Annotated in this window: 45 protein-coding genes (1 of these 45 running past the window's edge); 25 read left to right on the top strand and 20 right to left on the bottom strand. The window is 41.0% G+C overall.

Annotated elements, in window-relative coordinates:
- The 7 genes from AB0756_RS27375 to AB0756_RS27345 form a co-directional block, all read right to left on the bottom strand.
- Window positions 1–690: the start of an RtcB family protein gene (locus AB0756_RS27375; RefSeq protein WP_038089453.1), read on the bottom strand. The gene continues 750 nt to the left of window position 1, outside the view; 690 of the gene's 1,440 nt are visible here — the first part of the coding sequence; it begins with the start codon at window positions 688–690; the stop codon falls past the left edge of the window.
- Window positions 691–1,564: 874 nt separating this feature from the next.
- Window positions 1,565–4,246: a DEAD/DEAH box helicase gene (locus tag AB0756_RS27370; protein WP_050045277.1), complete on the bottom strand. Its 2,682-nt coding sequence runs from the start codon at window positions 4,244–4,246 to the stop codon at window positions 1,565–1,567.
- A 271-nt stretch (window positions 4,247–4,517) separates the two neighbouring features.
- Entirely contained in the window at window positions 4,518–5,333 is an 816-nt protein-coding gene (proC, locus tag AB0756_RS27365) for a pyrroline-5-carboxylate reductase (RefSeq protein WP_038071908.1), read from the bottom strand.
- 89 nt (window positions 5,334–5,422) lie between these two features.
- Window positions 5,423–6,013, bottom strand: a complete 591-nt coding sequence (locus AB0756_RS27360) for a cell division protein SepF (RefSeq protein WP_038071906.1) — start codon at window positions 6,011–6,013, stop codon at window positions 5,423–5,425.
- A 386-nt stretch (window positions 6,014–6,399) separates the two neighbouring features.
- A complete protein-coding gene (locus tag AB0756_RS27355) occupies window positions 6,400–7,068 on the bottom strand; it encodes a YggS family pyridoxal phosphate-dependent enzyme (protein ID WP_038071904.1) in 669 nt (222 codons plus the stop codon).
- Complete coding sequence (pipX, locus tag AB0756_RS27350) at window positions 7,065–7,343, bottom strand: transcriptional coactivator PipX (RefSeq protein ID WP_038071902.1); 279 nt, start codon at window positions 7,341–7,343, stop codon at window positions 7,065–7,067. Before pipX ends, AB0756_RS27355 begins: the two co-directional genes overlap by 4 nt.
- A 168-nt stretch (window positions 7,344–7,511) precedes the next feature.
- Window positions 7,512–9,059, bottom strand: a complete 1,548-nt coding sequence (locus AB0756_RS27345) for an anthranilate synthase component I (protein WP_038071899.1) — start codon at window positions 9,057–9,059, stop codon at window positions 7,512–7,514.
- Window positions 9,060–9,221: 162 nt separating this feature from the next.
- Here AB0756_RS27345 and rfbC point away from each other — a divergent pair, with 162 nt between their 5' ends.
- On the top strand, window positions 9,222–9,767 hold the full coding sequence (gene rfbC / locus AB0756_RS27340) for a dTDP-4-dehydrorhamnose 3,5-epimerase (protein WP_038071897.1): 546 nt from the start codon (window positions 9,222–9,224) through the stop codon (window positions 9,765–9,767).
- A 60-nt stretch (window positions 9,768–9,827) separates the two neighbouring features.
- Here rfbC and AB0756_RS27335 read toward each other — a convergent pair whose 3' ends face one another.
- Window positions 9,828–11,564 (bottom strand): PPC domain-containing protein, encoded by a 1,737-nt coding sequence (locus tag AB0756_RS27335; protein ID WP_050045276.1) that lies wholly within the window; start codon window positions 11,562–11,564, stop codon window positions 9,828–9,830.
- A gap of 194 nt (window positions 11,565–11,758) precedes the next feature.
- Complete coding sequence (locus tag AB0756_RS27330) at window positions 11,759–12,946, bottom strand: CAP domain-containing protein (RefSeq protein ID WP_038071894.1); 1,188 nt, start codon at window positions 12,944–12,946, stop codon at window positions 11,759–11,761.
- Between the two features lie 262 nt (window positions 12,947–13,208).
- Between AB0756_RS27330 and rfbD the strand changes: the two genes are divergently transcribed.
- The 4 genes from rfbD (at window position 13,209) to AB0756_RS27310 (ending at window position 17,338) form a co-directional block, all read left to right on the top strand.
- Window positions 13,209–14,096, top strand: a complete 888-nt coding sequence (gene rfbD, locus AB0756_RS27325) for a dTDP-4-dehydrorhamnose reductase (RefSeq protein WP_038071892.1) — start codon at window positions 13,209–13,211, stop codon at window positions 14,094–14,096.
- Window positions 14,097–14,162: 66 nt separating this feature from the next.
- Entirely contained in the window at window positions 14,163–15,239 is a 1,077-nt protein-coding gene (locus AB0756_RS27320; protein ID WP_038071891.1) for a glucose-1-phosphate thymidylyltransferase, read from the top strand.
- On the top strand, window positions 15,236–16,081 hold the full coding sequence (locus tag AB0756_RS27315) for a glycosyltransferase (protein WP_038071889.1): 846 nt from the start codon (window positions 15,236–15,238) through the stop codon (window positions 16,079–16,081). The genes AB0756_RS27320 and AB0756_RS27315 overlap by 4 nt, the downstream gene beginning before the upstream one ends.
- Before the next feature lie 171 nt (window positions 16,082–16,252).
- A complete protein-coding gene (locus AB0756_RS27310; protein ID WP_038071888.1) occupies window positions 16,253–17,338 on the top strand; it encodes a glycosyltransferase family 4 protein in 1,086 nt (361 codons plus the stop codon).
- A 37-nt stretch (window positions 17,339–17,375) separates the two neighbouring features.
- Here the strand turns inward: AB0756_RS27310 and AB0756_RS27305 are convergent, their stop codons facing one another.
- Window positions 17,376–18,131 (bottom strand): DeoR/GlpR family DNA-binding transcription regulator, encoded by a 756-nt coding sequence (locus AB0756_RS27305; protein WP_038071886.1) that lies wholly within the window; start codon window positions 18,129–18,131, stop codon window positions 17,376–17,378.
- Window positions 18,132–18,253: 122 nt separating this feature from the next.
- Here AB0756_RS27305 and AB0756_RS27300 point away from each other — a divergent pair, with 122 nt between their 5' ends.
- Complete coding sequence (locus tag AB0756_RS27300) at window positions 18,254–19,078, top strand: Cof-type HAD-IIB family hydrolase (RefSeq protein WP_050045275.1); 825 nt, start codon at window positions 18,254–18,256, stop codon at window positions 19,076–19,078.
- 92 nt (window positions 19,079–19,170) lie between these two features.
- On the opposite strand, the gene AB0756_RS27295 is transcribed toward AB0756_RS27300, so the two are convergent.
- Window positions 19,171–20,127, bottom strand: coding sequence for an Rpn family recombination-promoting nuclease/putative transposase (locus tag AB0756_RS27295; protein ID WP_038071885.1), 957 nt, complete (start codon window positions 20,125–20,127; stop codon window positions 19,171–19,173).
- 145 nt (window positions 20,128–20,272) lie between these two features.
- Window positions 20,273–20,854 (bottom strand): L,D-transpeptidase family protein, encoded by a 582-nt coding sequence (locus AB0756_RS27290; RefSeq protein WP_082051623.1) that lies wholly within the window; start codon window positions 20,852–20,854, stop codon window positions 20,273–20,275.
- A 351-nt stretch (window positions 20,855–21,205) separates the two neighbouring features.
- On the opposite strand from AB0756_RS27290, the gene AB0756_RS27285 reads away from it, so the two are divergent.
- The 8 genes from AB0756_RS27285 (at window position 21,206) to AB0756_RS27250 (ending at window position 27,482) form a co-directional block, all read left to right on the top strand.
- On the top strand, window positions 21,206–21,580 hold the full coding sequence (locus AB0756_RS27285; RefSeq protein ID WP_038071882.1) for a VOC family protein: 375 nt from the start codon (window positions 21,206–21,208) through the stop codon (window positions 21,578–21,580).
- Window positions 21,581–21,584: 4 nt separating this feature from the next.
- A complete protein-coding gene (locus tag AB0756_RS27280) occupies window positions 21,585–21,758 on the top strand; it encodes a hypothetical protein (RefSeq protein WP_153021555.1) in 174 nt (57 codons plus the stop codon).
- Complete coding sequence (locus tag AB0756_RS27275) at window positions 21,755–22,606, top strand: FAD-binding domain-containing protein (RefSeq protein ID WP_038071880.1); 852 nt, start codon at window positions 21,755–21,757, stop codon at window positions 22,604–22,606. The genes AB0756_RS27280 and AB0756_RS27275 overlap by 4 nt, the downstream gene beginning before the upstream one ends.
- A gap of 132 nt (window positions 22,607–22,738) precedes the next feature.
- Window positions 22,739–23,341 carry an effector-associated domain EAD1-containing protein gene (locus tag AB0756_RS27270; RefSeq protein WP_038071878.1) on the top strand — a complete coding sequence of 201 codons (603 nt, stop codon included), beginning with the start codon at window positions 22,739–22,741 and terminating at the stop codon, window positions 23,339–23,341.
- A 1-nt stretch (window position 23,342) separates the two neighbouring features.
- The gene (locus tag AB0756_RS27265) at window positions 23,343–24,377 is read left to right on the top strand and encodes a DUF7226 domain-containing protein (RefSeq protein WP_050045274.1); all 1,035 of its coding nucleotides are present in this window, start codon (window positions 23,343–23,345) and stop codon (window positions 24,375–24,377) included.
- A gap of 366 nt (window positions 24,378–24,743) precedes the next feature.
- A complete protein-coding gene (locus AB0756_RS27260) occupies window positions 24,744–25,595 on the top strand; it encodes a DNA adenine methylase (protein WP_038071876.1) in 852 nt (283 codons plus the stop codon).
- Window positions 25,588–26,913 (top strand): type II restriction enzyme, encoded by a 1,326-nt coding sequence (locus tag AB0756_RS27255; protein WP_038071874.1) that lies wholly within the window; start codon window positions 25,588–25,590, stop codon window positions 26,911–26,913. The genes AB0756_RS27260 and AB0756_RS27255 overlap by 8 nt, the downstream gene beginning before the upstream one ends.
- A 152-nt stretch (window positions 26,914–27,065) precedes the next feature.
- A complete protein-coding gene (locus AB0756_RS27250; protein WP_038071873.1) occupies window positions 27,066–27,482 on the top strand; it encodes a DNA polymerase in 417 nt (138 codons plus the stop codon).
- Between the two features lie 15 nt (window positions 27,483–27,497).
- Here AB0756_RS27250 and AB0756_RS27245 read toward each other — a convergent pair whose 3' ends face one another.
- A complete protein-coding gene (locus AB0756_RS27245; RefSeq protein ID WP_038071871.1) occupies window positions 27,498–28,040 on the bottom strand; it encodes a PadR family transcriptional regulator in 543 nt (180 codons plus the stop codon).
- A 192-nt stretch (window positions 28,041–28,232) separates the two neighbouring features.
- On the opposite strand from AB0756_RS27245, the gene AB0756_RS27240 reads away from it, so the two are divergent.
- Window positions 28,233–29,585 carry an efflux RND transporter periplasmic adaptor subunit gene (locus AB0756_RS27240; RefSeq protein WP_202048643.1) on the top strand — a complete coding sequence of 451 codons (1,353 nt, stop codon included), beginning with the start codon at window positions 28,233–28,235 and terminating at the stop codon, window positions 29,583–29,585.
- A 110-nt stretch (window positions 29,586–29,695) separates the two neighbouring features.
- Window positions 29,696–32,830, top strand: a complete 3,135-nt coding sequence (locus tag AB0756_RS27235; RefSeq protein WP_038071869.1) for an efflux RND transporter permease subunit — start codon at window positions 29,696–29,698, stop codon at window positions 32,828–32,830.
- A gap of 91 nt (window positions 32,831–32,921) precedes the next feature.
- Here the strand turns inward: AB0756_RS27235 and AB0756_RS27230 are convergent, their stop codons facing one another.
- The 3 genes from AB0756_RS27230 to lepA all read right to left on the bottom strand — a co-directional run bounded on the left by AB0756_RS27230 (window position 32,922) and on the right by lepA (window position 36,852).
- Window positions 32,922–33,185, bottom strand: a complete 264-nt coding sequence (locus AB0756_RS27230) for a hypothetical protein (protein ID WP_063779455.1) — start codon at window positions 33,183–33,185, stop codon at window positions 32,922–32,924.
- A 1,152-nt stretch (window positions 33,186–34,337) separates the two neighbouring features.
- A complete protein-coding gene (locus tag AB0756_RS27225) occupies window positions 34,338–34,637 on the bottom strand; it encodes a hypothetical protein (protein WP_038071868.1) in 300 nt (99 codons plus the stop codon).
- A 400-nt stretch (window positions 34,638–35,037) separates the two neighbouring features.
- Window positions 35,038–36,852 carry a translation elongation factor 4 gene (lepA, locus tag AB0756_RS27220; protein ID WP_038071866.1) on the bottom strand — a complete coding sequence of 605 codons (1,815 nt, stop codon included), beginning with the start codon at window positions 36,850–36,852 and terminating at the stop codon, window positions 35,038–35,040.
- Between the two features lie 281 nt (window positions 36,853–37,133).
- On the opposite strand from lepA, the gene AB0756_RS27215 reads away from it, so the two are divergent.
- The 4 genes from AB0756_RS27215 to AB0756_RS27200 all read left to right on the top strand — a co-directional run bounded on the left by AB0756_RS27215 (window position 37,134) and on the right by AB0756_RS27200 (window position 42,306).
- The gene (locus tag AB0756_RS27215) at window positions 37,134–37,370 is read left to right on the top strand and encodes a hypothetical protein (RefSeq protein ID WP_038071865.1); all 237 of its coding nucleotides are present in this window, start codon (window positions 37,134–37,136) and stop codon (window positions 37,368–37,370) included.
- A gap of 196 nt (window positions 37,371–37,566) precedes the next feature.
- The gene (locus AB0756_RS27210) at window positions 37,567–39,318 is read left to right on the top strand and encodes an ATP-binding protein (protein ID WP_038071863.1); all 1,752 of its coding nucleotides are present in this window, start codon (window positions 37,567–37,569) and stop codon (window positions 39,316–39,318) included.
- Between the two features lie 362 nt (window positions 39,319–39,680).
- Complete coding sequence (locus AB0756_RS27205; protein WP_038071861.1) at window positions 39,681–39,911, top strand: NifU family protein; 231 nt, start codon at window positions 39,681–39,683, stop codon at window positions 39,909–39,911.
- Between the two features lie 160 nt (window positions 39,912–40,071).
- Complete coding sequence (locus tag AB0756_RS27200) at window positions 40,072–42,306, top strand: glycoside hydrolase (protein WP_038071859.1); 2,235 nt, start codon at window positions 40,072–40,074, stop codon at window positions 42,304–42,306.
- A gap of 73 nt (window positions 42,307–42,379) precedes the next feature.
- On the opposite strand, the gene AB0756_RS27195 is transcribed toward AB0756_RS27200, so the two are convergent.
- On the bottom strand, window positions 42,380–42,958 hold the full coding sequence (locus AB0756_RS27195; protein ID WP_038071857.1) for an NADPH-dependent FMN reductase: 579 nt from the start codon (window positions 42,956–42,958) through the stop codon (window positions 42,380–42,382).
- A 152-nt stretch (window positions 42,959–43,110) separates the two neighbouring features.
- Between AB0756_RS27195 and AB0756_RS27190 the strand changes: the two genes are divergently transcribed.
- The 3 genes from AB0756_RS27190 (at window position 43,111) to AB0756_RS27180 (ending at window position 47,650) form a co-directional block, all read left to right on the top strand.
- On the top strand, window positions 43,111–44,166 hold the full coding sequence (locus AB0756_RS27190) for a serine/threonine-protein kinase (RefSeq protein WP_038071927.1): 1,056 nt from the start codon (window positions 43,111–43,113) through the stop codon (window positions 44,164–44,166).
- Window positions 44,167–44,347: 181 nt separating this feature from the next.
- Window positions 44,348–46,450, top strand: a complete 2,103-nt coding sequence (locus tag AB0756_RS27185; protein WP_038071855.1) for a serine/threonine-protein kinase — start codon at window positions 44,348–44,350, stop codon at window positions 46,448–46,450.
- 156 nt (window positions 46,451–46,606) lie between these two features.
- Window positions 46,607–47,650: a WD40 repeat domain-containing protein gene (locus AB0756_RS27180; RefSeq protein ID WP_038071854.1), complete on the top strand. Its 1,044-nt coding sequence runs from the start codon at window positions 46,607–46,609 to the stop codon at window positions 47,648–47,650.
- Between the two features lie 64 nt (window positions 47,651–47,714).
- Here AB0756_RS27180 and AB0756_RS27175 read toward each other — a convergent pair whose 3' ends face one another.
- The gene (locus AB0756_RS27175) at window positions 47,715–48,947 is read right to left on the bottom strand and encodes a pre-peptidase C-terminal domain-containing protein (RefSeq protein ID WP_038071853.1); all 1,233 of its coding nucleotides are present in this window, start codon (window positions 48,945–48,947) and stop codon (window positions 47,715–47,717) included.
- Window positions 48,948–49,330: 383 nt separating this feature from the next.
- Between AB0756_RS27175 and AB0756_RS27170 the strand changes: the two genes are divergently transcribed.
- Complete coding sequence (locus AB0756_RS27170) at window positions 49,331–51,397, top strand: serine/threonine-protein kinase (RefSeq protein ID WP_038071852.1); 2,067 nt, start codon at window positions 49,331–49,333, stop codon at window positions 51,395–51,397.
- 100 nt (window positions 51,398–51,497) lie between these two features.
- On the opposite strand, the gene AB0756_RS27165 is transcribed toward AB0756_RS27170, so the two are convergent.
- Window positions 51,498–54,893, bottom strand: a complete 3,396-nt coding sequence (locus AB0756_RS27165; protein WP_050045272.1) for an amino acid permease — start codon at window positions 54,891–54,893, stop codon at window positions 51,498–51,500.
- A 538-nt stretch (window positions 54,894–55,431) separates the two neighbouring features.
- On the opposite strand from AB0756_RS27165, the gene AB0756_RS27160 reads away from it, so the two are divergent.
- Entirely contained in the window at window positions 55,432–56,448 is a 1,017-nt protein-coding gene (locus tag AB0756_RS27160) for a tetratricopeptide repeat protein (RefSeq protein WP_038071851.1), read from the top strand.
- Window positions 56,449–56,709: 261 nt separating this feature from the next.
- Here the strand turns inward: AB0756_RS27160 and AB0756_RS27155 are convergent.
- On the bottom strand, window positions 56,710–57,671 hold a 962-nt coding region (locus AB0756_RS27155), incomplete at its 5' end, for a PPC domain-containing protein (RefSeq protein ID WP_408104024.1).

Raw genomic sequence — 57,671 nt, 5'->3', positions numbered from 1 at the left:
AAAGTGGTTCCCAGATCCAATAGTTGCAAGCCCGCCATCGCGTACTAGCCCCTCTTCAGGGACTAATTCTTCAGGAGCAAGTTTCCAATCTCCCTCCATTGAACCGTTTAAGAAGATGCGATCGCCCTCTGCAAGCAGTTCATTAAGATCGGATTTGGCAAAACTCCCTGTAGGCTCCTTAAACATGGCATCAACCCAACCAAGAACACCATGCTGAAACAATGCTCGCATAGTACGAGCAGTCATGGTTACATCACGGGTTCCAAAAAAGTAGTCCCCTTTCATGCGTTCTACAAACTGGTTGCGCTTTGCCAGAAACTGGTCAATTGTCAGGTTGGCAACGTGCAAGCGCATTCCACAGTTTATATCTGAACCGACAGCACTAGGAATGACTTGACCGATTGTTTCAATAACTGAACCAATGGCAATCCCGGCGTCACCGGGATGAAAATCCGGTGTTGCACAAGCACGACAAACACATCCACCAGCAGGATGGCTCACGCTGGCTAAGTTTGCTAGTTGTTTGAGCGCCTTTGCTTCTACGGGAAAACCTTCTGGAAGCAATACTTCTGCTACAGGTGCATCAGGAGTATTGGATAAACGAATAGAGTACGTATTGTTGTTGTAACTGACATCAAGCCCTTGCTTGGCTAGAGCTTGCAAAAGTCGTTTTAAATTCTTTGGCTGCATGAAAACTCCAAATTCAGCAGTGAGAAGAGTGCGTTACGTCAAATTTCATAAATCATGAAAATAAGACTCAGAACTTATCACTCTGAACTCAATGGCTTTGTTTTTTGAAGAGGTTTAGGAGACTTAGGTTCAGCAGCCGCGTCTCAACAAAATAGTGGAAGTCGTTTTCCCAGAAATTGTGGGAAGACGACAGGAGAATTCCTACTTATGTCTGTGCTACATTAATAACACAAAAATTTTCGAGTAGCAAGCTCTTTGTATTTGTGATTCCTATTTTGCCACAAAATATGTATTTTGAGTATTTTCAACTATTGCCAAATAGAGTTTATTGTCATTCAAAAAAAGAAGTGGCAGAGCCACTTCTAAGTAATTCCCAGGTAGAACCTAATATTTAGTATAACTTTTATAAATATTCCAAATCGTATAATTACACACTTATTAATTTTCCAATTTCCTTTGCTTTTTATGTTTTTAATGTAGAGATGTAACGAGCAACCTCTTTAAACATAAAGTTTGTATCCCCCTAAATTATTCGTAAAAATTTTCAGTGATTTGGGTGGATAATACCTATTAAAGCCTTATTTGGTGGATATTACCCACCCTAGGTATATTTAAATCAAATAAGTTATGGCAATCTTCTCTGATTCATAGCAAGTAAAAGACGCATATTCCCGACTGCTTAAAGAAGTCGTTCGTTTTAGGCTAATACGGTTCAGTTAACAATATCTAATCCTTGAAGATCCCCCCAACCCTACAACCGAAAGGGGGGATCGAGCCTTATCTGAACCTTGTTACGTTTTAGGCGGGTTGAATTTCCCGCTGAAAACATTCCACTGTTGCCTGTTCCCTCATAAAATGATTTGGGATTGCTATACTATTCCACAACTTCATTAACAGGAAATCTATCAATCAATTGCATTGCACGATTGGCATTACGGCGGAGGGTATCTGACAAATGGGGTACGTGAGGAATTTGTGAAAGTAAATCTAAAGTCCGGCGTAAAATTCTTACCACATCGCCCTCATCTAAACTTGTACTATCGCATAATTCTACCCACTCCATTCCCAATGCCCATTGTTCTACTAAAGAAACCAAATTGATATATTTAGTCTCCAAACCTACGGGTAATGCTACACCATGGCGGTATTGAACTTTAAGTACGGAACGACGAATTTTTTGCAGTCTCGTCCAAGCCTCATCCACGCTGGAGGAGATCTCAAAGTTAACTTTGCTGTCAGGACGTGGTGTTTCGGTCACCAATGCTGCTACTGTCGCTGCTAAATGTTGCGGATCTAAATTATCTAGTTCCTTACTAGCAAGTACCAAGCCCAACCATAATTCATTTTCTCCTCGAAGGGCTGCAGCACTCTGTCCCAATTCTGTAGGAACCAAATCAACCAGACATTCAAAGTGCTGTAGAATTGCAATTAAATTTAGAAATTCCTCCCAATGACGCTGGGATTCTTGCTCAACTTGCGATCGCAACTCCTGAATTTCTTCTTTTAATTCAGCAACACGTACTTTTCGTTTGGAAAGATTGCTCACATTACCAGACTGATGCAAGGGATGAGCCTCTAATTGCTGCTGTACTGCAACAAGGCGGCTTAACTGTTCTGCAACTTCTGGAGCCATATATTCAGTTCCACTGGGGTCGGGAATCTGTTGGGCTATTGCGGCTGTTTCCCAATTACCTGCAAGTGTTTGTCCCCGTTTCAAAGGTATCTCTGGTGGTGGGAGTAAATCCGCAGGCACTTCTATTCTGGGTAATTCTGCATACAAATCCAACACATCCGAGGGTGTTACGACATACCACCGATTATCTCGCCCCAAACAAACTAAATAACTCGTTTGAGAAGGACCTGGTGTTTTCCCCACCAAAACGGCTGGAATTGGCGCGGGCATTGTAAAGTTTTTACTCTTAAGACTCAAAAGCGTTCCCGATACGGCAAACCCCAACATCATTGCCAATTCTTCTTGTCGGGTTTCTTGAGCTTGTTCTTGCAGCGTTTTCAATAACTGACGTTCTACCCGCAAGCGTTGTCGCAATTTTTCATATACAGCGAGTTCCCCTTCATCAACTGCTTCAATCTGCGCTTGAAGATCGCCTAATTGCGTTTCTAAATATTCTATGTACTCATACTGTGGTTTGAGATGAAGGTTTGCCAAATATTGACCAAAACTGCGTTCTATCAGTTCTCTTGATTGTTCAACCGTATGAGTTTGCAGTAGGTTTAGCACCATGCCGTAACTCGGTGTAAACTGGCTGACCAAGGGATCTGGTTTAGATGTCGCTAAATAAGCTGCTTCCTTTGCTCCTTCAAAAGGAGTTTGCAGCGTCACCACATGACCCCGTTCATCCATCCCCCGACGACCTGCTCTTCCTGCCATTTGCAAAAACTCAGAAGCATTCAACAAGCGGTGTCCTGTATCGGTACGTTTGGAAAGGGTAGAAATGACTGTTGTTCTGGCTGGCATATTGATCCCAGCTGCCAAAGTTTCGGTAGCAAATACAACTTTAATCAGCCCTTGCTGAAAAAGTTCTTCTACCAGTACTTTCCAAGCAGGTAATACTCCCGCATGGTGCGCCGCAATCCCCCGGTATAAAGGTCCAACGTGTCCGGAGCGACCTGCATCTGGATTTCGTGTTAAAAATTCGTCAATTTGCCTGCGTAACTGCTGCGCTTCTTCTCTATTAACAAGCCAGAGGTCGCCGACTTCTCCCACGGCTTTATCACAACCCCGGCGACTAAAGATAAAGTAAATAGCTGGTAACATATCCCGTTCTTGGAGTGCGGTCAGAACGTGAGTAATTTCAGGTGCTTCAGCTCTTACGTTTTTACCTTTTTCTTTGTCTCCCTTTTTCTTCTTCTTAATAAGGCGGGAGTTAATTTTGGTTTTGTCGTCATTTAATAGGGGAAATAACCCTTTTGTTGTCCCAAAGTGAAATTCTAAAGGGACAGGTCGAAAATCTGAGTAAATCAAGTCTGTGGGACCGTGAACTTGATTTAACCAGTCGGTCAGTTCATCACTATTAGCAACCGTTGCTGACAGGGCTACAAGTTGAACAGTCCGGGGACAATATATGATGGATTCTTCCCAAACTGTTCCCCGTTGGCGATCGTTCATGTAATGGCACTCGTCAAGCACCACCCCCTCAACATCTGCCAAAGAAATCCCAACTTGTCCGATAGGCGTACCATAGAGCATATTGCGAAAAATCTCTGTGGTCATAACCAATATCGATGCATCTCGGTTGATCGAGGCGTCTCCAGTCAAGAGACCGACATTATCAAAACCGAATTTTTCGCGAAAGTCTCGCAGTTTCTGATTTGAGAGTGCCTTGAGAGGAGTCGTGTAGAAAACTCGCTTTCCTCGCGACAGGGCGCGATAAATAGCATATTCCCCTATTAACGTTTTACCTGAACCCGTGGGCGCACACACAACAACAGAGCGTCCGGCGTTCAGAGACGCGATCGCTTCCTTTTGGAACCGATCCAGTTCAAAAGGGAAGATCGAACTTGGGTCAACTTCAGGAGACAGCGCAGGATAGTTCACTCAATCTTAATTGCAACCATATCATCTACTATATTAACCAGTCTTTTGTCAACTTAGGCGATTGTTAATTGCTAATTGCTAATTGCTAATTGCTAATTCAACATCAGCCATCAGCTATCAGCCATTAGCCATTAGCCGTTAGCCGTTAGCCATCAGCCATCAGCCATTAGCCATCAGCCATTAGCCATCAGCCATCAGCCATCAGCCATTAGCCATTAGCCATTAGCCATTAGCCATCAGCCATTAGCCATTAGCCATTAACCATTAACCATTAGCCACGACCCAATTCCTGAGAGCGTGCTGTAGCGGCTTTAACTGCTTGAATTAAAGCCGAACGAAAAGAAGCTTGCTCTAGTTGAGCAATGCCAGCAATTGTCGTACCACCAGGACTGGTAACGCGATCTTTAAGTTCTGCTGGATGAATTTTTGTTTCATGGAGAAGCTTTGCTGTTCCCAGTACGGTTTGTAGGGCAAGTTGGTTGGCTATTGCTCTTGGTAAACCTGAGAAGACTCCACCATCCGCAAGTGCTTCTACCATGAGCGCTACGTAAGCCGGACCCGAACCCGATAGCCCTGTGACTGCATCCATCAAGCTTTCTGAAACTTCTACGACTTCTCCTACTGCCGAAAAAAGTTTCTTTGCTATTTCTTGGTGATGTGCCTTGGTATATGCCCCCATACATATTGCCGTCATTCCCGCCCCTACAGTCGCAGGGGTGTTTGGCATTGCCCGAATGACGGGTATGTGAGGAAAAGCTGCTTCTAATTGACCGAGAGTCACACCTGCCAATATGGAAATGACTAAAGGTTTTGAACCTGTGGGTATGACATCTGCTAATTCTTGAGCGATCGCGCTAAATACCTGGGGCTTAACTGCCAGAAATAGGACTTCTGTTGCTTGTGTAAACACCAAACGATTATCTGGTGTTAAAGTCACGCCGTACTCCTCCTGTAAGAAAACTTGCCGGGAGGGCTGCGGTTCGCTAACTATAACTTCTGATGGCTGGTATATTTTACGAGCAATAAGACGGGATAACAGCGCTTCTCCCATTACCCCGCCGCCTATTAAGCCAAATTTAGTTGTCATTTATGATTTGCCAAAAGTCAACTGCCGATTGTCATTTATCGTTATAATAAGGACAAATAACAAAGACAAAGGACCTATCGCTCATATATCTACTGTGCTACGCGGTTGGCGTCATTTCCCCAAGTTTGATTTGGGGTTGTTGTAGGGCGCGGACGCGCAGGTGGTTGAGGTACTTCGTGCAGAACACCCGTCTGAGTGCTCACTTGTACGCAGCTTGGTGTAAACAAGAATATGCTCTCGCCGATGCGTTCTTGATGTCCATCTAACGCGTAAGTTCCACCTGCAACAAAGTCTACTGCCCGTTGTGCTTGATCTGGGTCCATGATTGTTAAATTTAACACAACTGACTTACGCTCTCGCAATGCTTGAATTGCCTGGGGCATTTCTTCAAAGGTGCGTGGCTCTAGCACCAATACTTCTGAAATTCCATTCATTGCTCCTGGCATACCAATAACATTACTCATCGGCTTAGAACCTGCTGCTATATCATTTCCTATTGTAGGCACAGGTTCGCGCCAACGTCGATTAGCTGGTGTAGGTTCTTGTGGTGTTTGTTGAGACGCATTTTGTTCCTGATACAGATTTTGGTAGCTTTCTGTATCGGGTTCTTCTTCATAGTAATACTCTACTGGCTCATTTAGACCAACGAAGTCTCTCAGCTTAGAAAATATATTGTTCATGGTTTGCGCTCCTAGTGCCAATCACTATTGACTGTAGTGACTAAAATAACTCAGTCAACTCTCACTGCTACAATGGTCAGATATAACCCAGCAAATTTTAGCGCTGTTTGTAGCATCTATTACGTTTTGTTTTATGAACAGAAAATGCCCCCTGGTCTGTCCCTTATATTGTCTTGCACACAATAATGAGTCCAGATTATAACTTAACTAGAACGCTAGGGGAAGTTTATGACATCCTTTTTTTAATCTTTTATTTTTTTTAATCTTTATAAGCGTTGACTCAAATAAAAGGATGAAGGATGAAGTGTAGCTAGCAAAGGCACTCAGGCACTCGTAAGTATGTAACAAATTGAGAATAAAGCTTTTATCCTTCATCCTTTATCCGTTTAAGGTCTTTCACCAAATAAAATGGTTCCCAATCTGACCATCGTTGTACCTGCTTGTATTGCCAGTTGGTAATCGCCTGACATACCCATGCTCAGTTGGTGCATTTTTATGTTAGATAAATTTTTGTCTTGAATTTCTCTAGCTAGGTCTCGAGTGCGATAAAACACATCCAGTATCTCGGAATCATTTAATCCCAGTGGTGGAATTGTCATCAAACCATTAATTTGTAGATTTTTACACTCATTAAGTTGTGATAAATCTTCTAGTAACTGTGGTACAGTCCAACCTGACTTGTTAGGATCGCTCTTGATTTTCACTTGCAGGCAAACAAAAGGGCTTCGTCCCAATTGCTGTGCTAATTGGTTTAAGCGTTGAGCCAGTTTCAAACTATCCACAGAATGTATCCACTCAAAGTGTTCTATGGCAAGTTTTGCTTTGTTGCTTTGCAAGTGACCAATAAAGTGCCAGGTAATATCTGGTAAATCTTGCAACTCACGTTGTTTGGTTGCTGCCTCTTGGATGCGACTCTCTCCAAAATCGCGAATCCCGGCAGCATAGGCATAGCGCATCATTTCAGAGGTGACTTGCTTGGTAACAGCAATTAACCGAACTGAACTTGGGAGAGAGGACTGAATGGCAATAATACGTTCCTTGGGCGAACTACTCATTGGAAGGTGCGTTGGAAAACACTGTGAAGCTGATCGTACTCTTGTGATTGTCCGCTACGTCGTAAATTCCGTAAACGGGTTTCTAATAACATTCTTGCTTCTGTACGTCCAATTGACTGGAATTTGAGACCCTTTGCATCAGTTGTTACTAAAAAGAACAAGCGCTGTGCGTAAAGCGTAGTGAACAACTCCTGGTTCTCGTCCACCATACAAATCCTATAAAGCAAACCCCAAGTTGGATGATTTATGTAAGTTTCCGAGTTTTCTGAGTACATTTAATACTGTTTGATGATGAATGTATCAATAAAGGTGCAAAAACTCTGACAGTGATGGATGTGTCGCTGAATTTTTGCTGAAAAGTGCCAAAGTAGTGTAAAACCATTAGATTTTGTCACGAGCTATTAGTCAAGAGCTATTCCAAGAGAAGTCATTAACTAATAGCTTCAATTACAGTTTCTAGTCTCACCACTGAAAGGCTTTTGATTTAAGACTGCTGCTAGAGCTTGAAGTTGTGCTTGTGCTTTATACAGCGATTCATACCATTCTCTCTCAGGATCGCTGTCTGCTACAATTCCAGCTCCTACTTGTCCCCAGACAGTATTTATTGAGGATTTTGGCTTGGGGATTGAGGCATGGGCATTGATTATTAATTCTTCTGCCTTGTCTCCCTTGTTACCCTTGTCTTTTACAGTACAAGGAGCTAATAGAAGAGTACGGATAAGAATATTTAAGTCCAAATTACCCCGCCAATCTAAATAGCCGCATGAACCGTAGAACAAGCTGCGCCGTGTTGGTTCGAGTTCTTCAATAATTTCCATGCACCTCACTTTAGGGCAACCTGTAATTGTGCCGCCAGGAAACATGGCACGAATTAAGTCAAGGGCATTACATTCAGATTTTAGAGCTCCTTTGATATTGCTGACAAGATGCATGACGTGGCTGTAACGCTCAATTGTCAATAATTCATCAACAGTCACAGTTCCCCATTCACAGACTCGCCCTAAATCATTGCGTTCTAAGTCCACAAGCATAACGTGTTCGGCGCGTTCTTTGGTATTGTTCAGTAGTTCTTGCGCCAACTGTCGATCTTCGCTAGGTGTCATTCCACGCGATCGCGTCCCGGCAATAGGTCTTGTAGATGCATAACATTTTGTATCTCCATATTTTTGTAGTTGTACTAACCTTTCTGGGGAACAACTTACGACTTCCCCCCAAGGAGTTTGCCAGTAGCTTGCAAACGGAGAAGGATTGATCTGTTGCAGAACCCGATATACGTCCCAACCACAAGCTGTTGTTTGTATTTCAAAACGCAGCGACAGATTTGCCTGAAAGATATCTCCAGCTTGAATGTATTTTTTTGCACGGTTAACTGCTGCCTCGTATTGTTGTTGAGATACGTGGAAGAAGGGCGTGGAGAGGTGGGGAGGTGCGTTCTGATGACTCGGGGCTGAGGTGGATCGTATTCCCTTGTCGTCTGCTGCTTCTAATTTCTTCTCAAGCTCATCGAGTCCAACAGGACTACTAGCGGCTAGCCATAAAATTTGCTCTTTGTGGTTTAGGACAGCGAAGCACTCTGGTTCGTACCAAAAAGCTACTGGAAATGGTAAGAGGTCGGGTTTGTTGAAAGGTAGCTGTTCAATTTCCCATGCCACATCATAGCCCAACCAACCCAGCCAACCGCCTGTGAAGGGAAGAGGAGGAGGGGGGGGTAGGGGTGACATTTCCCGTTGTTCCCGTAGCAACTTGTCTAAAAATGGTAAAACTTCTCCAAGTGGTGGTGTCCACATTCGTGGAACTCCATCAACAACCCGAGGTGCGCCAGCACAAATAGAATATTGAGCCAGGTGGGGACAATCTGTTGGTGTTGGGTAAGGGCTTTCCAGTAAAGTGGCAATTTTATATTGGGAGGTATGGCGAAATAAAGCAATGAAAATATCAGAACCTGTACGATTTTCTAAGGGAAGCGATCGCCAATACCAAGGCTTTGTCATCATCTTTTATCAGAACGAGCCACGAATGCAGTTAAGTATATATGGCAATTGGCTATTTTTGCCAAAATATTTTTCTAAACCCATATTGCACTATGCTGTTAAATATTAACCACCTTCAATTCTTATCTATATCGTTTAATTTTAAATTGCCAGATTGGGTCAATGAATATTATCACTACGGAAATCCCTGAAGTTCTAATTATCGAACCAAAAGTCTTTCAAGACGAACGAGGCTTTTTCTTTGAAGCTTTCAATTATCAAATTTTTACAGAGCAAACAGGTATTTTTGTCAATTTTGTACAAGACAATCACTCAGCCTCAAAACATAATGTCTTGCGGGGATTGCATTACCAAATTCAACAACCACAGGGAAAGCTTATTCGTGCGATCGCTGGCACTATCTTTGATGTAGCTGTAGACATTAGAAAAAGTTCTCCCACTTTCGGCAAATGGGTTGGCTGCGAACTCAGTGATGTGAATAAACGACAATTATGGATACCCCCCGGTTTTGCCCACGGTTTTGTTGTCCGTTCAGAAACAGCCGAAGTTCTATACAAAACTACAGATTATTATGCACCCAAATACGATCGGTGTATTGTTTGGAACGATTCCAATTTAGCAATAGATTGGAATTTAACAAACCCGCCTATCCTATCTCCCAAAGATGCTGCCGGTCAATCTTTCAAAACAGCTGATATTTTTTTGTAAGAGCTAATGGCTGATGGCTAATGGCTAATGGAAGACCGATCGTCAATTAGCAGTTAGCTATTAGCTATTAACTATTTCAAGAGTGTAATTAGTATTATCTATGAGATCGGCAGTATAGACACGAATAAAGTAAGTACCAGCTCCTAATGTCGAGCTAATTGTACCATTTCTCCAAGGATTGCCATCAGATTGATACCACTTTTCATTGGCATCGTATATACCATTGCCGTTACTATCAAAAATTAACTCTACGTCTGCATAGCTACTTAAACTACCTAACGATAGATTAAAGTTGCTAGTTTGGTCTAAACTAAAGCGGTAGTAATCGTTGCGATCGCTACTACCTACAAAATCTGTAAAACTACGCTGTGTATTTAACGTACCAAAATCAACGGCTGTACCAAAAGTGTTGCCCGGATCTTTTGGTGTTGTACGTGGAGCAGCTGTTGCTGATATTCCCAGTGTATAGTGGGTGTTAGTGTTTGAGTCTTCAGAAAAGATCCGAATGAAGTAAGTTCCCGCTCCTAATGTTGCGCTAATTGAACCCTGTTGGTTACTGCTACCATAACCGTCGTACAACAGTTCGTTGGAATCATAAACTCCGTTACCATTAGCATCAAAAATAATTTCAATATCAGCGTAATCGCTTAACTCGGTTAAGGATAAGTTAAAGTAACTCGTTTGAGTTAGGGTCAAGCGATAATAGTCATTGCGATCGCTTGAATCAATAAGCTGGTTGTTTAAATTGCGGCTTCCATTAAGAAAACCAATGTTAAAAGCACTGTTCAAAGCATTGTCATCTCGATTAGGAGATGGAGAGAAAGAGCCAGGTAGGGCTGCTAGACGATTTTCCAAAAATCCATAAATCTCAAAGTGCTGTTGCGCCTGCTCGTTGCTGAAGTTTAATGCTTTTAAATCAGAATTATTGGCTAGGTAGTAACTGACATTAAAGGATTCAGAGGAAGCGCGTCCTTCCTGCAAACCATATCTCTGAAAGTGTTCAAACAGCTGAGTGTTAGATAAACCTGCTGCTCTTAAGTCAGCATTATTACTGTAATAATAATTCCTATTATAAGAAACTGAAAATCTTCGCCCTTCAGCAATTCCATAGCTAACTAAGTGCTCGAACAGTTGCTTGTTATTAAAACCTGCAGCGAATAAATCGGGGTTGGCAGCCCGATAGCGATTGATGTCAACAAATGGAGAAAAGTACCTTCCTTCCTCAACACCTGTAAGAACCAAGTGCTGTAGAGCCCGCTCGTTGGTCATACTGGCTAAGTCAGGATTGACATTACGGTAAAAATTGAGGTCAACAACCGGTGAAAATCGACGCCCTTCAACAATGCCAGCAATTTGAAGATGGTTAAAGAGTTGCTCGTTGTTGAAGCTAGCTAAATCGCCGTTATAATTGCGGTAAAAGTTGAGGTCAACAAAGGGTGAAAATTTTCGCCCTTCGCTTACACCAGTAAAGTTTAGATGGTTAAAGAGTTGCTCGTTGTTGAAGCTAGCTAAATCGCCGTTATAATTGCGGTAAAAGTTGAGGTCAACAAAGGGTGAAAATTTTCGCCCTTCGCTTACACCATAGTTTTGCAAATGCTCGTAAGCTTGACGGTTACTAAAGTTTCTTAGGTCATTATTACTTGAACGATAAAAGTTCAGATCTACAATTGGAGAAAAGCGACGACCTTCATCTAAACCTGCTATTTGAAAGTGGGACTGTAATTGAGCATCATTGAGGTTCGCTAAGTCAGAATTAACAGAGCGATAGAAACTAGCATTAAATAAATTTACGGACATAGTTAAAGTTTAAAAACTTTTTAGAACACTTTTGATATTTCTAGTGTTCCCCATGTCCTATTGGTTCTTATCCATAAAAATACGGAAATTCAAAACTTTTTTCACAAAATATTGATGAGGCATATCCTAAAAGAACGCCAGAGTAGTAGATGCCCCAGTTTTTTCTTACCAAACGGTAAGAAAAGTTTTTTCCGTCAACCAAGAGTGCCTAAATCTTGAACCCAATAGTGGTTGTAATTAACACTGCCCGTGTCATTGGCAAGGTAATAGTATCCAACTCCAAGGAATTGAAATACTGGATTTAATATATTGGCACGATGTCCTGCACTGTTCATCCATGCTTGAAAAACCTCTTGAGCAGTTGAGTGACCTGCGGCAATATTTTCACCAATAGCAGAATATTGAAAACCCGATGCTTTGGCGCGATCGCCTACAGACGAACCATTAGGGTCGGTATGATTGAAAAAGTCTTTATTTGCCATATTTTGAACGTGTGTCTGGGCTGAATTATTTAACTTGTCACTCAACTGTAGGGGTTGCAAGCCTGCTTTCAAGCGTTCTGCGTTTGTCAAGTCTAAAATACTCTGTATGAAAGAATTGTTACTTGGACTTAAAGGTTGTGGGGCTGAAGTGGCTACAGGTGATGATGTAGGTGCAACAGATAAGCCCAAATTATAGTTAGTATTTGCACCGCTAACACCTTGATAAACTCGAATGTAATAAGTACCAGCTTGTAAATCGCTTACACTTAATGCTTCATTTACAGAACCAGCGCTAGTAGATGCTGAAATAATTTGTCCGTTACCAGTCAGTAGTTGTACGTTTGCATCAGCACTCAAACCATTGAGTCTCAACTGAAAGCTGTTATTTTGAGTATTCAGCTCTATACGATAGAAATCATCTCGATCTCCGTCACCAATAGATTCCCTATAGACAACTGTCTGGGAATTTAAAACAACGTTACGAGCCAGATTTAACGCATTACCAGCATAGTCGCGACTCATGCTGATATCAACAAAGGACGATGCTTGGCGACCTTCGGTTAAACCAGCAATTCGTAAATGGTCAAAAAGTTGCTCGTTGCTTAAGCCTGTAAGGTCACCGTTGTTCTGACGGTAGAAGTTGAGATCGACAAAGGGTGAAAACCGCCGTCCTTCGGAAATACCGTAATTGGATAAATGGTCGTAAGCTTGTTGGTTACTGAAATTTGCTAAATCTTGATTGCTAGCACGGTAGAAGGACAAGTCAACTAACGGAGAGAAGAGACGATTTTCAGCTAGACCAAAGTTTTGAAAATGCGACAGCGCCTGTGCATCTGTCAAGTTTTTGAGGTCTGGATTGGCACTTCGATAAAAATTTACATCAAATGAATTTACGGACATAGGTAGAGTTCAAAGAGATACTTAATGGGTTGGTCTTACCTTGGTATTCCCTATGCCATAAGACTTTAAACCTTGAAAATAGAGAAGTTTCAAAGTTTAGAGTTTGAGAAGAAATGTTAAATGGGAACACAAGGACTTATGGTATCAAAATAAAGACCAAAATGCTTGTAAGCTAAAATACATAAATTTACTGAGGAATTTTCCGGATTTATGCAGGAGATCGGTGATAATCTATATTCACTGTTGCTAGGCTAAGGGAAAAATGAGTCAATCCATTCTGCTGATTGGTAGCAACGGTCAAGTGGGTACAGAACTGCAAAGAATCCTGACCCCCTACAGAAATACCGTCGCAGTGGCACGTCCAACCATAGACATGACCAAACCAGATACTCTACGCAGTATCATTAGAGAAAACAAACCTCAAATTATTATCAACGCTGCTGCGTATACCGCTGTTGACAAAGCTGAAAGTGAAGTGGAAGCAGCAATGGCTGTCAATGGCATAGCACCAGGAATTTTAGCTGAAGAAGCCGAACGATTCGGTGCTTCTCTGATCCATATCTCTACTGATTATGTTTTTGATGGTAATAATAGTCGTCCTTACTTGGAGACTGACACCATCAATCCTTTAAGCGTGTATGGCAAAACCAAGCTAAGAGGAGAAGAAGCTATTCAAAAATTTTGTACCAATTACTTCATTCTTCGCACGGCTTGGGTATATGGAAGTTTCGGCAAAAGTAACTTTGTCAAAACCATGCTGAGACTTGGAGGAGAAAGAGAAGAACTTCGCGTTGTATCTGACCAAATTGGTAGCCCGACTTGGGCGAGAGATATTGCAGATGCGATCGCCCAAATTCTTCCCCAACTTCGTCCGGAAATGACCGGAATTTATCATTACACTAACAGTGGTGTTGCTAGCTGGTACGACTTTGCTGTCACAATTTTTGAAGAAGCACAACAGCTGGGGTTTCCCTTGAAAGTGCAACGTGTTGTCCCAATTTCGACATCAGAATATCCAACATTAGCCCGTCGCCCTAGCTATTCTGTGCTGTCTTGTGCCAAAATAACCAAAGTTTTGGGCACTTATCCACCTCAATGGCGGCAAAGTCTCAGGCAAATGATTAAAGAGTGGTTAGTTGTGAGTGTTTAGTTATGCTCAATCAGAGTCATAACCCATCTCCAATTTCTAATCCTCAATCCCCAATCGCAAATGACTATGAAAGCATTGATTCTCTCAGGCGGTAAAGGTACGCGTCTACGTCCTCTCACTTATACGGGAGCAAAACAACTAGTACCAGTTGCCAATAAACCAATACTATGGTATGGCATAGAAGAAATGGTCAGTGCTGGGGTGACTGATATTGGCATCATTATTAGCCCGGAAACGGGAGGAGAAGTTAGAGCCAAAACCGGGAATGGGGAACTTTTCGGAGCTAATATCACCTACATCTTACAGGATCGACCTGCAGGGCTTGCTCACGCTGTTCAAGTTGCTCGTCCCTTTCTCGGGGATTCTCCATTTCTTATGTATTTGGGAGATAATCTAATTCAACAAGGTGATTTAAGCCATTTTCTTGAAGTTTTTAGTCAAAATCACCAAGATGCTTTGATTCTTTTACGCCAGGTTGCTAATCCCAGTGCGTTTGGAGTGGCTAAGGTTGATGAAACAGGTCGGGTGGTACAGCTGATTGAAAAACCAAAAGACCCTCCTTCCAATCTTGCATTGGTTGGTGTCTATTTCTTTTCTCACGTGATTCATGATGCGATCGCTAATATCAAACCTTCTGCAAGAGGCGAATTAGAAATTACCGATGCTATTCAATCCCTAATTGACAATCAAAAACACGTGGTAGCTTGTCAATTGGAAGGTTGGTGGTTGGATACGGGGAAAAAGGATGATTTGCTAGAAGCTAATCGGCTGATTCTTGATACTTACTTAAAGACTTCTCTTTCCGGAGACATTGATACCCAAAGCCAAGTTATTGGGCGGGTAAAAATTGGGAGTGGATCTAAAATCATCAACTGTACAATTCGGGGACCCGTTATCATTGGTAACAATTGTTATATAGAAAACTGTTTTATTGGTCCCTACAGTAGCATTGCCAATGATTGTACTCTCATTGAGACAGATGTGGAACACAGTGTGTTGTTGGAAGGCGCTAAAATAGTAGGAATTCATCAACGTATTGTAGATAGCGCGATCGGACAACGAGCACTGTTGACTGCTACACCGCGTCGTCCAAAAGCTTTGCGATTTCTTATTGGTGATGATAGTCAAATAGAATTAACGTGATTTACTTTTTAACAATTAACTATTTTTCCACTCCTCTCGTTACCAAGTTAATCAGTTCTTTACCAGATAAGAACCATTTTGAATGCAAAATTATAATTATTAACAATTCCCCTGATGATAATTCTATTTACGATCTCAAAAATGAATCTGTACTGATTTTTGATGCTACTCATAATCTAGGTTTTGGTCGTGCTTGTAATATGGGCTTAAAATGGATTTACGAGCAAGACTCTCAAGGAATTGTCTGGATTATCAATCCAGATGCTTATTTATCAGATAACCCTTTAGAGAAAGTTAATTTATTCTTTGAGTCCAATCCCGAAGTATCAATTTTGGGTACAATTATTCATACCCCTACGGGAGAAATTTGGTTTGCAGGCGGATGCTTTACTCCCGCAACCGGAACTATTAGCACTCAAGACTTATTAACAAACACAGAGACAGAGTACGTGACGTGTGATTGGGTATCGGGTTGCAGCTTAATTGTGAATCTCCGTAAATTTGATAATTTTCCTCAATTTGATCCTACTTACTTTCTCTACTATGAAGATTTTGATTTATGCAAAAGATATGGGCTTCAAGGACATACGGTTGCAGTAACCAAGCGATTTGGCGTGGTTCATCAACCCTCTTCAATTACTAATAAATACATTTTTAGAAAAATAAAACACAGTACTTATAGTTATTTAATAACTTTAGAGAAATATACAAATAATTTTATTTTATTGCTTCGATTAATCCGTTTGCTTGCCTATACTATAGTTTTGATGTTTGTTAAGCCTCAAGTCGCATTTGGTAAGTTTTCTGGAGTTTTGATGTATTTGAGGCGATCGCTTTCTTAAATTAGCTCCCTTTAAATCTCCGGCTTCTTCAAGAAGTCGGGGATTGACACAGTAAATTGTTATACGACCGGGAAAATCTTAAGTAGGGTACAATGCCAATGCTTACCAATTTATAATAGCGATATTCCACAAGATACTACATGTATTTTAAAAACAAAAACGCAGTGTTCAATGAGCAAATTATTAATTAATCTATCAGTTGTTTTCTCCCAGCCTACTGGTATAAGTAACTACGCAAAAAATCTTTTTCCTTATTTAAAAACTCTCCAGCCAACTTTATTGACAGCTGATAAATATCCAGATTTTAATTGTTATTCAATTCCCGATAACCTCACACCCGCTCAAGGTACAAAAGGGCATTTTAGCCGTATTATATGGACTCAATTTCAACTACCTCGAATTTATCAAAAGCTAGAATCTAGTTTGATATTTTCACCTATTCCGGAAGCTCCCTTATATGGAAAATGCCGTTTTATTGTCATGGTTCATGACCTTATTCCAATACGCTTTCCCAAACTTTCATCGCCACTAACACACTATTTCCGCTATTACATTCCTCAAGTGCTGAATCAAGCACAGCATATTGTTTGTAACTCTCATTCTACAGCTAAGGATATCACTCAGTTTTACCGCATACCAGAAAGCAAAATTACTCCCATTCCCTTAGCCTATGATGCCAGTCGTTTTTGCCCTGTTTCTTTGGAGACTGACAGGCAAGATTCTCCTCCCTATTTTCTTTATCTTGGGCGACAAGACCCCTATAAAAACTTACTCAGACTTATTTCAGCTTTTGCTGCAATACCCGATCGTAAAGATTATGAATTGTGGTTTGCCGGACCACAAGATAAACGCTACACACCAAGCCTGCAAAAACTAGCTGAGGATCTTGATGTTATGCATCAAATCAAATTCCTCGACTATGTTTCCTATCAAGATTTACCCAAAATTATCGGTCGTGCGATCGCTCTAGTTTTCCCCAGTCTCTGGGAAGGATTTGGTTTTCCAGTTTTAGAAGCTATGGCTTGCGGTACGCCCGTAATTACATCTAATATTTCCTCTTTACCAGAAGTCGCTGGTGATGCTGCTATTGCGATCGATCCCTACAATGTAGGAGAAATAACCGAAGCTATGCAATTAATAGCAACCGATTCACAATTGCGTCAGCATCTTTCTCTTAAAGGAATACATAGGGCAAATCAATTCAGTTGGGAAAAAACAGGAATAGCGACGATTGAGGTTTTATCGCGCTATCTTTGACTCCTTTGGATAAAGCCCCGCCTGTTTCCAAACTCCTTCAAGCACGGATAATAGTTATCCCGGCTGCTTTGTAAGGCTGAAGGGCTTGCTCGCTCACAGTGTTTTCAGTCACTAAATGTGTCAGTTGATCGAGGGGACCTACAATATATGGTGCTGCGGTTCCCAATTTTTCCTCAGACGCAAGCGCAACGACCTCAGCAGAACTATCCATCATTGCACGTTTGACATAAGCTTCCTCAAGATCGAGCACGCCAATTCCCATATCTGGGTGCAAGCTGCGTACACCTAACAGGCATAAATCTGCACGGATACTCCGCAAACTCTGAACAGTTGCTGCCCCAACTGCTACTAAGGAATTTTTCAAAAGCCTTCCTCCAAGAAGTATGACCTCAATATTGGAATTTTCTACTAAGGCTACAGCAATTGGGGGACTGTGGGTGATGACTGTAGCGTGTAAGTCTTTTGGGAAATATTCTACAACTTGTAGTGTCGTTGTACCACCATCCAACAGCACCACCTGTCCCGAACGAACTAAACCCGCAGCTGCCTTTCCAATGGCTACCTTCGCTTTTTGAGCTTGGCTTTGCCTTGCGGTATAGGTAAGTGCTTGACCGGAAACAGGTAACGCACCACCGTGTACGCGCATCAGTAATCCAGCTTCAGCCAAATCTCGTAAGTCCCGACGAATGGTGTCTTCTGAAACATTCAAATGGCTGCTCAAGTCGGATGAAAGCACCTTTCCTTCACGGCGTAGGGATTCTAGAATAAACTGTTTTCTTTCAGCGTTCAACATAGATTTGCGTTTTTATGCATTTTTTTATTTGTTTTTGCTGTTTTTTGCATTTATAATCTTATATATAAGTTTAAACGCATAGCGTTGCTTGAATTTTTCCATTGTATGTAGAAGAGAAGACTATGAAACAGGCTATTCGTACAACACCTTACCAGCTTGCCGCTATCGACCTTGATGATACTTTACTTGGTCTTGACAAACAGATTAGTTCTGAGAACAAAGCCGCAGTGCAATTGTTGACTAACCTCGGTATTCACGTGGTACTTGCTTCCGGACGCAAACATCAGAATATCCTGCAATTTCACCAACAGCTTGGTTTGCGCGGTTTGATTGTGTCCACTCATGGGGCATTAGTCAAAGACGCAGAAACAGGCAATATCCTGCAACAGCAATTAGTACCTGTCAATCTTGCAAGTCAGGTCATGGCAGATGGGCTAGCTTACGGCTTAACTCTCATCTGCTACTACAGTGATGGAGTGCGTGTCAGCGAGAAGAATGTTTGGACGGATTTGTACCAAAAGCGCACTGGTGAAGAGGTGAGAGTAGACAGCAAGCTCGTTCAAAATCTGCATGAAGCACCACAGAAGGTGATGTGGAGTGGAGAACCCGAACGTATTTCAGCACTGCATCAAGTTGCAAAGGCACGCTATCAGGAACAACTCAACATCATACCAACAGATCCAGAAAATCTAGATTTTATAGCGATGGAAGTTAATAAGGCAGTCGGCGTAGCAGCCGTCGCTCAGCATTATGGTGTCAAACAAAGTGAAGTTGTTGCTTTTGGCGATGGTCACAACGACGTACCTCTGCTCTCTTGGGCGGGTCTTGGAATTGCAATGTCTCACGCTTGTCCAAGTGCTAAAAAATCAGCAAAACTTGTGGCTTCCCCTGGTAATCCAGAGACTAGTTTCGCCCGTGCTGTTGCAATGGCGTTAGCTTCCAACTGAGGTGGCTCTTTGCTCTACTCTCTCAAGAAATAACTCCGCACTTTGTCTTTCAGCCTCAAACAGGCGATCGCTTTCTCACTTCTCTAACCCCATTAATTAGAATTCTCTTGCAACCACGTCAATAAATCTGATTCATTAGAAAAATCTAACAGTGCAAGAGCTAAATTCTCTAGTTGCGCTACTGATAACCGAGTCATGCGTTGTTGCAATTGCTGAGCCACTCCGCCTATGCGGCGTTCAAGTTGACGCACAACTAACTGCAGTACTTCTTCCTGCTTAACTTCCTCTTTGACTTCTTCGCGAACTTCCTCTTTGACTTCTTCGCGAACTTCCTCTTTGACTTCTTCGCGAACTTCCTCTTTGACTTCTTCGCGAACTTCCTCTTTGACTTCTTCGCGAACTTCCTCGTAGTACCTTGTCTTCTTGATGTCAAAATCGCTCAATCTGAACATTTTAGCTAACTCCTGACGGTTAATACGTGGTAGTTTGTACAGTACAATTGTTTCTATCAAGTCTAACACTTGCTGTTGTGCCTGTTTGGGAAGTTCTGTACGTGCTTTGTCAACTAAATTTTGCGCTGCTCGTGGAGTACGTTTTTTTGTCTCCACAACTAGCTTCATGATTCCAACTCCCAAGGATTGTTCAGCTATATCCCCTAGCTCGTTTAAATACAAACATATGACTTGATCGCTTCCCAGTAAATTCACAAATGGATCTACTTCCATTGGCTCCATACTACGTCTAGCAAAAATTACAACGGCTCGCCACTTTTTAGTTGGCGCGTAAAGACGTATGTAGAGAAAAATTTCCGAGAATAACCTGGCGTATAGTTCGGGATCTTTCTGAAATTGAACTTCAACAAAGAAAATTGGTTTTTCCTTTAAATTAGGAGTGGGAAGAAATATTCCATCTATCCGAAAAGCTGTTTGTTTTAATTCCACGGAAGCAAAATCATAAGCACTTGCTTCCGTTTTTTGCTGGGAAATAAGTTCAAAAAAAGCCTCCGGAAATGTTTGAAATAGACGGTAAAAAATTGAGTCGGTTTTCATATCAGCCTAGATAAACATTCCTATTATTTTAGGAGGATGTGTGCCAAGCCTCAATTTATTTTTGTCTGGGCAATTGTAAGCCGTGCTATACAGGTAAAAACCACTTACTTGAGTTTCAAATCCTTGATTCTTCATTAGTCCTCAGTCAAGGAACAATTTCTACCAATGTACCCTTTTGTACAACCTGATATAATTCCTCTACATCTTTGTTCTTCAAAGAAGGACATCCCAATGTCCAGTTCGTGCGATCGTCGATCGTGTTGTCGCCGCCTTGAGGAACACCGTGAATACCAACTTCGCCACCGATAGGCTGAGACCAAGCAATTTTACCTTGAGTTTTTGCTTGGAAATGTTTTCTCCAGGATTGAGGGTTGGGATAATCTAACCACAGAAACTTTGACCATTGCGGGTGAGGGTATAAGTCTTTAATACGCAGGACACCTTCTGGAGTACGATTATCGCCTTGTTGTAACTTATCTCCTGTTGGATTACCACCGAAAACGACAGGGTAAGACTTTAATGGTTTTTGCTCGTAGTAAATCGTGAGCCTATGCTTTGACTTTTCAATCAAAATAGAAGTCTTATCCTTAACATTTGTACTGTTGATAAGTTGTGAAAGAGGTTGGTTGTAGTTCAAGAATTCTTTGCCTGTAGGAGGAGTATGCAAAACTTGTTGTGACAGACAACCTGTTAAACACAGTACTTCTGGAATTTCCGTAAAGGGCATAATAAATCCCTGACGCGCTAAAAGAAGATATAATGTTGAAAAACCGACTCCTAATAAGGCAATTCCAAGAAGAGATCTTTGATGATTTTTAGAAAAACTTTTCCAAAGCACGGTATTAAAAAAATATCTAAAGATAGAAGACCTTATCTGCTAGTGTAGTTGAGAAAATTTTCAATCCGCAAGGGAGTTTGACAGAAAAGTTCGAGCAATAGTTTTGGTTAACCAAAGTAGTAATTTACCAAGGCTTTTGAATGCGATCGCATTCACGGGGTTACAGCTATTCTTACACTTGCACAACCATAACATCTAATGAACTACCACTTTGTTTTTATTGAATGAGGGACATGGCAAATGTTCAAGGGTATTCGAGCCGTCTTTTTTTTCGTAGATGATGTTGTTGTCGCTGCTAATTGGTACAGCCAACTCCTAAATCTACCAATTAAGTATTTTTACATAAATAATGAAGTACGAGGAGCGCTTATTAATGTCATCGATGTTGAAATGTTTTTCCACCAAGCAGATGAGAAAATGCGACCGGGTAATGCAGGTCAGATTGCTTACTGGAGCGTAGACAGCTTTTATCAAGCAATGGAACTTGCCCAAAAGCATGGCGCTAAACTTTACCGAGGTCCATTAACGATTGAGAACAACCAGGCAATCTGTCAAATGTGGGACCCATTTGGAAATCTTTTTGGCTTACAAGGTTCTACTTTGGAATCTCCATGACAGTATGACCAACGATCGACTTTTAACCAGAAGTGTCATGAGGGCGATTGTTGAACACTACTACCAATGCGATCGCTGCGGCGCGATCGGTCATAATAATGCTGGGGCTGCGGAGGCAAATTTGCTAGCACCATTTAACTACCTAGCTTTTCTAACCTGCAATTTTGGTGAAACATGACTAACGATATGCGACGCGAGTTTACCAACCGCGATGAACTAGTAGCTTACCTCCGCGAACAATTTCCTGAAGCCGCACAACGCGATAACAATGTCAGCGAAACTATAGGCGGACGCAAAGCAGCCAATAAAGCATTGCAAAAAGTAGACCCAGCACGCTATGGAAAAACACGTAACTTTTTCACAGGTGCTGTGACTCGGCTGTCTCCCTACCTTCGCTATGGTGTACTCAGTTTGCGCGAAGTTAAAGACTACGCCCTAGAAAAAGTCAAAAACCAAGATGATGCTACAAAATTGGTTAATGAATTAGGCTGGCGCGATTATTGGCAGAGACTATATGCCAAACTAGGTGATGGAATTTGGAAAGACCAAGAAGAATATAAAACTGGTTACACTGTCTCTGAATATGCGCCCGAATTACCCGATGATATTAGGCAAGGAACCACAGGACGAGTTTGTATAGACAGCTTTAGCCGGGAGATGCGGGAGACTGGTTACCTCCACAACCATGCACGCATGTGGATGGCAGCGTATGTGGTGCATTGGCGGCGCATCCGTTGGCAACTCGGCGCAAAATGGTTTCTCGAACACCTTCTTGATGGTGACCCAGCCAGTAATAATATGTCTTGGCAATGGGTAGCCAGCACCTTCAGTCACAAACCCTATTTTTTCAACCGCGAAAATTTAGAACGATACACCGAAGGCGTTTACTGTCGCCAATGTCCTCTATACGGTCATTGCGATTTTGAAGGAAGTTATGAAGCCATAGAAGCAAAACTTTTTCCCAAAGGAGAATTTACCAAACAACCCAACAGTCAAAGTTGGCAAAAAGGGAAAAAGAGACGATAAGGTTCTTTTTCCCTTACTCTGAAAGTAAATTATGGCTTCATAGCCATAACATAACCGGAAATCTTCAATTATAGTGTGTTCTATCTTAATAGAGTGTAGATTGAGTAAGCGATTGTAGCTAAAATGTAACTAATGCTAGAAAAGCTAGAAGGTAAACAGCGTAAAAGATTACAAGAAGCACTAATGAGTGCATTTCCGTCCTTCACAAAGCTGGAGCAAATGGTGAGCTTCGGATTTAATGAAAATTTGGATAACTTAGCAGGAGGTTATAATTCTGATTTAGGGTATGTCATATTTAAACTGATTGAATGGTCTGAAGCAAAGGGAAAACTTCAACAACTACTTATAGTTGTACGTAGTGAAGAAGACGGAGGAAATTCTAGTAATACAAAGTTGAAGGAAATATGTGAAGAACTACAGCAGGGTCAGACTGTGAGGGGGCAATCTTATGAATTGATGAATCGAAGTCAATTTGACTTGACAGAAATAATTGCGGAATGTTGTAGTAACCTACTCGGTAAAAATGGACTCGTTGGTTTCGCTTTACCTTGCGATCACTATACTTGTTTAGAGAGTTTTTGTCGGCGTCTACAGAACGAATTTAATGGAAGAAATATTCAATGTCAAGATTCTCTATCACTCAACCCCAAGCACTCTTCGGTAGAGCTAGCTATAAAGAGAATCCAATCTGCAGCTAGCGTACCATACTGCTTTACCAGTTGCCTTAAATCCTGACTTGCTACACTTTCTACGAATTAACTTCTTTCTTGACCCTCCCGAACAACTTCCTTATACGGTAGAGTTTGAGTTTCTGACTTCTGGATTATGTCATGAAATTGATACAGACTTATATGAAATTGAGCCAGAAATTCGTGATGTTTTGTTGCAGGGATTGATGAGAAGGGAAAATGCTCCAGAAAGAATTCGAGATATTGCTACGCTGCTTTGGCAGTATATTGAAGAATATTCACCCTGGGTAGATAGAATTGAATTAGAGCAAGCTCAAAAATTGACTGCTCTTAATTTTTTAAATCCTGATAAGGCAAAGCAGTGGTTAGATAATTCACAAGCCAACGCTAGTAAAGTAGGATTGGAGCGAGAATGGTTCATAGCTATGCGTGAGGAAATTCAGCACATCTCTAATATTTCTACCTCACTGCTATTTTCTACTAAGAATGTAAGTTCTCAATTACACGATAATTACATTTATCATTCAGAAAAAATTCAACCAAAGGATGTTATTACTATCTTTGAGCAAATTACTATAATTCCAGATCCGATTAATGTTCCATTTCCACAAGCTGATAAGTTTGAGAGAATAATCGACTTACTTTGGCTACTAGCAGTAAAAGATTTAGCAGAAGAAGACATAACAAAGCATTATCAATTCAATGTGAGGCAAACCCGCTATTATACTTCGGCTGGAAGATACCTTGGGCTAATAAATAAATTCTCAGATATTTCTAATAATAAACTAATGTTTAGTTTGACTAATGAAGGAAAGTATATTGTATATGAGTCCAAAACAAAATGTCTTGATTTAGTCAAAGTAATCTTAAAACATAAAATTTTTTACAAAGTCTTTGGCTCTACCTTAAATTTAGGAATGATTCCATCAAATGAAGTCATAATTCAACTCATGTCTACAAGCGATCTAAATATGAGTGATAACACTATAAGAAGGCGAGCTAGTACTGTTCGAGGGTGGACAGATTGGATTTGGTCAAGTATAGATTGGAGTAAGGATTCAAGTTATTCCAACATCATGTAAATCTTGCCATAATAAGTATTTCTAGCAATTACCTTCAAATCCATATTCTCAATAAGAATTGGAAAATGCTTATGTTAACTTGTTTTATTGAAAATAAAGTTGGTTGCAAACCATAAAGCTAATCCTGAAAGTCCGTTTGTGCATAGCTTCCAACGCTCTCAATCCTTGCGGCTGGGGAATGGGAGATGTAGCTTTGCAAAATAGGTGCAACCTCATCTCAGTTCTAAGTTATAGTTTTATAGTTGATATCCTATACTCTATGTTAATAGAGGCACTGGTGACGCAATAAAGAGTTAATTAAGATTAAATAAGTCAAAAAATAGTTTAAATGTACTATAATTGCCCTTAGTTAGTTTTTTGAAAAAAATGGTATCAGTAAATAAACTAGTAAAACCTTTTTTGAAATGGGCAGGAGGAAAAAGACAGCTGATTCCGTCAATCATAGCAAATCATCTTCCCAAAGATTTTAACACAAAAGATAATACATATTTCGAGCCTTTTATAGGTGGAGGAGCACTCCTTTTAGCACTACAACCCAAGAAGGCAGTAATTAATGATATTAATACAGAATTGATTAACTGCTATCAAGTGATTAGAGATTCAGTAGATGAACTAATTAAGGATTTAGAAAAACATGAAAATGAAAAAAATTACTATTACGCAATTAGAAATTGGGATCGGGGAGAAGATTACAAGTACAAAACTCCAGTACAAAGAGCATCAAGAATTATATTTCTCAACAAAACTTGTTATAATGGGCTGTTTAGAGTTAATTCATTAGGGCAGTTTAACGTACCATTTGGTAAGTATAAAAAACCTAATATAGTAGATGTGTCTGTTTTAATCAATGTCAGTAAATATTTAAATCAAAATCAAGTAGAAATATTAAATGTGGATTTTCAAGAAGCTGTAAAAAATGCTAAGAAAGGAGATTTTCTGTATTTCGATCCTCCTTACGATCCAGTCTCCGACAGTGCATGCTTTACTGACTACTCTCTTAATGGATTTAGTAAAATTGACCAAAAAAGATTGAAAGAAACTGTAGACGAATTAGATTGTAGAGGATGTAAAGTTTTACTTAGTAATGCTTATACTCAATTCATTATAGAGCTATACAGCAATTATAAGAAGTTTAAAATATCTGCAATTAGAGCTATAAACTCAAATGCACTTAAAAGAGGAAAAGTAGACGAAATATTGATTAAAAATTATGATTAAGACATTAGATAATAGGGATAAAAACAGAAATGATATTGCTTGGCAAATATTATTTGAAAAATATTCTATTTTAGAAAATATCAATAAAAATGGTTTTTTTGAAATAGATTCTGCAACAATCAATGAAGTTAGAGAAAGTAGATTGATGGCAAAATTCGACCATCATGCGAACTTACCAGGATTATTTAAAAATAATAATTTATCCATATTACCAATTTCTAGAAAAAAGTATGTCATAGGTCATTTTGATACTTATTGTAAAGTTAAATATAATCACGCTATAAAACCCAATCATGTTAATTTTCCCTTAGAAATAAAGAGTATAGATTATACAAACTTATCTTCAGAAAGTATGGCTTTAAGTTGTGCTTTTAATACAGGTATTATAGATGCTGTTCTTGGAGGTGAAAAATCCTTTCACACTATTTCTGGTCGAATGTCTACAGGTAGTTTTAAATTCTTTATTAGCAACCTCTCAGAGAGTAAACCTTATGAGATTTGTGTTGATAATTCTCAATGTGAAATAGACGCAGGCTTTGAAAGTGAAACTTACCTACTGATACTTGAAGCAAAACTATATAATGTAGATGATTTTTTAATTAGGCAACTTTATTATCCATATAGGCTTTGGTCAAATAAGATAAAAAAGAAAGTCATTCCTGCTTTAATGACATATTCAAATTCTAATAATATTTTTAGCTTTTTTTTATACGAATTTGATAATTATTTGGATTACAACTCTATAAAGTTAAAAGAACAAAAAGATTATATTATATCTTCTGAAGAAATAACACAAAAGGATATATTAGGAATATTTCACTCTGTTATTCCAGTTGTTGAACCACCAAACGTTCCCTTTCCACAGGCAAATGATTTTGAAAAAATTGTAGATTTACTTACACTGATGTTAAATAAAGAATTAACAAAAGAAGAAATTACAACAAACTATCAATTTGATGTAAGACAAACAAATTACTACACAGATGCTACAAGATACCTTGGACTAGTTAATAGATATAAGGATTCAGATACGAAAGAAACAATGTTTCAGTTGACGGAGGAAGGGAAATATTTATTAAACAGGAAACATAAAGAAAAAATTCTTTCCTTAATTAGAAAAATTTTAGAACATGAGGCTTTCTACAAGTCCTTTCAGGCTACTCTTTCTACTAAAGTAGTACCATCTAGTCATGAAATCAGCAAGATTATGTTATCCTGTAACTTGGATTTAAATAACACAACTATCATCAGACGCTCTAGTACAGTTCGTGGATGGATCGAATGGATATTAAACATAATTTCAGATGAAGAGAAATAAAACTTTTTAGCTGAAAAAATTTTATCGCTATAAAAGCTGTGTTACGGAAAATCACTTATTCAGTACACTAAATGCAAGCGCAAGCGTTAGATAATTTAGTATGGGGTATTGCCGAGTAAAAGCCCTAATGAAATAAATTACGTAATCTAAAAATGACTAAACCAATCATCTGGATACACGGCGACTGTCTCAGCCCTCGAAACCCCGCACTTGAAGAATACCCCGATGCACCAGCAATTTGGGTTTGGGACGAAGCTTTGATAGAAGAATGGCAACTCGGCTTAAAGCGCCTCACCTTTATCTACGAATGCTTGCTAGAATTACAAGTTGTCATTCGCCGTGGCGATGTCGCAAAAGAAGTTTTAGCTTTTGCCAAAGAACATAATGCTAACAAAGTAGTCACAGCAGATAGTCCCAGCCCTCGATTTGATGCAATCTGTGACAAAATTGAAAATTCTTTGGAATTAGAAGTCTTTGAGGTAGAACCATTTTTTGACTACGACGGCTATATCGATCTCAAGCGCTTTTCCCGTTATTGGAAAGTAGCAGAACAGTATGTATTTGAGTAAACTTTGATTTGCGACTTATTCCTTAACATTCTGCAACATTTCTATAGACTCTTCACACCAACTGTTCCACGCCTTTTCATAACCAATACCCATCTTCAAAACGCTGTATTGACAGCGTTCACCATAAGACAATTCTTCTGAATGAGCAAAAAAGCGCTTTTCTATGTCTTCATATGCTTCCAACCGCTTCAAGTGGAGACGGCGGTTCTGTTCTAACTGTTGAAGCAACACTTGGGGAGACACCAAACCACCTGCAAAAACTTTAACTAAAATATCTTCCCGAATTGGTCCAAGTCCGCAGTCTTCGCCAATCCACTCCGTCAACTTTTGCTGTCCGAGTTCGGTTAGGTGGTAAATTTTCTTATCCAAAGGTTTTCCTTGGGCAATAACTTCAACGCCTACCCAGCCTTGTTCTTCCAGCTTTTTCAGTTCCCGATATATCTGTTGGTGAGTTGCTTGCCAGAAATAACCAACACTATCTTCAAATTCCTTTGCAATTTCATAGCCACTGCAGGCTTTTTTCGCCAACAAAGACATAACAGCGTGCGCTAGCGCCACGATCGCAACCTCTTGACACGAACATTGTATTGAATATACATTAGCAAAAATAGGTTTTATGCAAAAAGTTGCATAAACATAATTTGATTAAAAAAGTTGCCCCAAGAACGGCATTCCTGAAAATGGCTGTAATAATAAGGAACGCCTGTATGGTCGTGCAATGTTGAGAATTTCTACAAGGGCAGAACACTTATGAGCGATGGGTCTGTAAAGCACGATACGGCATTGCCAATGAGCAGTAGTAACTTAGTGGAAGCCATGCCACCACTAAAATTGAGACGGTGGAGATTTATTTTGGTAGGTGCGATCGCAACCCTAGCACTACTAAGTCTGACAATTACAAATCAAAAGAAAGACACACCAAAAACTTCTCCTGTCCGTATTATCCCAGTTAAAACACAACGAATAGAAGCAGTTAAGTCCTACCAAGTGTTGCAAACTTATACAGGGGAAGTAGCAGCATTACGAGCCAGTGAGTTGGGGTTTGAGCGATCGGGAAGAGTCGTTAAGCTCAATGTCGATCGCGGCGATCGCATAACAAAGGGAACTGCCCTAGCACAACTCGATACTAGTAATTTAGAAACTCAACTGCAAGAATTGCTTGCCCGTAAAGCTCAAGCTGTAGCAGTTCTAGAAGAACTCAAAGCAGGACCGCGCTCCGAAAAAATCGCTGCAGCTCGCGCCCAAGTCAGACAATTAGAAGAACTTTTAAAGCTAGACGAAATCAAACGTTCTCGAAGACAAGATTTATACACTCAAGGAGCCATTTCCAGAGAGCAGTATGATGAAGTGGCTTTCAACGCCAATGCCTTAATGCAACGTCTAGCAGTTGCTCGCAGTGAATTAGATGAACTTCTAGCAGGAACGCGTAAAGAACAGATTGCAGCGCAGCAAGCAGCAGTCAAACAGTTAGATGCCAGCATTGCCGAAGTCAAAGTTAACATTGGCAAGAGCACTATCAAAGCTCCTTTTTCCGGAATTATTGCTGCACGTCGCCTAGATGAAGGTACTGTTGTCAGTGCAGGTCAATCAGTCGTGCGCTTGGTAGAAAACGCCAACCCAGAAGTAGAAATTGGAGTCCCAGTGCAATTGACCGCTCAGATAAAACCAGGTAGCCAAAAGAACGTGCAAGTTGGACAAACAATTTACCGAGGTAGAGTTTTATCAATTTTGCCAGAAGTCAACCCCACAACTCGTACCCGCACTGTAATACTGACATTAGAGAATTCTTTAGCCCCATCGGTCGCACCCGGACAAATTGCAAGATTAGCCATTCCACAAACCATTTCAACAACTGGGTATTGGTTACCAATTGCTGCATTGGTAAAAGGGGAACGCGGTCTGTGGTCTTGTTATGCCTTAACAACCGAAAAAAATTCACAAGAAGAAACACAATCTTACCGAGTCAAACAGCGCAACGTAGAAGTATTGCACACCCAGGGAAACCGCGTTCTCGTGCGAGGAACACTCCAACCGAGTGACACGGTGATAGTCGATGGTACTCAAAGAATTGTACCCGGTCAGCTAGTTCAGCCGACATTTTAAGTAGCGATTAGCGATTGGGGAATGGCGATTGGGTATGAGTTATCAGTACTTCTCCCTTGTCCTCCTTGTCCCCCTTGTCTCCCTTATCCCCCTTGTCCCCATTCCCTCAAATGTTCACTCTTTTCTACCGCAACCGCCAACTGCTCATTCTCACCTTGACACTCATTCTTGTCTGGGGGCTATCTTCTTTCTTTTCCCTTCCCCGCCTAGAAGATCCAGAAATAACCCAAAGAGTGTCAACTGTTACAACGATATTTCCCGGAGCCACTGCTGAGAGAGTAGAAACATTAGTCACAGAACCTATTGAGCAAGAATTATCAGAGATTGAAGAAGTAGATGTTCTTGAATCTCGGTCTGATAGTGGAATTTCCGTCGTTACCGTCAACCTGAAAGAAACAGTAAAAGACGTTGATAAGGTTTGGGCAAGAGTTCGGAGTCATATTGATGATGTAGTTCCACAACTGCCACCAGGAGCATTACAGCCCAAGTACAAAGACCAAGAAGTAAAAGCCAATTCCCTTATTGCTGGCTTAGTTTGGCAAAATAACACACCTATAAATTACGCAGTATTACGTAGGCAAGCAGAAACATTAGAAGATAGAATGCGATCGCTATACGGTACCGATAAAGTGGAACTCTTTGGCGATCCAGACGAAGAAATTCGCGTCGAAATCGATCCCGCTCATTTGGCAATGTTAGGGTTAACCACTGAAGAATTATCCCGTCAGATCCAAGCTAGTGATGCCAAGGTCAGTGCGGGACAACTTCGCAGCACCACTAATGAACTCTTGTTTGAAGTATCCGGGGAATTAGACTCTCTCGATCGCATTCGCAATATTCCCATTCGCGCCAATGGCTTGGCACAAGTAACACGTTTAAGCGACATTGCTCAAGTTAGCAAAGGTATTGTTGAGCCAGCAAATAGTTTAGCCTTTGTTTCTGGCAAACCCGCCATTATTATCGCAGCGACAGTTGAGTCGGGAATCCGAGTCGATTCTTGGGCAGAATCAGCACGTGAAGTTCTCAAAAAATTTCAATCCGAATTACCCAATGGTCTCGGGATCGAAACCGTTCTTGACCAAAGCCATTATGTCAAGAATCGTCTTAGAGGGGTCATTCAAGAATTGGTCACTGGTTCGGTGCTAGCCATGGTCGTGATTTTATTTGCAATGGGCTGGCGCTCTGCGGTGGTAGTTGGTGCAACTTTGCCCTTAGCAACCCTACTGGTGTTTGGTGGAATGAAAGTTTTAGGCGTTCCCTTGCATCAAATATCAATGACGGGATTAATTATTGCTATCGGTCTGTTAATAGATAATGCCATATGTATGGCAGATGAAGTGCAAATTCGACTGCATCAGGGAATGAATCCGCAAGATGCAATTGCAGATAGCGTCCATCACATGGGCATTCCCTTGCTCAGTTCAACTGTAACAACAGTGTTAGCATTTTTACCCATTGCTCTAGCTCCTGGCGGTGTAGGGGAATTCACTGGCACTATTGGAATTAGCGGAATTCTTGGACTCATCAGTTCATTGTTTATTTCACTGACTGTTCTTCCTGCTTTGTCAGGTTTACTTCACCAAAGGAAGCAAAATTCTCGAATTCCAACTTGGCTGGAACAAGGCTTCTCCCATCCGAGCTTGACCCGAATTTACCGTTGGACATTACAGAAAACATTTACCCGACCCATGCTTGCAGTCAGTTTGGCGCTCCTAATACCAGTGGTTGGGTTTACCCTCAGTTTGGATCTAAAACAGCAATTTTTCCCTCCCTCAGGTCGAAACCAGTTTTATATTGATTTTGAATTGCCAAGCCAAGCTGCTTTAAGCCAGACACAAGCCCAAGTTCTGCAAGCACGGAATTTAATTCTCAAGCATCCTGATATTGTTGATGTCCACTGGTTGGTGGGGGAAAGTGCGCCAACTTTCTATTACAACGTCGTTGGTACAAGGGAAAATGCAGCCAATTATGCCCAAGGACTCGTGCAATTGCGACCAAACGTTTTACCCACTCCGATTATTCAAAGCTTACAGAGCGAGCTAGACAAAGCATTTCCCAGCGCTCAAGTCTTAGTACGGCAAATTGAGCAAGGACCCCCCTTTGATGCACCCGTCGAAGTTCGCGTGTACGGACCCGACTTAGAAAAACTCCGGGAATTGGGGAATCAAATTCGTGCAGAATTATCGCAAATTCAAGATGTACTTCACACTCGTGCTAGTTTGACAGAAGCACAACCAAAATTAGCCATAAAAGTTGATGAAGAACAAGCACGAGTTGTGGGACTCGATCGCAGTGGGATCGCCCGTCAACTAGACACGACTCTTGAAGGTACAACAGGAGGTTCTGTATTAGAATCAACCGAAGAATTACCCGTGCGTGTACGTGTCTCTGACTCCAACCGTAGCGATCTAGACCGAATTGCTGCTCTCGACTTACTACCGAGCCAAACTTCATCTTCAGAAAACAATCAAACTATTCCTCTTGCATCTGTTGGTCAAGTACAGCTAGTTCCAGATTTAGCCTTGATTCCCCGTCGCGATCGAAGACGAGTTAACATTGTTCAAGGATTTATCACCTCCGGGGCTTTACCCGCAGTTGTTCTCTCTGAATTTCAACGACGCATACATTTAAAGAATTTACAACTGCCTCCAGGGTACACTTTAGAATTTGGTGGAGAAGCAGAAGAGCGCGGTACTGCGATCGCCAATTTGTTATCTACAGTAGGAGTCTTAGGGGTGCTGATGACGGCAACATTAGTACTGACATTTAACTCATTTGCTGTGGCTGGATGCATTGGTATCGTTGCGTTACTTTCAGTGGGATTGGGACTGCTAGGTCTATGGATATCTGGCTACCCTTTTGGTTTCACAGCAATTCTCGGTACTATTGGGCTTATAGGAATTGCAGTCAATGAAGCTACTGTTGTTCTGGCAGCTTTGCAGGCAGATCCTCGTGCTAGTTTGGGCGATCGTTCAGCAGTACAAGAAGTCGTTGTGCATTCCACCCGCCATATGATTGCCACAACTATCACTGATACTGCTGGCTTTACACCGCTTTTGTTCGATCCAACGGGTTTCTGGAATCCACTGGCAATTATCATTGCTGGTGGTTTGGGAGGCGTAACTCTGCTATCACTTTACTTCGTTCCTTCGGTATACCTGCTACTGGTACGTAGGAAGAAATCAGTCCCTACCTCTGCTTCACATCCCCTACCGCTCTCCTACAATAATATTCCTCCTATTTAATTTTTGAAATATATGTAGTGGCAATGCCCACTACATATGTCTGTTAGTGCAATACGTTCAGTTAACAATATCTAATCCTTGAGGATTCAAATTAAAATTTTTTAATGTGTTTAACTGAAATTTGGTTTGAAGGAAAATTATCTGTTAACGAAAGCAGATTTAAACGTTTGAGGTGATTGCGTTTTTCCAGCCAAAATTGACAAATATCTGTCACCAATTTTTTGTCTTCCGGCGTCAAACTATCATCTGAATTACCTGAAGCTAAAATTTTAGCTACTTTTGCAGCAATTTTTAAATCCACACCATATCTGATGAGTTTTGCATGGTACAGTATCTCTTTCTCTTCCTGCGACATGAAAATCTCGTTGTTCATTAGCTCAAAGTTTAAAAAAAATTAAATAGAATATTTGACTTAGATTATTGTAAATTTCTCATCTTATAGAAGCTATAAAAAGAGAGATTAAGAGTACCATCTAAAGATGGTAGACAAAATTTATTATATGTGTATATAAAATAGTTGTATAGAAACGTACATAAAAACTTAGTAATTTTTCGGGAGATAAACTGCTATATTGCTGAAGTCTATTCTTTTACATAAATATGACTGAGAAATATCTGCCTGATGAACTCAACTTCAGTTATTTAAATCTAATTAATCAAAATAAACACTATCCTGTAGGTAGGTGGGCGGAAAAATGTCTAAATACGTAATGAAAAGTAAAATTTCTATATTTGGCTTTTAGTAGCGCTGTCTGTCCCTGCAACACCTAAGGACAGCGAACTCGTGCATCGCAACTAGAAACCAGTGATAAATATTTTTACCGACTTACTTAATTCCCTAAAAATATTGCAGGAGTATGAATACCGTAAACATAATTGCTCAACAAAATTCATTTGTTCTAAATGCGGATGGAATTTTAGATTTCTATCAATAGAACATGGAACAATTACAAGCCAGTCAACTCAAACTTGGCGAAATTTATGAAATAGAGTTTCTCAATGGTTCCAATTGATAGTAAAGTTTACAGGTTTCAAAGCTGGACGTTACTATTTTTTCAATAATGATGAGAACCAGTTCTCAATTTCTAACAACTGTGTTCAGTATTACCGCTTTTACAAATTAAGCTAAATCAGGTTTACATTAATGGAATAACGAGGACATTAATTTAAGCTTCGCTCCTGCTATTGTAGCGATTAATGTAAGGCATTTCAATTGAAACTGCGATCGCTTTCTGATAAAAAATTATACGCCGATTGTGTTGAAGATCCGCTATTCAAAGACGTGTTATCACTACTCAGACATATTGAAACTGTCTGACTTTGATAGTGACGAAGCGCAACAATTGCAACGATAATTACACATACAGTACTAAGGTATAAAAGTTTCATATTAAATATTTTATAAACGATCGGATATCAAGCCCTTTAAATACAAAAAACTAAAGCTAATGTTTCTCAATTTAAATTTAGTTTTGTATTTTTCATCCAATATCAAACACAGTTATATTCACGTATTGTTTGATAGGGCAAAAACAATAGTTCCAAGGCTCACTGCTACAGAAGTTTGTTGATATATGAGTTTCATCTTTACGATACCTCGGTGATTTTTTAGAGTCTGCGAGCTATTTACAATCGTAGGCTTATCTGTTACGCGCCCAGTAACCACTGCTTGATGCAATCTCATCAATGCATCAACATCTTCTGACTCATATCCAGTTTCCAGCAACTTTTGCAATCTATTGACAGTAGCAATACTCAAATATCCAGAAGTTATTGCTTTTCGTACTAGCTCACTAATTAAAGGCATATTTTCAATATAGGGTTTATAGCGATACGGCTTGAGCCGTTAAGCTTTGTTTATCGCGTGTTGCATCAAGTAATCTTTCGTTACTGCAAGAGCAATATTTGAAAGGTTCGCTTCAAATTTAAATTAGAAAGTTTTCATCGTACATCACCCTACAAGGTCACCCAATAGGGTGAGGTCATAATATCTACCCTAATTTAGTAGACTTTATAAGATATTTGTACGGTAGCTAATTCAATCTCATTCCACTACAGATAAAAGTCATAAATTTTATATGACTTTAGTCATATCTTTGCGATCGCAATATCGTGTAATGCATTTTTTCTATTTTGAAGCCCTACAAATTACCCGACTTCCTGAAGAAGTCGGGTTGCTGAGCGATTAAAAACTGGGATTAGCTGGATTAGCTTTCCCTATCCAAACGCAGAACAGCCATAAAAGCTTCCTGAGGGACATCCACCGTACCCACCGACTTCATGCGCTTTTTACCTTTTGCCTGTTTCTGCAAGAGTTTCTTCTTACGGCTGATATCACCGCCATAGCACTTAGCAAGAACGTCTTTGCGTAATGCTGGAATATGTTCGCTGGCAATTACCTTACTTCCAATAGACGCTTGAATGGGGACTTTAAATTGATGGCGGGGAATGAGTTCTTTAAGTTTTTCCGCCATCGATCGCCCAACACCGTAAGCTTTATCGCGGTGAACGATCATTGCTAAGGAATCAACTGGGTCACCATTAATGAGAATATCTAACCTGACTAAGGGATTTTCTCGGTAACCAATCAATTGATATTCCATACTCGCATAACCCCGAGAGCGAGACTTCATTTGGTCAAAAAAGTCGGTAACCACTTCCGCTAAAGGTAGCTCGTATGTTAGTGTAGTACGCCCTTGGGTGAGGTATTTCATATCCTTAAATACACCACGCCGATTTTGCGCCAACTCCATCAAAGTCCCAACGTAAGTTTCCGGCGTAATCATGTCTACCTGAACGTAGGGTTCCTCAATTTTTTCCCGTTCGTTAGGTGAGGGTAAGTGGCTGGGGTTATCAACATAAATTTCCTCGCCTTTAACGGTTGTCACCTTGTACACGACTGACGGCGCAGTAATAATAAGATCCAAGTCGTACTCTCGTTCCAAGCGTTCTTGGACAATCTCCATATGGAGCAAACCCAAGAAGCCGCAACGGAAACCAAAACCCATCGCACTTGAGGTTTCCGGTTCAAAATGCAATGCAGCGTCATTGAGTTTGAGTTTGTCCAATGCTTCGCGCAAATCCTCAAATTGGTCAGCATCAATGGGGAACATTCCACAGAAGACCATTGGGTTTGCTTCTGTATAACCGGGTAATGGTTCAGTCGCTTTGGCTCCAGAGAGGGTCACAGTATCACCTACCCGTGCATCTGCTACAGCTTTGATTGCTGCTGATAGGTAGCCCACTTCTCCGGCGTGTAATTCATCGACTTGCTTTTGAGTGGGAGAAAGGACTCCAACCTCATCAATTTCGTATTCTTTACCAGATGCCATGAGGTAGATGCGATCGCCTTTCTTTAACTTACCGTCCATGACCCGGAAATAAACAATTACGCCCCGGTAACTATCATAATAGCTATCAAAAATCAATGCTCTGAGACGCTCATCAACCGTATTTTGCGGTGATGGTATCCGCTCAACAATTGCTTCTAAAATGTCATCAACGCCAATGCCTTCCTTCGCAGAAGCCAAAATTGCACCACTGCAATCCAAACCAATAATCTCTTCAATTTCCTTAATCACTCGGTCTGGTTCTGCCCCTGGCAAATCAATTTTATTCAGCACTGGTATAATTTCCAAATTATGCTCTAGAGCCAAATAAACGTTTGCCAAGGTTTGAGCTTCGACACCTTGAGAAGCATCTACAACAAGCAGTGCGCCTTCACAAGCAGCAAGACTGCGAGATACCTCATAGGAAAAGTCTACGTGTCCCGGAGTATCAATAAGATTCAGGACATACGTCTGACCATCTTTTGCTTTATAATTCATTCGGGCAGCTTGCAGCTTAATGGTAATGCCGCGCTCCCGTTCAAGATCCATGTTATCGAGAAACTGTTCTTTCATTTCTCGCTGCTCCACAGTACCAGTCACTTGTAACAAGCGATCGGCGAGGGTAGATTTTCCGTGGTCTATATGAGCAATAATACAGAAATTGCGAATGCGAGATGCGGGAACGTCAGTCATATACTTCTTTGCTTTAGAGGCAACAAGGAATAAAAGAGCAATATACTTTAACGTATTGTAATGCTTTCTTTGCTTCGACGGGGAGTAGGCAGTGACCGACAACCATTAGCCATTAGCCAGTCTTCCATTAGCTTTTTATAGTATTAACCAATTAGAGGCGTACAATAAACAACAAGTGCAATCTACAGACTACAAAGAGCGAGAAGCACTTGCGATTCGCTCTAAAGTATGAAGAGAGCCACTTTACAAGCCGAGTGAAAAGATCGAGAGTACATCTTCCTATGAATATGAAAGAGAAATCTGCCGATACGGAACAAAGAGGAGCCGATAAGGTAGAAATAGCAATTCGCCTGGACTCTGAGTTACTAGAGCAAATTCAGCATTTAACCAACGACCCTAGTAAAGTGATTGAAGTGGCAATTCGCCAATGGCTGAGGGGTGACACGCCAAGAGATGATGAACTCACACGCACGCCTGTACGCAAACCCTTACCCCCTCGAGGTGAGTGGAATGACTGAGATGAAAAAACATAGAGAATTTAGAGAAAAATCATAGTGAGAAGGTTAAAAAAATGTAAAATTTTACATACTAAAATTTAGAACAACCTAAAACTAAATCTCAATTATGCTACAGCTGTAAAAATTTATGCCAAACTTTATGCAGCGACTAGCCAAGATTTATTAGGTTGCCCTTGATATGTATCCAACTCGAGCCATGAGTATTACTGCTAACTCTCAAAGGTCAAATATATTGACACAAAATTCGGACACCACTACCAGTAACACTAATGGCTTTTGGGCAAATTTAGGAGCCGAGTTGGTGTATACGCAAGAGAGAACGGGACGTTATCTAACTTTTTACTGGCAACACAGCGAAAAAGTTGGGATAAGCCCGGAAACGTTGCTTGATGATTCCAATGCAGAGCAAGTCTTCGCTCCAAAGGATGAAGTTGCCTATTTGGAAAAGTTGCAGCAGATTTTGACAACTTTGGTACCACAAAAATATCAATGCTGGTTTAGCTACGGTCAGCAGTTGTTTGAGTTGGAGTTGACCATCAGTCCCATTATGTCTTCTGTGGGCAGTGTCCCAACAACTGTTTTAGTGATGGGACGACTCTTGCAAGAAGTGACAGCAAGTCAACCGGAAAACTTAACACCTCAAAAACCTGTAGTCTTCAATTCGGTGTTGCGTTCCCATCGCCACCACAAACTAATCAATCAAATTACCAGAAATATCCGGCGTACATTAGACCTCGATATTATTTGGCAGCAAACAGTGGATAGTTTGGGGAAAGCGTTACAACTAGAACGTTGTATTATTTGCCCGTATCACGCGTCTAGCACTAAGGTACAGATAACAGCAGAATACCACCAGTCAACTAGAGGTTCGATGCTGGGCTTGGAAATAGATTTTGATTCTGAGTCTGGCTTTGCGCGGGCAATTTCAACTTTGCAACCAATTTTGATAGAATCGCCCGAACATCCTCAACTAAAGCAGCAAAAAATGCTGGTGATTGCTACGTGTTATCAGGATCAACCCAATGGGTTAATTGCTGCAGTTCTTCGCGATTCATGTTGTCTGCTCACAGCAGACGATCTTGAACTGGCAAAGGATGTTGCCGATCAACTTGGGACGGCGATCGCTCACGCAACTTTATACAAAGAATTAGAAGCAGCACGTCAGGAAGCAGAACAAGCGACTCGCCGCATTCGAGATTTCCTTGCCAATGTCACTCATGAATTGCGAACGCCGCTCAACGGTATTATTGGCTTCTTAAAACTGATTTTAGAGGGTATGGCAGATGACCCCGAAGAACAGAAGCAGTTTCTCCAAGAAGCACACAAATCCTCATTATATTTACTTGATATTATTAATGATATTTTAGATATTGCCAAAATCGAAGCAGGCAAAATGGAATTGGAACTGCGTTCGGTGACTTTAGATGAATTATTTAGTGATGTAGAAAATTTTATGCGCCCTCAAGCAGAGGGGAGAAATCTCAGTTTCCGAATGCAAAGACCAGCCACGTCAGATGAAATTATTGTCCAAGGGGATTACCAGCGCTTAAAGCAGGTCATGTTAAATTTAATTGGAAATGCTATTAAATTTACCCACGAAGGGGGTATCACAGTCAGCGCTGATGTTGTTCGTAAAAAAGTCACTTTCCAAGACCGACAGTTACCCGGTATGGTGCGCGTGCGTGTAGCAGATACGGGTATTGGAGTATCCTTAGATAAACAAGACAAACTGTTCCACTTGTTCAGCCAGGTCGATGGTTCTCGTACCCGTCAGTATGGAGGTACGGGTTTGGGGCTGGCGATCTCTCAAAAGCTTGTTGAGGCGATGGGGGGTGAAGTCAATTTTTACAGCCTGGGTGAAGGGCTTGGCTCAACAGTCACCTTTACAGTTCCGCTATATCAGCAACCGCTCATAATTTCCACCTCGGATGGCGACCCGCAAGATTAGGAATTTTAGATTTTGCGGGAAGTTGTCAGGAGCGTTTCCCTCAGGAGCCAACTTTTATTCAATAAGTTGTCTTTTAAGGTAGCCTAATATGGCGGCTCGCACGTAGATTAAAGAATTACGCTCAAACGCGCTTCTAATGGAACGAACTTAACACCGGGCGTTAGGTCTGTACAGCTTTACCCACTCGTTGGTAGTTTTGTCCGAACTTTTAGAAGCGGTAAAGCTCTAATAAAATCTAGTAAGATTGTCCTAGTAGCAGTAGTAAAAATGAAAAATAAGGAGTGAGTTTGTCGTAGCAGCTTCCTAGCACCGTTACAATCAAATAGCCGGCTCCCTATTTTTAAGTTACGAGGTTTAAAACTATGGAACTCACAGTTGACAATGTTGAAACAGTTTTAGATGAAATGCGTCCCTACCTCATATCTGATGGCGGTAACGTGGAACTTGTAGAACTTGATGGTCCCGTTGTCAAACTGCGGTTACAAGGTGCTTGTGGTTCTTGTCCTAGTTCTACCATGACTCTCAGAATGGGTATTGAGCGTCGCCTTCGGGAAATGATTCCAGAAATTGCAGAAGTGGAACAAGTGATATAGTGACTGGGGATTGGAGATTGGCGACTGGGAAGGATTGGTTATTGATTGTCATAAGAGCTGGATGGGTTGACTTAAATGTGTCGTGACCTATGTAGTAGGCTAATGAGTTAGAACCCCATATTGCTAATAACAATTCCCCATTCCCAATCCTCAATCACCTATGTCTCATCCCCTTTACGTCGCTTTTATTTGGCATCAACACCAGCCGCTGTATAAATCTCCTGACAGCGGCGTTTCGCTATCAAATTCCCAACAATATCGTTTGCCTTGGGTGCGTTTGCACGGTACTAAGGATTACTTGGATTTAATTCTGATTTTGGAACGCTATCCCAAGTTGCACCAGACGGTGAATTTGGTGCCATCTCTGATTTTGCAACTGGAAGATTACGTTGCTGGCACTGCTTTTGACCCTTATTTGGAAGTGAGTTTGACACCAGTTGAACAACTCACTGACACACAACGAGATTTTATTATACAACACTTTTTTGATGCCAATCACCACCATTTGATCGACCCACATCCCCGCTATGCCGAGTTGTACTATCAACGACAGAATAAAGGACAATCTTGGTGTTTTGCTAATTGGGAATTGCAGGATTACAGCGATTTGTTAGCTTGGCACAATTTAGCGTGGATAGATCCTCTGTTTTGGGACGATCCGGAGATTGCGGCTTGGTTGAAGCGAGGTAAGAATTTTACTCTGGGCGATCGCCAGCGAATTTACTCCAAACAGAGAGAAATTCTCAGGAGAATTGTCCCTACTCACCGGAAAATGCAGGAAACGGGTCAGTTGGAAGTCACAACATCGCCCTACACTCATCCTATCTTACCCTTGCTAGCTGATACCAACTCCGGACGTGTAGCGGTGCCTAATATGACACTACCAGAGGCTCGGTTTCAGTGGGCGGAAGATATTCCCCGGCATTTGCAAAAAGCGTGGGATTTGTACGTTGACAGATTTGGGCAGGCACCGCGTGGTTTGTGGCCCTCAGAACAGTCAGTGAGCCCGGAAATCTTACCGTATATTATTAATCAAGGTTTTAAGTGGATTTGCTCAGATGAAGCTGTTTTGGGATGGACCCTAAAACACTTTTTCCATCGCGATGGAGCAGGTAATGTTAAAGAACCAGAATTGCTGTACCAACCATATCGCTTGCAAACTCCAGTGGGGGATTTGGCGATCGTGTTTCGAGATCACAGATTATCAGATTTAATTGGCTTTACCTATGGTGCAATGTCTCCCAAACAAGCAGCAGCAGATTTGGTAGGGCATTTACAAGCGATTGCGCGGATGCAAAGAGAAAAACAACCAGAACAACCTTGGTTGGTTACCATTGCTCTAGATGGTGAAAATTGCTGGGAATTTTATCCTGAAGATGGCAAACCCTTCTTAGAAGCTCTGTACCAGAATTTTACAGACGAACCACACCTAAAACTGGTCACTGTCTCAGAATTTATCGAAAAGTTTCCCCCAAGAGCAACCATACCAGGAGAAAAACTGCACAGTGGTTCTTGGGTTGATGGTAGCTTTACGACTTGGATTGGCGATCCTGCGAAAAACCGTGCTTGGGATTACTTAACACACGCTAGGCTAACATTAGCCAGTCACCCAGAAGCAACAGAAGAAAATAATCCCGAAGCATGGGAAGCTTTGTACGCAGCAGAAGGTTCTGACTGGTTTTGGTGGTTTGGTGTAGGGCATTCTTCAAATCACGATGCTATTTTCGATCGCCTGTTTCGAGAGCATTTGTATGGCATATACAAAGCTTTAAATGAACCCATCCCCTCATATCTTCGTCAACCAGTAGAAAACCACGAAGCACTATCAGATCGCCGACCGGAAAGTTTTATCCATCCCGTCATTGATGGTAAAGGTGATGAGCAAGACTGGGACAAAGCCGGACGTATCGAAATCGGTGGAGCAAGGGGTACAATGCACAGCAGCAGCCCCATTCAACGACTTTGGTATGGAGTAGATCACCTCAATTTTTATTTACGGGTAGACTTTAAAACAGGTGTAAAACCAGGGCAAGATTTGCCACCGGAATTGAATTTACTGTGGTTTTATCCAGACCAACCCATGAATAACAGCCCAGTTCCCCTAGCTGAAGTTCCCGATATTGCACCAGTGAACTACCTGTTCCACCATCATTTGGGAATTAATTTGCTGACCCAGTCAACTTATTTTCGCGAAGCAGGAGAACACTATCAATGGCATCCCCGCTTCAGTCGAGCGCAAGTTGCTCTAAACAATTGTTTGGAGATAGCAGTGCCTTGGGCAGATTTGCAAATTCCACCAGATTATGCCTTGCGCTTGGTGTTGGTTCTTGCGGATGAAGGGAGTTACTGCGCCTACTTTCCAGAGAATGCTTTGATTCCCATTGAAGTACCTTAGAGGTTATCAAGAAACGCCTCCTCTCCCTCGTTCCCAGGCTCCGCCTGGGAATGCCTTCTGTTCCTGTATTCAGTCAATTGAGTTTGAATAATATATTGGCTACGTTTTCACCTAATTTTTCAATAGATTCCTGTTGTTTGGAGTCTTTTAAATTGCCATCAACATCAAACGCTTCGTAAGCTTTAGGTAAAGCAACTTGATCCGGAAGTACCAAGACTTTGATATTTCCCAAGATAGCTCGCAGGTGTACCAATCCCCGCAGTCCACCGAGTCCACCTGGCGAAGCACTCATAATAGCAGCCACCTTTCCTGCAAATGCAGCTAATGGAGCTTCATCAGGCGAAGGACGAGATACCCAGTCAATGGCATTTTTTAAAACTGCTGTTAAAGAACTGTTGTATTCCGGTGAAGCAATCAATAGTCCTTGATGAGAAATGAACAAATCCTTCAATGTTCTGGCATTTGCTGGTAAACCTTCTTGAGCTTCCAAATCCTCATCAAAAAGAGGTAGTGGCAAGTCGCGTAAATCAATGTAAGTTACCTCTGCACCTGCTGCTCTAGCACCAGTCGCCGCAATTTTTACAAGTTTTTTATTGTAAGAATCAGTGCGGGTACTTCCAGCAAAAGCCAGTATTTTCGGTGTATATGCCATAGCTACTGGTTATCTTGATTTCAATGAGAGTGGTTGGACAGATTGTTCCGATGAGATTATACTCCTAAATTTTACTATTTGTAGAAAAATCTTTTTGACGAATTAGAAAAACGCGTATAATGAATGTTTTACCTCAACTCCCTTTTAATCTGATGAACGGCTCTTCACCAGAAGTACTTAAGTCCCATGCTGAAATTTTACAACGGACTCAGCTGGGTCAACTGTGCGGTACTAAACAGCTATTTCGCGATCGCTACACAATACTGAGGATTTTAGGGAAAGGTGGTTTTGGTGTCACGTTCTTAGCCAGGAATGCAGTGTTACCAGGACAACCACTCTGTGTGATTAAACAACTTTGTCCAAAAGTTGACAATGTTAAGAGCTGGAAACGTGCCTGCTATCGCTTTGAAAAAGAAGCAAAAACATTGGCTCAATTAGGAAGTCACTCTCAAATTCCCATGCTTTTAGACTACTTTGAAGTCAGTGGGGAATTTTATTTAGTTCAAGAATATGTTAAAGGTTTTAATTTAGCACAAGAAGTTCATCGAACTGGTCTATATAGTGAAGAGGCAGTGAAAAAACTTTTGGGAGAATTGCTGCCAGTATTGCGCTACGTACATAACAATCATGTCATTCATAGAGATATCAAACCTCATAACTTACTGCGATGCCAAGATGACGGACGTTTAGTGCTTATTGATTTTGGTGCTGTTAAGGAAGAGTTGGTGTTAAAAGATGGAACACCAACGGATGCACCAGTAAATACCAATTTTATTGGAACGATGGGATTTGCTCCACCAGAGCAACTTTCTTTGCGTCCGGTTTATGCCAGTGATATTTACGCACTAGGTGTAACTTGTCTTTATCTTTTGACTGAAAAATTACCTCTAGAGTTTGAGTACGACATCAAAACAGGCGAAATTCATTGGCAAAAAGAGGTCAATATTAGCGCTTATTTTGCTCAAATTCTAGAGCGAATGCTTAAACTTTCCTTAGAAGAGCGATTCCAATCAGTTGATGATGTTATTTGGGCTTTGGAGATGGAAAACCATTTGCCCTCCTTGACTGACTGTTTAACAACTCAAAGATTGGGAGTTAACGATCGCACTACCAGCCAAGAACCAGAATACTTGACGCCTACAGAAAAAACTGCAAGAGCGATTCGCGATTGGCAAACAAAGTTAAAAGCAAGAATGGTAAGTGATTAGTTTAGTAATTAGTAGTTGCCATTTTTATACCGCTTACTACCAACCAATAACATTTATAAAATGTTATGAGATTCAAATTTTTTTCAACAGAGATTTCGTATAAGATAGAGGATAATTAATCCTTATAAAAAATTCAGGGATAATTTAGCATAAATTATTACGCAATCGCGTCCTTTTGGTGATGATCTGCTGTCTCAATCCTGATTGCCCAAATCCCCTGAACAAGAGTGGAAGGACGTTTTGCCAAACGTGCAACACCCCACTAGTTCATTTGTTACGAAATCGCTTCCGCGTTACAGGTGTACTGTCTGATGAAGGAGGATTTGGTAGAACATATTTAGCAGAAGATATTGATAAGTTAAATGAACTGTGTGTTATCAAGCAACTTGCTCCTAAAGTCCAAGGAAATTGGGCGCTAAAGAAGGCGATGGAGTTGTTTCAAAAAGAAGCTGAAAGATTGCAGGAACTGGGAGAACATCCTCAAATTCCCACTCTGTTAGCTTACTTTGAACAAGATAACTATTTATATTTGGTTCAGCAATTTATAGACGGGCAAAACCTGTTAAAAGAGTTACAACAACGGAGAGCGTATAACTCTCAAGAAATTAAAGAAATTTTGTTAGACTTACTACCCGTTCTGAAATTTATACATGAGCGAGGAGTGATTCACCGAGATATAAAACCTCAAAATATTATCCGTCGTCGAACTTCTCAAACAACAACAGGAAAAGTTTTTCATCATACTTCCACTAAAGCCAAGAAAATGGACAGTTTGGTTCTGATTGACTTTGGCTCTGCAAAGCAGTTCACGGCAAAAGTACAAATGAAAATGGGAACTTCCATTGGTTCGCAAGGGTATTCCCCCATTGAACAAATTAGAGATGGTGACGCTTATCCAGCTAGCGATTTGTTTAGTTTGGGCGCAACTTGCTTTCATTTACTAACTGGAATTTCTCCTTTTAAATTATGGACCGAACACGGATATGCCTGGGTTAAGAATTGGCGAGAATATGTCAAAAGTCCAATAAGCCAGGATTTAGAGCGGGTGTTGGATAAACTATTGCAAAAAGATATTCAGCAGCGCTACCAATCTGCTGATGAAGCTATAGTAGATTTAACATTAAAGCAGCAAATACTACCACCACTGCATCCTGCGGGTGCTCCTACTCCTTCTGTCGTTGTACCTCCTACTCAAGCACCATCAAAACCAAAACCATACATTTTTCTCAGAAATTCTCTCCTTGCAGGAACAGCTGTATTAGTGTTGGGTTCGGGAGAGTTTTGGTACAAGCAATTTCGCCGTCTTGAAATCAAAATATCTTCTAGTATCAGTCAACCCGATCGCAACATAGCGAATCGAGATGTCACTGTCAAAACTCGCGAGCTATCCCCGCTAGGTCGTTTTTCTCTAGTCTCAACTGTAACCGGATATTCCCACCCCATTTTAACTGTTGCTATTAGCCCAGATGGAAAAACGATTGCCAGTAACAGCGAGAGTGGAATTAAACTATTAAGTTTAATAACAGGACAGGAAATCTCGACCTTACACGGTCACAGTAGTACAGTAAACTCCCTGACTATTAGCTCAGACGGACAAACTCTTGCTAGTGGAAGTGAGGACAAAACTGTTAAAATTTGGAACCTGGCGACCGGTCAAGAAGTCCGTACACTTACAGGGCATTCCAACTCAGTTCGTGCTCTTGCCCTCAGTCAAGATGGTAAGGTTCTTGCAGTTGGCAGTGATGACAACACTATTAAACTCTGGAGTTTAGTAACAGGAGAAGAAATAAGCACGCTAGTAGGACATTCTAACTCGGTTCGGTCTGTCATTTTTAGTCCCGATGGTAGAACTGTGATTAGTGGTAGCTATGACAAAACAATTAAGTTATGGAATTTAGCAACCGGAGAGCAAATTCGTACCTTAGAAGGACACTTGGGTAAAGTGACTGCGCTTGCAATCAGCCCAAATGGTAAAATCCTTGCTAGTGGAAGTTCTGACAAAACTATCAAATTATGGAATCCGGAAACCGGAGAGCAAATTCGTACTTTATTTGGTCATTCCGATAAGATAACCTCTATTGCGATCGGTCTAAATGGCAAAATCCTTGCTAGTAGCAGTTTGGATAGAACTATCAAATTGTGGAATTTAGATACGGGACAGCAAATTCGCGTTCTGCTAGGTCACTCTGATAGTGTTCTTTCCATCGCCTTTAGTTCAGATGGAAAAACTCTTGTCAGTGGTAGTGAGGATAACACTATTAAGATTTGGCGAGTTTCTCGTTAATTTTTTGACTACGTCACTCTTACTAATATGGAACTGTGTTAAGAAATCCGGAATCCTACCGATCCAATCGGTAACTACATCATATTCCCAAAAAAGTAAGATGTCTCCGATCTTAATATCGGAGCAATATAAAAGCAGCGTAACGTGGAATTTGCAATGTCTTTAAAAATAACTGACACAAACATTAAAGTTATGACTGGTGCGGCGATCGCGCTTTTGGGATTTGCAGGAATGTGGTATTGGCCATCACCTCCTGCAGCAACCAGTGCGTCCTATCAACCCAGCCAAGCTCAAACCAAACCCCTCTTAAAGTTTACTGAGGCTTTCACTCTTAAAGGTCACACTAATTCAATTTTGGCAGTTGCTGTTAGCCCTGACGGACACACGCTTGCTAGTGTCAGTGCGGACAAAACTATCAAGTTATGGAACTTAATGACTGGAGAAGCGATTGGCGTTCTCAGAGGTCATTCTGATTGGGTTAATTCTGTCGCCTTTAGCCCTGATGGCAAAATGCTTATTAGTGGAAGCACTGACAAAACCGTTAAAATCTGGAGCGTCAGTACTCAACAAGAGATACGCACTCTCAGGGGACATTTAGCTTCAGTACAGTCTGTTGCCATTAGCCCCGACGGTCTAACTATAGCAAGTGGAAGCTGGGATCAAAGTATTAACTTGTGGAACTCAGCCACAGGAGCAAAAATTCGCACTCTTAAAGGGAGCGGCGACGTTGTTAACGCTGTTGCCTTTAGCCCGGATGGTAAAATTTTGGCTAGTGGTAACTATTTTGACAATAACATCAATCTGTGGAATACGTCAACAGGAAAAGAGATCCAAACTCTTTCAGGGCATTCTGATGCTGTTTATTCCCTTGCATTCAGCTCTGATAATCAAAAACTGGTCAGTGGCAGTTGGGATCAAACTATCAAAATTTGGGATCTCAACACCAGAAGAGAAATACATACACTCTCAGGACATACAGATAGAGTTTGGTCTGTTGCTATAAGCCCCGATGGCAAGACTCTTGCTAGCAGTAGCTGGGACAAAACAATCAAAGTTTGGAATTTAGCGACAGGACAGGTCATAAATACACTGACGGGACACACAGATAGAGTTTGGTCTGTTGCTTTTAGTCCGGATGGTAAAACTCTTGCTAGTGGGAGTTTTGATAAAACAGTTAAGATTTGGCGGTTGGTTCAGTGAAAAGGAATTGGCGAGTTTGGGTTGGGGATTAGTTCTTCCCCCTTGTCCCGCTACTCCCGATCCTCTAAAACACGGTCAACCGATAAGTACCTCGTTCTCGTGGATTTGCTGAGATAACAACTACATAGTACGTACCATCTTCAGGTAACTTGGCTCGGTCAATCAATGCACTGTACCTTCCATTCTTGTTATTGTCTGTAGCGACAATTTTTCCTTGGGAATTCAACAAGACAATGTAAGGGGAAAACTGTTCAAAGACACTGTCAGCACGTATGCTCACAAGTTGGTCTTTTTTACCCTGAAACTTCGATACATTATAAGGGCTGCCACTTTTTCTTTGAATTGGGCTGTTCTGGGTTAATTCTTCGGAGCGATCGAGACTGTAACTCGCTCTATCATTTCTCAGAGCCAAACTGTATCGCCCCGTATCTCCAGGATTGCGACTGGTAACAGCGATCGTGTAGTGACCCGTTCTTGGCAATCGGACAAAAATAAATGCGTCTTTGACTCCTTGAGGATTCACCTCTTCACTCCCTCTAGTCAAAAGCACGTTATTATTAGAATCGAGCAAAAACATGAAGGGGTCTAGATTCAAGTTGTTTGTACGACGCCGATCTGCACTACCACTTAGCCTAATTTGAACCAGTTGGTTTTCTCTACCTTCAAACTGGTAGAAGCGGTAATATCTACCCTGTGATTGATAATCTCCTGGAGCCAAAACACCGAATGCAATATCTACAAAGTTAATTTCTTGAAAATTTGGTGTTCTGGATGGGGAAACAGATGAAGAAGCTGTTGTTGTTGGCTTGGCGCTTGCTGGGCGCGTGGGTGTCGGGTTACCCTGTCGTGAAGGTGTGGCGCGATCGCCTGAAGGGCTTGGTACTGGAATAGCAACACCCGTGCCAGGTGAAGTGGCAGTTGTGTTAGTGTTAGAGGGTTGCTTTGGTGTCGTCGAGACGGTCGGTTTTGAAACCGTTCCAGTCTCAGAAGGATTGGATTTTGGGGTGGAATTTACAGAGTTGGAAGTTACATCTGGAGGTAGAGGTGATTCAATAGGTTCTTTTGCTTGTCGGGGTACCGATTGTTCGGCTACCGGAATTTGCTCAATTCCTTTTTCTACAGCGACTGGTTGTCTCTCATCGGCAGGTTTGGCAATTAAAAAGGGTTTTGAGTGTAGGTCATTTGCTAAGACCTCGATTGGAAAAGCATAATTTGTAATCAACAAACTACTACTCATGCAACCACATAAAACCAATTTTAATGGGTTGGCAAGTTGTTTGTTGCTTGTTTCTACCATCTTTGGGCTACTCCTGTTGATTGAAACATTGTACTCAGGGTAGATTGACACCGTACTATATTTCACCAACAAAATACTTTAGTTAATCTGCTGATTTACTGATATAGATTACTGTTGCTTGGTACCTAAAAAAACATCAAAAACACAACTTCTATAAATCTTTACACTAGAGATGCTTTTGTTTATCTATATTAAAGAAGCTTTCGTATCTTTCTTAACAGATGAAGATGTTACCATCAAAATATGGAAAAACTAATGTAGAGAATGACATGGCACGTCACTACGAAAATAGTAGACGATGCAAATGAATTTATGGAGATGTCTGGTATCAATCTTCGATATTTTTTCCTTAAACCCAAACTGTCCACTTATGGATTCCCAGTATGCTCTGCTGCCTGAATCCCGATTGTCTGAGTCCCCTAAATCCTGAGGATAGCACGCTGTGCTCTAGCTGCGATACACCATTAGTACCGCTGCTAAGGAATCGTTATCGTGTTATCAAAGTATTGTCTGATGAAGGTGGATTTGGCAGAACTTATCTTGCTGAAGACATAGATAAGTTGAAAGAATTGTGCGTAGTCAAGCAGTTTGCACCAAAAATTCAAGGAACAAGTGCTTTAAAAAAAGCAGTTCAGCTATTTCAAGAAGAAGCACAGCGATTGCAGCAACTCGGAGAACACAATCAAATTCCCCATTTATTGGCTTATTTTGAGGAGAATAATTATCTATTTTTAGTACAACAATATATCGATGGTCAGAATTTATCCAAAGAATTGCAACAAGTGGGAACTTATAGTGAAAGTAACATTCGTGAACTTTTACTAGATTTATTACCTGTGCTCCAGTTTATCCACAAACAAGGAGTCATCCACCGAGATATTAAGCCGCAAAATATTATTCGCCGCTATGGTGATGGGCGATTGGTGCTAATTGATTTTGGAGCCTCAAAGCAACTATCGGTAACAGTACAAACTAAAATTGGGACAACTATTGGTTCCCATGGTTATACCCCTATTGAACAGATGGAAGATGGAAAAGCTTACCCATCAAGCGATTTGTTTAGCTTGGGTGCAACTTGCTTCCATCTCCTGACAGGGATTTCTCCGTCTAAACTTTGGTTGCAACACGGCTTTAGTTGGGTGAATGATTGGCAGCGATATCTCAAAAAACCCAGTAGCAGAGAAGTAACGCTCAGTTCCAAGTTAAGCAAGGTTCTCGATAAACTTTTAAAAGTAGAATTTCAAAAGCGATATCAAGCAGCAGAGGAAGTCCTCAGAGATTTATCACAGCTTTCACCACCACTACCTTCAACCCTACTTGCGGCTAACTCATCACAATCTCAGTTGCTTCCTTCACCGCAATCGACTCTCGAGCTAAGATATCCACTGTTTACAGGTGCTGGGATTGTTCTGTTGGGATTGATAGGAATAAGTGTATATCTTTTTTATTCACCTGGAGTGACTCAATCTTCTAGTGTCAGTCAGCCAAGCAACACAACTGTTCAAAGTTCTCACTCACCAGATACGCTCCGAGGTCACTCCAGTGATGTTAACTCTGTAGCCTTTTCTCCAGATGGACAATCTCTTGCTAGTGCAAGTGACGATCGCACAATAAAAATCTGGAACCTTGCGACTCGACAGACAACCTTCACTCTCAAAGGTCACTCTCAATGGATTTGGGCTGTTGCCTTCAGCCCAGATGGTAAAACTCTTGCCAGTGGTAGTGCAGACAGTACCATCAAACTGTGGAATTTAGAAACAGGACAAGAAATGACCACTCTTGGGGGGCATTCTGGAGGAGTTTCGTCACTTACCTTTAGCCCAGATGGCAGAACTCTTGCGAGTGGAGGTTTGGATAAAACTGTAAAATTGTGGGATTTAACAACGGGAAAAGAAATTCGTACCCTAAAAGGGCACACAAAGGCAACGGCGTCTGTGAGATTTAGTCCCGATGGTATGACTCTTGCAAGTGGAAGTTGGGATAAGACAATTAAACTGTGGAATGTATTAACAGGTGAAGAAGTTAGTACATTTAAGGGACATACTGACTACGTTCTTTCTGTTGCCTTTAGTCCAGATGGTGTCACTCTTGCCAGTGGTAGTAAAGATAAAACAATTAAACTATGGAACATCGCAACAGGAGATGTGACGCATACCTTAACAACACATTCTGATAAAGTCAATTCTGTTGCTTTTCTGCCAACTACAGCTTATAGCAAAAGCTCGAACGTAGCAATCCTTGTAAGTGGTAGTAGTGACAATACAATTAAACTGTGGAATTCTGCAAATGGAAAAGAGATCGAGACTTTAAAGAAGGATTCTGGTTATATTTACTCTGTAACTATCAGCCCAGATGGACAAAGAATTGCTAGCGGTGGTAGTGCTGACAACGTTATTAAAGTTTGGCAGTTGCCGTCTTTAGAGGATTTATACATATCGGGGTTAAAGTGATATGCTGGGAATGGAGCTTTGAGCATTCTGCTTAAAGCTTTACAGGCAAACGCCTTCATCAAGATGATACTGTAGTAATTGATTCCAGCCAAAATCTAAGTCACTTTTTTAGTACGCGGTGTGTAAAATTCCCACGTGCTAAATGCGACCGTAGCAGTAATTCTACTGATGCACTTTCCATTGGTGGAGAAAAGAAATACCCTTGTCCGCGATCGCATTGTAATGCTTTGAGGTGTGTTAATTGCTCTAGCGTTTCTATACCTTCTGCTGTTACAGACATATTTAAATTATGAGCTAAGGCAACGATAGTGCGAACAATTTCTAAATTTTCTCCCCGATTACCTATATTGGTGACAAAAGAACGGTCAATCTTCAGTGTTTGGATTGGTAGGCGGTGTAGGTAACTTAAGGATGAATAGCCCGTCCCAAAATCATCCATGTGCAACTCGACATTCAAAGCTGCTAACTGGGAAAGCAAGGTGTTAGCCAATTCAAAATTATCCATCAGCAAGCTCTCAGTAATCTCCAACTTCAAACTGGATGGCTCGAGCCCTGTTTGTTGCAAAATATCTTTAATCTGTTTAAATATGTGGGGTTGCGCTATCTGTTTACCAGAAAAATTCACGCTAATTGTTAGGGGTTGCAAACTGGGAAATTGTTGTTGCCATCTTTGCATTTGGTGACAGGCTTCATAAAGCACCCATTGCCCTATATTCACAATCATTCCTGTTTCTTCTGCTAGGGGAATAAAATCATCAGGGGAAATCAGTCCTCGTTCTGGATGATGCCAGCGTATCAGTGCTTCAAATCCTATAATTTTGTCAGTTAGGAGTGAAACAATTGGCTGGTAGTAAAGGCGAAATTCCTCTTGCTTCAGGAGTGCGTGTCTCAGAGAAGTTTCTAACTGCAATAGCAAAGATGCACCCTCGTGCATTTTGGGATGAAAGACTTCATAGCGTGCTTTCCCCAGCGCTTTGGCACAGTACATTGCCACGTCAGCATCACGTAATATGTGCGCTGCTTGCTCGTAATCGGTCGTACTCATAGCGATGCCAATACTGGCATTGGTAAATACTCTATTCTCATTCAATTGGAATGGTAGAGCTAGAACTTGTTGAATTGTTTCAGCTACCCGTAGAGCGCTGTTAATATCTTCAATTTCTTCAATTAAGATTGTGAACTCGTCACCCCCAAAACGGGCCACCATATCTCCGGCTTGCAAAACCGACTTCAGCCTATGAGAAATGGCAATCAAAAGTTGATTTCCCAGTAAATGTCCGAGGCTGTCATTAATAACCTTAAAGCGGTCTAGATCTAAGAAGAGTACGGCAAATAAATAATCTTGTTGCTGCTTGCTCCGTTCTAAGGCTAACTGCACCCGCTCCATAAAGAAGGCTTGGTTGGGTAAGCCAGTTAGCCCGTCATGAAGACTGTTGTGTAAGAGTTGTTCTTGCGTGCGTTGACGCTCCATGATGTCTTGTTGAAGTTGCTGATTGAGCCTCATGAGTTCAACGGTGCGCTCTGCTACTAACTGCTCGAGGTGGCAACGGTACTGAATCAATTCTGTCTCGGCTAATTTTCGCTCACTGATGTCACGTAAGATCGCAACATATTGCCGTCGTTGCCGATTAGATGGCTGTGAAACAGTTGATTCCACAATTCGCGAGCCTTGCTTGGTTTTCAAGGTTTGTTCGCTTCTAGCAGGCCATTGCTCTGGTTTACCCTCATAGTAGATTAGGAGTTGATTTAAGTTCTGCCCAAGTAACTGCTCGGCACTCATTTGAAAAAGTTCTTCCGCAGCTGCATTTATTTGAAGAATTGTCCCGTTTTCATCTACAACTAAAACAGTATCGGGAACAGTATTGAGAGTAGTAATAAATAAATTTTTGGCTTGTTGGCGTGCTTCATCAATGGCAGTAATTTGCGGTAAAGTAGTCCAGCCTGCGATCCCAACTCCCAGAAAAGAAAGCGTCACCAGTACAATTGCTAGTAAAGAATTAAAACAATTGCGAGAAACTTTTTCTGCCAAAGTACACACAAACCAACTGCTCGTGACAGTCACGCAAATTAATGATACTAGGACAATCACCTGTAGCACAATAAAGTCCTGGTTATTGTGACTGCTTTGAGTAGAGTAATGCTTCGTCCACCATTTAGGGTATGTTAGCTCAAATTTTAGATGACGTAGCCGTGCATCTCCAACTATCAAAACTATAGGTAATAGTAGTCCTATTAAGAAATATTGCCAATTCCAAGCTAAACCTCCCACCACTAACACTAAGGCTTCTATGAAAAAAAAACCAAGTGACAACCAAGGCCATAAGACTTGCGGTTTGCCTCGACTCAGCCATAATCCCAAATGTAGCCCCATAATCGACAGTAGATAACAAGTAGCTGCTACCGTAACCAGCTGAGATACATTTCCAAAATACAGACAGATCAAACTCAGTAAAAAGGTAACTAAAAGAGCGGGACTCAGAACACCATGAGGAGACACTACTGTGAATATAGGAGAAAGCTGTCCGTCTAGGGCAAGTTGATATAAAATCCTCGGAGAGTTAGAAACTGCTGTAGCACAAAGTAGGAGACAGGAGAAAGTAATCAGTAAGGTCACTAAAAATGAGGCTTGTTGACCCCAAAAAGGCTTAGAAGCTTCTACCAGATTTAAGAACGCATCGTCACCTATTTCTGGGTTTACACTTGAACACATTAATACCCAAGAACCACCTAGAAAAACTGGCACAATTAGCCAAGCCGCTATGGTTAAGAAATTCAAAGTTTTATTGGGCTCGCGGCTATCAGCAACAAAAGAAGAAGTGGTTTCACAAGCATAAATTGAATAACTGGCTAAGAAAAACCACTTTGCCCATTCTCCAACACTCAGACTCGATATATTAGCTAACAGCAACTTAGGACCAGTGCTGGAGAAAGTTGACCATACCACGCCCTGAATGGAAAACAAAAGCAATAATAAAATCGCTGGGATTGCAAAAAATAAATGCAGGACAGCTAAAGTACGAGTGCCACTGAACGCTACGACAAATGAAATAACCGTAAATCCGATTTTGAGTAAGGTTTCCGGACAAGGAATACCTAGAGTTTCAAAATTGACTTTAACTAGGTTGGTGAGGATAATGGAAAACAATGCTGGTGCTGCTGCCCAGCTAAAGTAGTAAGCTAAAGCTGCGTAAAGACCCAAGCAGGGAAACTTATTGAGCAGCCTAGCTGTGTAATTTGGTGTTCCTCCAGCAACATCTGACCACTGTCTACCTAAACTTTGTATCTGCAAGTTCAGTAAGAAAGAGACGATTGTGCCAAAAACCCAAATTAAGATGGCTTTAGCTCCCAGTGCTGCATGAATGACTGGTGCTGTACCAATCCATCCAACGTGTCCCGTTAACCCAAAGCCACAGGCTTCAAGATAACTCAAAGTGCGGGGTAGGCTCATTACCAAGCGATGATTTCTATTTCCCTTCACATAATCATGACTAACCATTTTTTATTAGCTAGAATTATTGAGTTATTAATGGAATTACTTTACAGATAAATGTATCTGTATTTGAGTAAAATCTACCCTTTTCTCAGCTGTTAATTAGACAGGTATAAAATATCCGGCCATTTTGCAATATATTCTATAAGCATTTTTTAGTTTGTGTCCTATTAGGTTTCCTTGGGCGATCGCTGTTTGCCAATCCACACGTCAACGAAGCATAAAATCTCTACTTAGTTTCCAGTCTTCAGGTTCTAATTCTTATTTATAATAGGTATTGGGGTCTTCCACAGGATAAATTAATTAAAAAACACAATAATTCCTACGTAAACGATAGTGATAATTCTTTCTACCGTTTGAGAACTCGGATTTTTCAACTGTGTTCTTAACAAATCTTCACACTTATCTTCACAGGTTACTCATTTTTTCCACATATGGTTGAAATTGGAGCGGTAAGAATTCTAACAAGAAAAATTTAACTCCAAGTGATTTTACTGATTTTATATAAATCTTACGTATAGATAACAAAAAAGTAATTAAGAATATGGTAATATCTCCCATCCAAAACCTAAACCAAGAACTTTACCACAGCTATCTCAAGCTGATTAAGACACTGCTACACTGTTCTAATGGGGAAAAAACAGAGATTCTAAAACTCAACCAACATTTGATAGATGCCCATCTTGTTAACGTTGTACTTGATTTGATACAGACGACACAACAAAGCGCATCTATTCTGTGTGTAGAACTGGCGACAGAAGGCTCGGCGCGACTTATGAAACTGGTTCGTGAGTTAATAGGTATATATGCTGAAACTCCCTTACAAAGTGTATCAACAGAATTTGCTATGGGAAATGTTTACTTGGAAACAAAGCAGTTTTGCAAGGCGAAACAGTCCTACGAGCAAGCTTTAGAAATTTTTAGGAAGCAAGGCGATCGCACAGGAGAAGCGAATACACTCGCACTGATAGGAGACACTTTATATCACCAAGATAATTTTACGGCAGCACTCAAGTTTTACACACCTGCTCGTACAATTATGTTAGAAACAAGAGCAAAACATAGCGAAGCAATACTGCTTCAACAAATGATATCTTCTTGTTATTTTACAAGTCAATATGCTGAAGCTATAAAATTATCGGAGCGACGTTTGGTTATTGCCCGAGAACTTTGTTTGCGTTCTATGGAGGCGCATACTTTATACGCTTTAGCAACTTATTATGAAGCTATAGGCTGCATGTCAGAAGCAGGGGATTGCTACTGGAAATGTTGGGAAATTGCTCAAGAAATAGGTGCTAGCAAATTAGAAATCCAAAGTTTGAAAGGTTTGGGAGACTTTTATCTGAATGAGAATTTGATAGAGGAAGCAATGGATATTTATGCAGAATGCTTGGATATGGCATCTCAAATGGGTTATCTCCAAGTAGAAGCAAATTGTTTGCAATCTTTATCAAAAGCTTACCTTTGTTTGGGAGATGAAGAAACGGCAAGAGAGTACAATCAACAGAGTTTAAAAACCAAACAAACCTTGGATATTTCCTTGGTGGAGCAAATGCTTTAAAACTTGTAAAGTGATGTCGCGAATCGCAAACAGCAAAACTTTCTTCAAATCTCACGCAACCTCTACAAAGGCGCACTCGTCACAAAGCTTCTCTTAAGTAGTCAGGCAAAATTGTTTATATATCTTTTGAAGCTTGAGTCATAATTGCACAAGTGTTTCAGGCAAAGTAGATATAAAGTTAATTTTGCACGGGTACTTAGCATCTTTGGGACGAGTGCAAGAGATAACAAAAGTTTATGCAAAAGGCGTGGAAGGCTCCACTTACCACATTGTTAATCTGTATCTACCGTTTTCTTGTGGTACGGCTGAAATCACCACAACGTAATAAGTCCCATCCTCAGGTAACTTTGCTCTATCAATGAGAGCACTGTACTTGCGATCTTTGTCTAGATCGGAAGCAACAACTTGCCCTTTAGAATTCATTAAGACCACGTAAGGCACAAACTCTTCATAAACGCTCTCTACACGTATACTTACGCGTTGGTCTCTTTTTCCTTGAAATTTAGAAACATCATAAGAGTTTCTATTTTTTTTCAAAGTTAAACTTTCATCTAATTTGGCGGCTTCATCTAAAAGATAGCCGGATGTGTCGTTTCTGAGAGCTAAACTATAGCGCCCTACATCCTTAGCATCTCGGCTTGTGACAGCAATCGTATACCTACCCGCTACAGGCAATCGTGCAAATATGTATGCATCTTTATTTTTTTGTGTAGTTCCCCTACTAACAAGCACGTTATTATCGGGATCGAGTAGAAGAACAAATGGCTCTAGAGCTAAGTTATTGGTGCGGCGGTTATCTGCGCTACCGGTTAACCTGATTTGAATATATTGGTTTTCTTGTCCGTCAAACTGATAAAAATGGTAATGCCTGCCTTTGTATTGATAATCACCAGGAGCCAGAATACCGAGTGCAAAATCTACAAAATTAATCTCTTTAAAAGCGATTCCATTGGATAAATTAATTGGTGAATTTTCTGTGCTTTGTCTATTAGGCTGTTTTGAACCGACCGCAGCAGTACGCTCAACTCTTAACTGAGGATTTGGAGTGGGAATATTTGGTGTATTAGCGCTTGGAGTACGCCCTCCTTGTTGTGGAATAGTATTTTGTGCGGGCGCAGTTGCTGTCCTCGTATTGGAAATTGTCTCTACTTGTGGCTTGGGTCTGGGTGCGGGTGCTGTGGCTGTGTTGGCAGTCTGTGGCTTGGGTTTGGGTGCGGGTGCTG

Origin of the sequence: Tolypothrix campylonemoides VB511288_2 (genome assembly GCF_045999855.1) — a bacterium.
Classification (GTDB): domain Bacteria; phylum Cyanobacteriota; class Cyanobacteriia; order Cyanobacteriales; family Nostocaceae; genus Scytonema; species Scytonema bouteillei_A.
This window is presented reverse-complemented; position numbering and strand designations above follow the sequence as displayed.

Bases quoted from the DNA above. Each gene is read 5' to 3' on its own strand.
- proC (WP_038071908.1), bottom strand. From the start codon at position 5,333: ATGACAACTAAATTTGGCTTAATAGGCGGCGGGGTAATGGGAGAAGCG.
- AB0756_RS27355 (WP_038071904.1), bottom strand. From the start codon at position 7,068: ATGAGTAGTTCGCCCAAGGAACGTATTATTGCCATTCAGTCCTCTCTC.
- AB0756_RS27290 (WP_082051623.1), bottom strand. From the start codon at position 20,854: ATGCCCTTTACGGAAATTCCAGAAGTACTGTGTTTAACAGGTTGTCTG.
- AB0756_RS27330 (WP_038071894.1), bottom strand. From the start codon at position 12,946: ATGTCCGTAAATTCATTTGATGTAAATTTTTATCGAAGTGCCAATCCA.
- rfbC (WP_038071897.1), top strand. From the start codon at position 9,222: ATGAATATTATCACTACGGAAATCCCTGAAGTTCTAATTATCGAACCA.
- AB0756_RS27275 (WP_038071880.1), top strand. From the start codon at position 21,755: ATGACTAACGATATGCGACGCGAGTTTACCAACCGCGATGAACTAGTA.
- AB0756_RS27185 (WP_038071855.1), top strand. From the start codon at position 44,348: ATGATCTGCTGTCTCAATCCTGATTGCCCAAATCCCCTGAACAAGAGT.
- AB0756_RS27175 (WP_038071853.1), bottom strand. From the start codon at position 48,947: ATGGTAGAAACAAGCAACAAACAACTTGCCAACCCATTAAAATTGGTT.
- AB0756_RS27205 (WP_038071861.1), top strand. From the start codon at position 39,681: ATGGAACTCACAGTTGACAATGTTGAAACAGTTTTAGATGAAATGCGT.
- AB0756_RS27195 (WP_038071857.1), bottom strand. From the start codon at position 42,958: ATGGCATATACACCGAAAATACTGGCTTTTGCTGGAAGTACCCGCACT.
- AB0756_RS27230 (WP_063779455.1), bottom strand. From the start codon at position 33,185: ATGTCGCAGGAAGAGAAAGAGATACTGTACCATGCAAAACTCATCAGA.
- AB0756_RS27270 (WP_038071878.1), top strand. From the start codon at position 22,739: ATGCTAGAAAAGCTAGAAGGTAAACAGCGTAAAAGATTACAAGAAGCA.
- AB0756_RS27215 (WP_038071865.1), top strand. From the start codon at position 37,134: ATGAATATGAAAGAGAAATCTGCCGATACGGAACAAAGAGGAGCCGAT.
- AB0756_RS27260 (WP_038071876.1), top strand. From the start codon at position 24,744: ATGGTATCAGTAAATAAACTAGTAAAACCTTTTTTGAAATGGGCAGGA.
- AB0756_RS27235 (WP_038071869.1), top strand. From the start codon at position 29,696: ATGTTCACTCTTTTCTACCGCAACCGCCAACTGCTCATTCTCACCTTG.
- AB0756_RS27255 (WP_038071874.1), top strand. From the start codon at position 25,588: ATGATTAAGACATTAGATAATAGGGATAAAAACAGAAATGATATTGCT.
- AB0756_RS27310 (WP_038071888.1), top strand. From the start codon at position 16,253: ATGAGCAAATTATTAATTAATCTATCAGTTGTTTTCTCCCAGCCTACT.
- AB0756_RS27160 (WP_038071851.1), top strand. From the start codon at position 55,432: ATGGTAATATCTCCCATCCAAAACCTAAACCAAGAACTTTACCACAGC.
- AB0756_RS27280 (WP_153021555.1), top strand. From the start codon at position 21,585: ATGACCAACGATCGACTTTTAACCAGAAGTGTCATGAGGGCGATTGTT.
- AB0756_RS27305 (WP_038071886.1), bottom strand. From the start codon at position 18,131: ATGTTGAACGCTGAAAGAAAACAGTTTATTCTAGAATCCCTACGCCGT.
- rfbD (WP_038071892.1), top strand. From the start codon at position 13,209: ATGAGTCAATCCATTCTGCTGATTGGTAGCAACGGTCAAGTGGGTACA.
- AB0756_RS27345 (WP_038071899.1), bottom strand. From the start codon at position 9,059: ATGACAAAGCCTTGGTATTGGCGATCGCTTCCCTTAGAAAATCGTACA.
- AB0756_RS27300 (WP_050045275.1), top strand. From the start codon at position 18,254: ATGAAACAGGCTATTCGTACAACACCTTACCAGCTTGCCGCTATCGAC.
- AB0756_RS27360 (WP_038071906.1), bottom strand. From the start codon at position 6,013: ATGAACAATATATTTTCTAAGCTGAGAGACTTCGTTGGTCTAAATGAG.
- AB0756_RS27200 (WP_038071859.1), top strand. From the start codon at position 40,072: ATGTCTCATCCCCTTTACGTCGCTTTTATTTGGCATCAACACCAGCCG.
- AB0756_RS27170 (WP_038071852.1), top strand. From the start codon at position 49,331: ATGCTCTGCTGCCTGAATCCCGATTGTCTGAGTCCCCTAAATCCTGAG.
- AB0756_RS27295 (WP_038071885.1), bottom strand. From the start codon at position 20,127: ATGAAAACCGACTCAATTTTTTACCGTCTATTTCAAACATTTCCGGAG.
- AB0756_RS27165 (WP_050045272.1), bottom strand. From the start codon at position 54,893: ATGGTTAGTCATGATTATGTGAAGGGAAATAGAAATCATCGCTTGGTA.
- AB0756_RS27210 (WP_038071863.1), top strand. From the start codon at position 37,567: ATGAGTATTACTGCTAACTCTCAAAGGTCAAATATATTGACACAAAAT.
- AB0756_RS27285 (WP_038071882.1), top strand. From the start codon at position 21,206: ATGTTCAAGGGTATTCGAGCCGTCTTTTTTTTCGTAGATGATGTTGTT.
- AB0756_RS27335 (WP_050045276.1), bottom strand. From the start codon at position 11,564: ATGTCCGTAAATTTATTTAATGCTAGTTTCTATCGCTCTGTTAATTCT.
- AB0756_RS27190 (WP_038071927.1), top strand. From the start codon at position 43,111: ATGAACGGCTCTTCACCAGAAGTACTTAAGTCCCATGCTGAAATTTTA.
- AB0756_RS27320 (WP_038071891.1), top strand. From the start codon at position 14,163: ATGAAAGCATTGATTCTCTCAGGCGGTAAAGGTACGCGTCTACGTCCT.
- AB0756_RS27180 (WP_038071854.1), top strand. From the start codon at position 46,607: ATGTCTTTAAAAATAACTGACACAAACATTAAAGTTATGACTGGTGCG.
- AB0756_RS27240 (WP_202048643.1), top strand. From the start codon at position 28,233: ATGAGCGATGGGTCTGTAAAGCACGATACGGCATTGCCAATGAGCAGT.
- AB0756_RS27225 (WP_038071868.1), bottom strand. From the start codon at position 34,637: ATGCCTTTAATTAGTGAGCTAGTACGAAAAGCAATAACTTCTGGATAT.
- AB0756_RS27250 (WP_038071873.1), top strand. From the start codon at position 27,066: ATGACTAAACCAATCATCTGGATACACGGCGACTGTCTCAGCCCTCGA.
- pipX (WP_038071902.1), bottom strand. From the start codon at position 7,343: ATGTACTCAGAAAACTCGGAAACTTACATAAATCATCCAACTTGGGGT.
- lepA (WP_038071866.1), bottom strand. From the start codon at position 36,852: ATGACTGACGTTCCCGCATCTCGCATTCGCAATTTCTGTATTATTGCT.